This window comes from Streptomyces sp. NPDC042346, assembly GCF_055581845.1.
In genome coordinates this window covers 56,297-112,202 of the sequence record NZ_JBVJEH010000015.1, presented here as the reverse complement: position 1 = coordinate 112,202, position 55,906 = coordinate 56,297, and the positions used below count along the sequence as shown (strand labels likewise).

Below are 55,906 nucleotides of genomic sequence, written 5' to 3'. Positions count from 1 at the left end.
CGACCACACCGGCGGCGTCGCCATCACCCCCGACCCCACCCACTTCACGTTCGACTGCTCCTGCGGCCAGGCACCCTGCCGGCACACCGCCGCCCTCGCCCACGCCGTCACCGACCGCCTCAACGCCGACCCCGCCCTCCTCCTTCTCCTGCGGGGACTTCGCGGGCACCGCTTCACCCAGCTCCTCCACGACCACGCCCCCGGCGCCCGCTCCAAACGCCAACGCCATTACGTCGCGTTCGTCCCCGCTCACCAGGCGTTCCAGGCCCGGCCGGCCACCCTGTCCAGCACCCCCGAAGCATCCAGCCCCCTCTCCGAGCCGGGCACCGTCACGTTCACCAACGCGTCCCTGCCCGCACCGCCCGAACGTGCCCCCGCGCTCGCCCAGCTACGCCATCTCACCGGCCTCGCGGCCAACGACGCCACCCGCCTCCTCGCGGGCCGCGGCACGCTGGACAGCGACCCGGTCAGCGACGCCGTCCGCATCGCCGCCGCCCTGCCCGGAGCCGGGAAGGTACCCGACCTCGCCCACCGCCTCGGCCTGGAACCCGACGAACTGCGCCTGCTGCTCGCCGCCCACGAAGTGGCCGGCGCGGCAGGAGTGCGGGCCGCCCGCACGGAGTTCCCCGCCGACCCGGCCCTGCTAGAGCGAGCCCAGCAGGCCATCGGCCCGCTCCGGCCCGCCAGCCGGGCGCCCCTGTCGGCCGAGGGCAACCGGATCACCGACATGCTCGTCGGCGTCCAGGTTCGCGTCGACGCTGAGGGGAACTGGTACCCGTTCACGGCGGCCGACGGCGACTGGAGGCTCGCCGGGCCGGCGGCCCAAGACGCCGCAGGCGCGTACCGCAGAGCCCTGGCCACCCGGCGAAACCGCATGCAAATCCCCGTCCAGCCGGTCGGAGACCGCCGTGCCTGAGCTGACAACTCCCCGGGTACCGGATCACCGCCTTGAGCGGGATCCCCTGAACGCACACAAGTGGTCGAGATCCGCCTCGGCGGTATGTCCTTTGGCCTCCCGGCAGCGGATCCCCGCGCCGGAGATCCGTTCCGCCACTCATGGACGAGGAGGCTCGATGCCGCAGATGGTCACTGCCGCTGACCAGCCCGACGGGATCCGGCCGTTCGGGGCATCGCTACGGCGCGGCCGAGATGCTCGGCCGGATGCGCTGCCAAAGCGCCGGGTCCATCGAAGTGGCGGCGTGCGCCAGGCGGCGAGCGGAATCAGTCTTCAGCGCGGCTGTGCACCTCTCGATCTTGCCGGCCGTGGGGTAGCCGACGGCCGCGTACTCCAGGGCGCGGTACACACAGTCGAGCTTGTCGGCGTCGTGGGCGCACCTGGCCTCGGGTGTCGCGTCGACTTCGAACTCCTCGACGGCTGTCGCCACGGCGCGCCGGACGGCCGGGTGGGCGTCGGCTACCTGGTCGGCCGTCACCGTACGGGGGTCGGCAACGGTGACGTAGCGACGGGTGACGGGCGTCTGGTCGCCGGTACGGGCCTCGGGGAGGTCGTGAAGCACGCACAGCATGGCGGTGCGGGCGGGGTCGGCGCCTTCCAGAGCGGCCAGCGCGATACCAATGATGGCGGCGCGGTGGCTGTGCTCGGCGACGCTCTCACCATCGGGGATGCCGTCGTAGCGCCAGCCAGTGCGCGGCAGGTCCCGCAGGGTTCCGGCCTCGAAGATCAGGGCGGCCGTGGCGGCGATCTCGGCGTCGGTGGGCTGGTGTTCGGTCACGGTTGCGCTCCTGCCGGTGTGTCAGTTCGTCTGCTGGAGAAGGTAGTGGACCGATTCCAGGTCGTGCCGCGATACCGGGGACACGAGGCGGGCGTCGAGAAGTTCGGCGGCCCGCTCGTGCAGGTACCGGGCGGTGGCGGGCACGGCAAGGGGCAGCCAGGGGTGCAGTCCGAGCAGGGCTGTGACGGAGTGGACGTACAGGTCCACGGTGCCGGGAGCGTCGTGGAGCGAGCCGACCAACTGCTGGAACAGGTGGAGCGGATTCCACGCGGTCGGTTCCGGGCGGTGGAGGAATCCGTCGTCTGCCTGGTGGGCCGGCATGGAGCCCAGCCAGTACGCCCAGTACGAGAGGTTTGCGAGTTCGCCGTGCTCGTCGTCGGCCAGAGCGGTGGCGACGAAGTCGCGCAGCGGGCCGGGGTCGCCCTGGCGAGCGGCGACCGTCGCGGCGGTGCGGGCCTCGATCCACCGCGGGGTGTAGCCGCGCAGGGCCAGCGCCGGCCGCATGGTGCGCAGCGCCTGCTCCGACCAGTCCTCGGCGTCCGGGGCCGTGTCGTAGGAGGCGAGATAGAGGCTCTGGCGGCGCAGGAGCAGGCCTTGTTCCCCCGCCCGGTCGGCCATCTCGGCGGTGCGCCGAAGGCTCGTGAAGAAATCCACCCGGTCGGCGGCTGCGAGTTGGGGGCTGATCGGGGCGGGGCCACGCCGTGGCCGCGCGGCGAGAGCCTGGAGGGCGGGCGGGGCGATGCCTCGCACCGCCCAGGCGACCAGGTGCGCGGTCTCCCGGGACTGCACCCATCCTGCCAGCGGGTGCTCCGCTGGCTCGACCGGCGGGCGCAGGACAGCGGTCAGGATGCGGTCCGCGTCCATCGCGGCGTCGAGCCAGCCGACCAGGGCACTGTCGGCACCGAGGAGCACCAGGGTGCGGCGGAGCCGGAGCACTTCCGCGGAGCGGACGTTACCCAGGGGGCGGCGGCCGCTCTCCCAGCCCTGGAGGGTGCCGAGGTCGACGCCCAGGCGGTTGGCAAGGCCGGTCTGGGGTTGGGGGATGCTCTCGCGCAGCAGGCGCAGGAGGAACCCGGAGACCACCCCGATCTCCGCCCGGTTGCGGGCCTCTGTCGCCATCGCGATTCCTCCCGGTCGTCCCCGGCATCGACCGGGGCCCGGCTGCGCGGGCCAACCCGTACCGCGGGTGAGTGTTCATCAGGAAAGCCAGTTCCTAGGCTGGTTCAGCAAGGATCGCCGAGGACGGTCCGCCGATCAACGGCGCATTCGTTCCTGGTGCGATCGCGGACCTCGGCGCCCGGCAGTGGACCGCACGCGACCTGGAGATGCTCGGCCAGAGCGCAGCGGCTGCCGGACGGGCGCAGGACGCGGTCGCCCTGTTCGCCCGGGCCCTGGAGCAGTACGGCGGCCTCAGCGCCGTGGACGCGGAACGCGTCCGCCGGCAGCTGGAGACCGCACGGTGAAAACCGATCCCGTCATCCGGGTCGCGTACCGACGTGGGCTCTTCCGTCGCAAGGACAACCGTTCGTCGACGCCAGCCGCCGTGTCCGCCATCTCGGCGACCAACCTTGTCGAAAGGCCCAAAGTATGAACGACATCCGGCACATGAGCACCGACGGCGTCCATCGCGCTGCTGTGGTCCCCTCCCGGCTGAACGGCGCGGACTACCGGATCGACCTCATCAGCGGCTGGGGGGCCGACCTGTGCGAGGAACTCGCCGGTCTCGCCCAGCAGTGCATCGTCGGGTACAGCGATAACCGGCCGGTCAGTGCCTCCCTGGTGCGATCGCGGCTGACGAACGCACTGACCGGGGCGCCGCCTGTCCTCGCCGTCGCCCGGGACGGGCGGGAGGTCGCCGGCTGGTGCGCCGTCCGTCGCCCGGAGCCGGGCGAGCAGAGGGCGCGGCTGTGGGGCCCCGTCGTCGATCCGGCGGCGCGCCGGGCAGGTCTGGGCCGCAGGCTGCTGCAGACGGTGGTGGAGGCGGTGGAGTGGCCGCTGGTGACCACCGACGTGCCCCTCGACCGGGACGGCGCGATCGACTTCTTCACCCGGTCCGGGTGGGAGGTGCTGGACACCATCACGGTGCTGCACGGCGCCCCCGCCGACGGTGTGCTCGGTGCCGTCACCGCCGCCGACATCGCGGAGGCGGAAACGTACGTTGCCACGGCCGCCAGCCGGTTCGGCGGGCTGGAGGTGTCGTTCGCCGAGTCGACGTGGCCTCGGTGGCGGGACGACGCGCGATTCCACCCGGAGACGTTGCTCCTCGACCCGCCGACCGGATCGCTGCTGCTGTCCCTGGTCCAGAAGAACGCCACGAGCAGCGAGCTGCTGCTGGCTGAGGTGTGGGCCGCCGACACCGAGGCCCGCAGGCGACTGATCGCCCAGGCGCACATCCTGGCCAACGCCCGGCAGGTGGCGACCGTGCGCGCGGTGACCCGGCAGGACCCGGCCGACTTCGTCGCCTGCGGCATGCGCGTCACCGGCAGCTGCCAGACCTTCACCCTTCCCGGCAGGCGCTGACCCGCCGCACTTCCGTTGATCCATCACCCCCTTTTCGACAGGAGGGCATTGATGCCCGCATCCGTGAAACCGCCGCTCGTCCACGCGGTCGACGTCATCGCCACACCGGACGAGGCCCGCCACCTGGCCGGTGAACTCGCCGCCCGCCTCGCCGTCAGCCCGGACGTGCAGAGCATGGACTGGGACGAGGCGACGGCGTCGTGGCGGTGCGCGCTCGTCGACGGCGGCCGCGGCCGGCTGACGCTGGCCGCCCCTGCGGACCCGGCCGCGGCCGCCGCGAACACCCACCGGCTCGTCGCGACGTTCGAGCAGGGCAGCCCGGCCGAGGCCGAGGCGTTCTTCGCCGCCGCGCGGCATCTGCCGTTCACCCAAACCGAGATCGCCGCGGCCGTGGCCGAGCTGCCCCTGACGAGCCGGCTGGCCGACCGGTGGCCGGACAAGCCGCTGGCCGGCACCGGGGTGCTGCTGACGATCCACCACATGCGGGACTTCCTCGTCCTGGTCGACAGCCTCCTCGCCCTCGGCGTGGACCCGGCGCACATGACCGTGATCGACAAGGAGTACCCCTACGCGCACACCCACCGCGTGGACGCGCACCTGGTGCAGCGGCACGGCATCGCGGTGTGGCGCTACCGGGACTTGCGCGAGGGAATCGAGGACCACATCGGACGGGTCGCCGCCGCGGGCAAGCGGAGCGTGGTCATGGACGACGGCGGCTACGTGATGCCCACCGTTCTTCGCGAACTGCCGGAGCAGGTCGCTCACTTCACCGGGCTGGTGGAGCAGACCACCTCCGGCATCCGCAAGGTGGAAGGGCTCGACCTGCCGCTGCCGCTGTTCAGCGTCGCCGAGAGCGACATGAAGGGCATGATCGAGTCGTACGGCATCGCGGACGCGGCCGTCCGCAACACGCTGCGGCTGCTGCCGGACGAGAAGCTTGAGGGCCAGGCCGCGCTCGTGCTCGGCTTCGGTCGTATCGGGCACGAGGTCGCCCGCGTCCTGGACAACCGGCGCATGCGGGTCGCGGTGTTCGACTCCGACATCACCCGTCTGGTCGCCGCGCACGAGGAGGGCTTCCTCACCGGCCGGTCACTGGACCAACTGGTGCGCATGCACCGGCCGCGGCTGGTCGTCGGCTGCGTCGGGAGCCGCAGCTTCGGCGCCCGCGAGGCCCGGCTCCTGCCTGACCGGTCGTTCCTGGTCAGCACCACCAGCAGGAACTTCGAATTCGACCTCGACGAACTGCGCACGGGCAGCACCCAGGTCACCGACCGCGGCGTGCTCGGCACCGGCTACCAGCTCGCCAGTAACGGCCCGGAGATCGTCGTCCTCGGGCACGGCATGCCGATCAACTTCCACTACGCCGAGTCCCTGTCCAACCGCTACGTCGACCTGGTCCTGGCCGGGCTCGCAGTCGGCGCGGAGGCCCTGGCCCGCGGCGACGAGCGGCTGCGGCCCGGCCACAACGTGGCCGCGACCAACCTGATCCTCGCCGAGGCCGGCATCGTCGACGACTACTACCGCCTCTACGGCCCGGCCGCCGGCGGCGGACGTGGCTGAGCGGATCTTCACCCTCGGCGACCTCACCGGAACCCGCTCGGTGTGCGGCTGCCTGGCGTGCAACCTCAGCGCCGTGTTCGCCGACCACCTGACCGCCCTGCGCAGCAACTACCCCGGCACCGTCACCACACTCGGCCACCGCGGCGCCTCGCCGGGGACGACCGCGGTGCCGCACTTCCTCGCCGTGCGCCTGGGCGTCGGGCTCGCGGACGTCGTGGTGTGGGAGGAGATGCGCCCGCAGCAGCTGGCGGCCTGGCTGCCGGCCGCTGACGCCCGGGCCCGGGTGCCGGAGCTGGCTGCCCGGATCCCGCGCCTGGTCCGTGTCCGCCAGGCGCTGCGCGCGGGCACCTTCACCCCCTCCGGAGCGGCCGGTGAAGCCTTGGCGACCGGAGGCCGTTACCCCTCGTTCCGCTTTCTCGTCGAACACTGGCCCACCCTCAAGAAGGAGTTCACCCCATGACCACAGCCTCCTCCTCCGACTTCGCGACCGTCGGTAGCGGCTACGCCGCGTACTCCAGCGGCGGCCGCGGCCGGCTGCGCCACGACATCACCGCGCGCCGGGTCCTCGCCGAGCTCGGCGAACGCTCCGCCCGCGTGCTGGACGTCGGCTGCGGCGACGGGGAGATGGTGCTGCGCCTCGCGGCCGCCGGCCACCATGTGACCGGCGTGGAGAAGTCTTCCGGCATGCTCACCTCCGCGGCCGACCGGGTCGCCGCCGACCCGGCGATCGCCGGGCGGGTGACGCTGGCCGAGGGCGACATCTACAACCTGCCGTTCGAGGACGGCGCGTTCGACGCGGTGGTCTGCCACGGCGTGGTGATGTACCTGGCCGACTCCGTCGCCCCGCTCGCTCACCTCGCCCGTCTCGTCGCCGTCGGCGGCGTCCTCAGCGTGCTGACGAAGAACCAGCTGGCCGTGGGCGTGCGCGAGGCCCTGTCCGGCGACTACGCGTCGGCCCGGGCGCAGATCGAGAGCGGGCAGGCCGCCAGCGTGGGCAACCTCGGCATCACCACCCGGGGCGACACCCCCGAGCACCTGGACGACCTCGCCCGCGTCAACGGGCTCACGCCGCTGCCGTGGCAGGGCGTGCGGATCTTCCACGACCACCGCAACGACTGGAAGCCCACCGAGGACGAGTACCGGGAGGCGCTCGAGACGGAGTGGGCGGCCTCCAGCCGCAGCCCGTACCGCGAGCTGGGCCGTCTGGTGCACGCCGTGGCCCGCCGCGAGGCCAGCGCATGAGCACGCCATCGGCCATCCCGCCGCTGACGATCGGCCACCTCGCCCGGGACCTCGCGTCCCGGGCGGGGCAGCCCATGCCGGCCCTGCGCTGCTACGAGTCGCTGGCCGCCCTGTGGATCCGCTCCTGCGACACCGGTCTGCCGGGGGCGGGGACCCTGCGGGACATGACCCTGCGCGCGGGCCGACTACTCGCGGCCGGCGAGGACACCCTCATCGCGCCCGAGACCGACCGCGTTCCCAGCCGGCTGGCGCGGGACGAGTCGTTCGTGCGTCTTCCGGCGTCGCTGGCCGTCCAGGGAGTGGAGTGGCAGGACGCGGTCCGGCTGGCCCGGACGTGGCTGGAGAACCGGGACTGGTCCGGCCCGGTCCTCGTGGCGGGTGTGCGCACCGGCGGGGCGTATCTGGCGCCGCTGGTCGCCGCCGGCCTGGAGGCCGAGGGCGTGGATGTGCGGGTGGCAAGCGTGCGGGCCGGTGAGAAGCCCGAGGTCGGCGACCGGCGGGTGCTGCTGGTGGACGATCCACCACTGACCGGGCAGACGCTGCTGGCTCTCGCCCGCGAGGTCCCGGGAGCGGCCGGGGCCGAGGTGCTGGTGCCGGTGTTCGCGGCTGCCGATGTCGAGGGACTGCGCCTGGCGGGGCTCACGGTCACCGTGCTGCCGCGCGAGGACTGGCAGTCCACCCGCCGCCTGAAGCCCGAGGCGCTCGCCGCCTACTTGACGGCCGAGGCCGACTGGCTGGGGGCGGAGGGGGCGCCGGTTGTGGACGGCCTCGTGCCCGGGCGGGAGAACTCAGCCCTGGTCCCGTGGCCGGGGGTGCGGCGCCGCTCGCCGGCCCGGGCTGCCATCCGGCTGCGCACCGCCTGCGGTGTCCGGCACGCGGTCGCCGGGTGGGTGCCACCGGGAATCTTCGGCGACGCGGCCCGCTCCGCGGCCCGTGCACTGCGCAGTCCCCTTCCTCCGGCCACGCTCGCCGTGGCCCCCTCGCTCGTGGTCAGCGAGGACCTCGTCCCCATGGCGGCACTGGGCCCGGAGCCGGCACCGCACCTGCTGGAAGAGGCGGTGGACTACGTTCTCGCCCGCGCCCAGCAGCTCACCGTGGAGCCCGCCCGGCCCGACCGGCCGCTGCCCACGGTCCTCCGTGCGGTGGCCCAGGCCCTGACCGGAGCGGACGAGGAAGCGTCCGCCGCGCTGCTGCACCGTCTGCTGTCTGGACTCGGCCCCGCGCTGCCCGACAACCGGTGCGAGGCGGAGAAGTGGTTCCTCGACCACGGCGGACGCCTGCGCAAGACCGGTCACCTCGCCCACTCCTACCGCCGCGACAACGAGCTGCTCACACCGCTGCTCGACCTGGCAGCCCTCGCCGTCGCGTTCGGCGGTTTGGAAGCCGTCACCGAGAGCGTCGCCCGGCGCCTGCCCGGTGGTCACCAAATTTGGTACTCGGCGCTCGCGGTCGCGCTGCTGTGCTACGGCACGGCCCGCGGGGGCCAGCTCCCGCGCACCTACAACGCCCACCGCGCCGGCGAGATGGCTGTGGAGGCGTACCGGCTTCAGCGCGGCATGTCCCAGGCGGCCGCCATCGTCCAGGACCTGCTGGCCGCCACGTCGGCCGACCGTGAGGCGGCCGCACCGGGTGTCGTCCACCGGTGGGCGCAGCAGCCCGGCGCGCTGGTGGAGCCGCGGCTGCCTTTCGGCGGCACCCCCGCCGCCGAACTCCGACCCGGCCCGACGAGCGAGGAGATGGAGATGACGCTGAAAGCCGTCACGCAGTGGACCGACGGCGGCTTCTTCCAGTCGGTCCGGGAGGGGGACGTGCTGCTGCTCGCCCCGCTGGGCGCACCGTCGTCCTGGCCCCAGGCCGGCGAGGCGCTGGTGGAGCTCTCCCGGCTGCTGCCCCGCCCCGGGCTCCTCGGCTGGTGCGGGGTGCCCGTGGTCTCCCTGAGCGAGGTGGGCTGATGCTCACCTTCGACTTCGACGGAGTCCTGCACGACTCCCGCGCCCGGGCCTGGCGCTGCTACCAGGACGCCCGCCAGGAGATGGAGCTGGACAAGCTGCCCGACCTGGCCGGCCCGGAGAACCTGCCCGTCGTGTACCAGGGCGTGCTGAGCGCCTCCCTGACCCGCTGGATCGACTTCGAGACCGCCGAGCGGTTCTGGAAGCGGCACGCCGAGCTGACCGCCCGGGCCGCCGCCGACGAGCCGCACGGCGTCATCGCGGAGATGATCGGCCCGCTGGCCGAACTGGCCGCCGGGCCCGGGTACGCGGTGGTCACCGGAAGCCACCGCAGCACCGTGCACGGCCTGCTCGCACGCGACCTTCCCGCCGAGGCGATGCCCCGCGTACTGCTATCCCGGGACGAGCCCGGCAGCAAGACCGACAAGCTCCGTCTCCTGCTCACCCGGCACGGAGCCACCGCGTACGTCGGCGATACCGGCAGCGATGTCCTCCACGCCCACGCCGCCGGTCTGACGGCGATCGCCGTCGCCTACGGCTACGCGAGCCACGAGGACCTCGCCGCCGCCGCACCGGAACGAATCCTGTCCACCCCGGGCGACCTGGCCGCCTACTGCCAGACCCGCACCACCTGACCCCGATACCCCATAGCGCCCGCCCACCCCCGGGGATCTCCTGACGCCCCGGGGCTGGTGGGCCCTGCCCTGAAGGACCTTGCGCATGGCCGTCACAACCACCGCTGTGCTCAACCGCCCGGCCCGCCCCGTCACCACAACGCCACCCGGCAGGCACCCGCTGACCAACGCGGGCACCACCCTCGCGCCCGGCGACTTCGCCGCGGGCTGCCACCCGGCACGGCGCCGCAACGAGAACGAGGCACCGGAAACCCCGACCCTCCGGTCCGCCGCGACAAGCAACCCCCGACCTGGAGCTGCACGCACCGTCCCACGATCCGCACTCTCCGAAGGGCACTGCTAATGAACGACTCCCCGGTCCGGGAACAGGCCGTACGGCTGGCCACCGTCCTGGAGCACGCGTTCCCCGCGGCGCCGCCTATCGACCCCGACGACGCCCAGGAGATCGGTGCTTTGGAGCTCCTGCTCCTGACCCCCAACGACCTTCGCACCTTCATCGAGGACCGCTACGCCGAGCACGCCCTGCGGGTCCGCGTCACCGGCACGCTCGACCGGCGGCTGGTGCTGCTGGAGACCGGCGGCGGCTGGTGGACGATGGCCGACCTGTCCGGCCGGCCGCACTCCGACAGGGCCTGGCCCGAGTGGACCCGTCGCCGGCTCGCGATCGACCAGCCGGACTCCTGGCTCTCGGCCGCCGTCCTCGACGAGAGCGCGGTGGAACGCCTGAGCAAGCCCGACGTGCTGCTCGCGGCGCTCTACCACCCCGAGAACTTCCCCCTGCCCCGCTTCCCGCTCGGCATCAGCGACGTCGCCCGAGCCGCGCGCGCCACCATGACCGGCACCGTCGCCCTGGTCGACATGCAGCTGGGCACCACCCCGGAGGACCTCCTCAAGCAGGTCACCACCGCGCCCCCGGACATCCTCGGTATCAGCGCCACCTTCGGCCAGCACGACCTTCTCGAAGAAGTCCTCGACGCGGCCTACGCCTTACCCGAGCCGCCGCTGGTCATCGCCGGGGGCAGTCTGGTGGCCCGCAACGAGGGCCTGCTCCTGGCGAAGTACCCGAAGCTCCTGATCGCCCGTTCGGCCGGCGAACCCACCATGCAGAGCCTCCTGGCCTACTGGCACGGTGAGATCCCCCTCACCGACATACCCGGGCTCGGCTACAACGGCGCCCCGCGCGGCGGCGGACTCGGCATCGCGGCCCGCCGCACGGCCAAGCTGCGCGCCGCCGTCGCCGCCGCCGACATCCTTCCCGAGCTCGACCTCCTGCACCGCACCCTCCAGCTGCACGGGGTGGCCCAGCTGGAGATGAGCCGGGGCTGCACCAACACCTGCAGCTTCTGCCCGCGAGGGCACAAGGGCATCTGGAACGGTCCGGACCCGCTGGCCGGCTGCTGGATCCTGGCCTGGATCCGCCGCGTCTTCGACGAGTTCCCCCAGGTCTCGCGGACCGCGTACCTGGTCGACGAGGAGATCATCGGCCGCGGCGAACAGGTCGTGCCCCGCATCCTGGCCCTGGCCGCCGCGTTCCACCGGGCGGGCTTCCGCTGGGAGTCGAGCTGCCGCATCGACCAGGTCACGCACCCCGACATGGACGAGACCTGGCACATCGAGCGGGTCGCCATGTGGCGCACCCTGATGGACCTGGGACTGCGCCGGATGCTCTTCGGCGTCGAGTCGGGCGTGGACTCCATCCTGGACCGGTTCAACAAGGAGAACACCGCCGAGCAGAACGCGGTCGCCATCCGCACCCTGTCGGCGCTGGGCGTGCCCACCCGCTACACCTACATCACCTTCGACCCGCTGATGACCCTGGAGGAGCTGAAGGAGACTCACGCCTTCCAGGGCCGGACCGATCTGCTGCTGCGGCCACAGCCCGGACTGCCGGCGGCCGACATCGTCCGCGGGGTCCGCGACGACGCCTGGGTCGCGGAGCACACCACCGGCCGGGCGCTGCACACCGGCATCAGTTACATGCTCGTCAGCATGGAGTCCCTCATCGGCGCCGCCTACACCCGGATGGCCGCCGCCGAGGGCCTCACCGGGGCGGAAGAGCCGCTGATGGGCCGGGTCGCCTGCCGGTACCTGGACTGGCGCATCGGCGTGGCCAGCAGCTGGGCACAGCGGTGGGTGGACCGCCACTTCGCGCTGGACTACACCTTCAAGAGCCTGGAGAAGGTCCTCGACGATGCACCGCGGCATGCCGTCCGCCAGGCCCGCGTCGTGCTGAAGGACGCCGCCTACCAGGTGCTGGGCGACCTGATCGCCGCGATCGAGCAGCACGACCTGGACCAGCCGGAGCAGGAACCGGTGCTCGCCTCTCGGATCGAGGCGACGCTCGAGGCGCGGGCCGGGAGTCTGCGCGAGCAGATGGCCCCTACAGTGCGCGAGGTCACGACGCACCTCACCGGCGAGCACGCGGCCACGCTGGCCGGGGTGTACAGCCGGTGGGAGGCGACGGCCGGCTGGGAGCTGATCAACGCAGGGGACTCGTGCGCCGACTGAGCCGCCGCCGAGCCTGGGTGCCCCGCCGCACTGCCACGAGCGGGGCACCCAGGCCGTCGCGCTCAGGCGCCGCCGATCTTCTCCGGAATCGGCACCCAGTTGAACTCCGGGCAGAAGCGGGCGTACGTGGTCAGCTTCCAGGTCGCGTACTCCTCAGTCCGGCCGGAGCTGCGCAGCAGGTGCTTGACCCAGGTGTGCGCGATGCGCTCGTCGGGGGTCATGGTCACGTCGATCTGATCGAGCATCCGGCAGGCGACAGCGAAGTCCTCGACCGTGAGCGCGCTCAGGTCGATCTCGATGCCGTCCAGATGGAAGGAGAAGACGAGCCGGGAGGTGGAGTAGCGGGTCTTGCGCTCGCCCAGGAACGTCGTGTGCGGCGCGAGGGCCGCCCGCAGCCGGTCGCGGTCCTCGACCGGGTAGCCGATGCCCAGGTCCAGGTCCGAGGTCTCCAGGTTCAGGCGGGTGCCGAAGCTGCCGACGTCGCGCGGCTTGTGCCCGGTCCACTCGCTGATCATGGCGGCCGCGTCCGCGCGCACCTGCTCCAGGCGGTCGTCGTGGACCCGCATCTCCTCGTAGAAGGCGCGGGCGCGGGCGAACTCAGCGTCCGTGAAGTCGCCACGGTCGACCCAGCGCCGTCCGGCGATCGCGTTCAAGTCAAGTTCGGTGAAGGGAGGTTGTGTCGTCACGCGAGGCACCATACTCACTCCCCGAAGCGATTCATCATTGTTTGCAACTAATTGAGAGTTAAGAGGTACTTCCTGTGAGTGCTCCGACTTCCATCGCGCGCCGTACGCTCGCTCGCGGCTTGTCCGTTCATCCGATCGGGGTCGGCGCCTGGGCCGTGGGCGGCGCCGACAACAACCTCGGGCTGCCCATGGGCTGGTCCACGGCCGACGACGACGCATCCCGCCGCGGCCTGGAGAGGGCCCACGAACTCGGCGCCAACCTCATCGACACCGCCGACGTGTACGGGCACGGGCACTCCGAGCGGATCATCGGTGACTTCGTCGCCACCGTCCCCCGCGACAGCGTGGTGCTGTCCTCCAAGGTCGGCTACCACCGGGGCACCGCCCGGCACGCCTACCTCCCCTCGGCCATGCGCCGCCAGCTCGAGACGACCCTGGAGAACCTGCGCACCGACCGTCTCGACATCTACTTCCTCCACAACGCCGACTTCGGACCCGACGACCGCTACCTGGGGGAGGCCGTCGCCCAGATGCGCGACTTCCAGCGTCAGGGCCTGATCACCGCAATCGGGATGCGCGGCCCGCACCGCCACGCCACCGAGCGGGTCACCGTCGCCAAGGACCAGCGAGGCGACAAGTACGCCCGGTTCGCCTACCTCGCCGAGCAGATCCGCCCGGACTACCTCGCGGCCCGGTTCAACGCCCTGACCCCACCGCCCGCCGCGGGCCGTCCGGACGTCTTCGCCCTTGCTGCCTCCCTCGGCGCGAGCGTCCTGATCAACAAGCCGCTCGCCCAAGGCCTGCTCACCGGCAAGCACGACCCCGAGAACCCGCCCGTCTTCGCGCCTGGCGATCACCGGCAACGTAAGGCGTGGTTCACCCCTGGGGCGCTGCGGATCATCCAGAACGGTCTCGGCCCGCTGCGGGAACGCTTCGGCGACAGCCCGGCCGCTTTGACCCGTGTCGCCCTCCAGACGTGCCTCCAGCGAGCCGAGAACGCCGCAGTCCTCGTCGGCTTCACCCGCCCCGAGCAGGTCACCGAGAACCTGACCGCCGTCGGCACCCCGCTGACCGACGACGACCTCGCCTTCGTCCGGGACACCCTCGGCCGCCTCCAGCAGAACCTGGACGCGCACAGCGAGGTCTTCCTCGACGAGAAGGAAGCCGGCCGATGAACCTCACCGCGGAGCAGCTGTCCCTGCTCGCCCCCGGCGAACCCGCCCACCAGCCAGCCACCGACGCCGTGCGGCTGCTCCTGTTCAACGCCCAGCACGCTTCTCCCGAGCGCTCGCGGCGGCAGGCGGAATGGATCGCCAGCCAGGAACACGCCGATATCGCCGTCCTCACCGAGGTGTCCTCCACCCAGGGCGGCGACGCCCTCGTCGCCGCGCTCACCGAGCGCGGGTACGCCACCGTGATCGCCCCTCAGCCGTCCACGCCCGACTACCGCACGGTCATCGCCTGCCGCACCAGCGACGTCCGGCCGGTCCCCAGCCCGGTCACCGTCAGTCCCCATCGGGCCCCGGCAGCCCGCGTCACCGTCGGCGGCCACAGCATCGGAATGCTGGGCCTGTACGTGCCCTCCCGCGGCTCGAAGGACCAGCGCAACGTCGCCAAGCGTGCCTTTCAGGAGGCGGTCACCGAGGGCCTGCCGCGGCTGCTCGCGACCTTCCCGGAGATGCCCGTCATCGTGGCTGGCGACCTCAACGTCGTCGAGCGCGGGCACCAGCCCCCGCACAAGGTGTTTGGTGAGTGGGAGTACGCCTTCTACGACTCTTTCCAGACCGCCGGCCTCACCGACGCCTACCGGCATCTCCACCCCGACGAGGTTGCCCACTCCTGGTTCGGGCTCACCGGCAACGGCTTCCGTTTCGACCACCTCTTCGTCTCCACACCCCACGCCATCCGCGTCCTCGGCTGCAGCTACCACCAGGAAGCCCGCGAAGCGGGGCTGACCGACCACGCGGTCATGACGCTGCGCCTGGGGCTGCTGTCCACCTCAGACGGACAGGGCGAAGCCTCGGCTACGAGCTCTGGCTAACCGCTGCCCGAGCCCTTCCTGGTTCACTCGGCCCGAGGAGGGGTTCCGCCGAGATGGGCCGCTCGAAGGCGGTCACCAAGCACGTGCACAGTCAGCTCCAGAGTCCCTCGCCGCCGTTCTGCTGCTAGCCTCCCGGCGCCTCGGCGTCCGCTGGTGCCACGGAATCGCGTCCGACCCGATCCGGCTCCACGCCTGGGTGCAGACTATGAACGGCGACGACGTCGCCGAGCCGTCCTCGACCCGCGCCTACACCCCCGTGCTCACCATCGGAGACCGCCATCACCAGCCCCGCTGACCCGATCATCTGGCTGCGCACCGAGACCTGCGGACTCGGCCCGTATCGCGCCGACCTCGTCGAGACCTACTGGCGCTGGGAGCAGGACCCCGCCCTCCTGGTCGGCTACAGACGCCAGGCCCCCGAGTCTCTGGAGGCCCGCACGGAAGGCATGGCCCACCAACTGCGCGGCGAGAACATCCGCTTCACCATCTACGACCTCACCGACAGTGAACCCACTCCTGCTGGTGTTGCGACTCTGCTGCCCGACCACGGTGTCCGCACCGCCGAGTTCGTGATCATGCTCGGTCCGGAGGTGCGCGGCCGGGGGCTGGGCACCGCCGCCACTCGGCTGACACTCGACTACGCCTTCCACATCACGAATCTGCGGATGGTCTGGCTGAAGGTCCTCGCCCCGAACACCGGGGCGATCCGCGCGTACGAGAAGGCCGGCTTCCGGCACGTCGGCCCGATCCGCCAAGCCGGGTACTGGCTCGGCCAGGTATGCGATGAGATCGTGATGGACGCCCTGGCTTCGGAGTTCACCACCCCGTCGGCCATCACCCCCGGAGCATCCACCTCTGCCTGAGCGCCTTCGTCCGCGGTGTGACCTCGTGGAGTCGGTGGACCCAGGGCAGGCCGCAGCGTAGCGTCAGGGGTGAGGTCCCGCCGCATCCCCCGTCGGCGGGACCTCCTCGGTTCCAGCCGGCGGCGGCGAAGGTCCCGCTGCCCTGTTCGTCAGCCGCAAGGCTCGGGGCCGGCCTCCGTCACCAGGGTGATGCGCTCGGCACAGACGGACGCGTCTCCCGCACGGTGCCCCGGCTCGAACACCGCGACGGTGTAGCTGGCGATCCCGGCGGGCAGTTGCAGGAACATCTCGTTGAGGCGCGCCTTGGTGTCTTCCAGGGCTTCGGACGCTTGAGGCTTGTCGACGGTCAGCATGCGCGGGCCGATCCCGGGGATATCCACCTCGACGTTCCACTTCATGCGGCCATCCTGACAGGGCCGGGCTACGTAAGCAGGCTGGTGTGCGGAAGGCGCACCGCTGGCTGAAGGACGACCTTCTTCAATGCCCGGTTGATGTCGGGGTTGCGCCCGGGGACGTACGAGCGGACCGGCGCGTAGCCGCATGCGGTGTACAGGGCGAGGGCGGCGGTGTTGTGGACGCCGGTCTCCAGCAGGACCTCGGTGTGCCCGCGGCCGAGCGCGTCCTGTTCCAGGGCGGCGAGGATGCGGCGGCCGAGCCCTTGTCCGCGGGCGGCGGGGGCCACGTACATCCGCTTGATCTCGGCTGTCGAGGGGCTGAGGGCGCGCCAGCCCCCGCAGGCCAGGGCCGGTCCGTCTCCGAGGCGGGCGAGGAGGAACTGGCCGTTGGGGGCGTCGAATTCCGCGCTGTCGGTGGCCTCGGGGTCGTCGGCGCTGCCGTAGGTGGCCAGCTGCTCCTGGTGGAGGGCCCGAGTGAGGGTGCGGGCGTCGGCGGTGCCGTACGAGACGGCGGTGAGCGTCCACTGGGGGGCGGCCTGGAGCAGCGTCATGGTGTCGATAGTGCCGTGCGGAGGGCGTCCAGCGCATCCCCGTGCCCGGCTGCGCGCAGTTGGCGGCGGGCGGCTGTGCGGACGGTGGTGAGGAGGGTGCGGCAGCGGATGGACTGCACCTGCGGGAGGGTCGGGGCGAGGGCGGTGATCCAGTGGGCTGTCGCCTCGGCGTCCCGGGCCCCGATGCTGGCGCGGACGAGGTGGATTCCGTGGAGGAGGCCGGAGCGGCGGTATCCGGTTGCCGTTCCCTGGGCGGCGATGGGGCCGAGGAGTTGGGCGGCTTCGGTGAGCAGGAGGGAGCGGCGTCCGCGGGTGTGGGCGGCGAGGTCGACGAGCGCTTGGCCCGCTTCGGCGTCGACCTGGTGGGAGGTGAAGTAGTACAGGGAGGGTGGGTCGTCGCTGTGGCGCTGGCCGATCAGCTGCCGACATCGGTCGGTGGCCCGGCGGAAGGCGTCGAGGTCGCCGGCGGCAGCTTGGGCGGTGGCCAGCCGCCCCCATGCCCGTGCCTGGACCAGGGGAACGGCCTTCGCCGAGTGCTCGACCGCAGCGTGCGCGAAGCGCAGGGCCAGCCGCGGGTTTCCGCCGGCGGCGTGCTGGTAGGCGAGCATTCCGAGGGCGTTGGAGACGGTGTTGGTGTCACCGGCGGCGCGCGCGATCCGGATGGCCAGGAGCTGGTAGCGGTGGCCGGCCGGGTCGAGGCCCGCGTCGAAGCTCATCCAGCCGGCGAGCTGGGAGGCACTGGCGGCGTGCCGAAGGAGGCGGTTGCCGGTGGCGGCGTCGTAGCGGCCGGTGTGGATGAGGACCAGCGACTCGTGCAGGGCGATGCGGGCCTGGCGCTGGCTCAGGGGGCTGCCGCCGGTGCGGTCGTCGAGGCGGCGCAGCGCGGCGAGCTGCTCGAAGAGCATGTCGACGAACTCCGGTGCGACGTAGTCGCCTTCGCCGTGGCCGGGGGTGGGTGGGGCCGGGGGTTGGCGGGTGGCGTCCCAGACGGCCGCGGTGAGGTACTCGGCGGCATCCGAGTGGACCAGCGCCGGTTCGACGGACCCGCTGGTCCACGCGGAGGCGGTGCGCAGGACATCCCCCAAGGGGAGGGGGCCGAGGAGCTCCTCGGTCTCGGCGGTCTCGACGGCAGGCTGGTCGAGGCCCCACAGCTGCGCCGAGGTGTAGCGCCGGCCGGTTGCCTCGGTCAGGACCACCGCCGCTACGTCGCGTACGGCGGGAGAGCGGGGCAGGTGCCCGCGCAGCCATTTGTAGCCCGCGGTGAGGTCCACCGGGGGGTGGCCCATGGCGTTCAGCCGCGGGTTGATGGCCTTCACCAGCTCGCGGGCCGACCACTTGGCGTGGTCCAGGGCGTCGGCGAGTACGAGGTGCGCCTGCTCGGGGGCGAGATCAGTCACCACGGCATGACGTTAGGTCACAATCGGTCGGGGCGGGGAGTTTCACGGGATTTCACGCTTGCCGTGCCCACTTCACATCCTTCACGGCGCGGGGCGCTGCCGGACACCGGGTGGTGGTGATGGGCTGGGCGAGTGCCGGTCTTCCTGCTCCTTCACGTTCTACGGTGGCTTTCATGATCCCTGCCTACGTTGCCGCGCTGCGCGCCCTGGTCGGCCCTGACCACGGGCTCTGGCTGCCGGGGGTGAACGCGGTCGTCCTGGATGCGGGGCGGGTGCTGCTGCACCGCCGCTCCGACACCGGGGAGTGGTCGATCCTCAGTGGCATCCTCGACCCGGGAGAGGAGCCTGCCGCCGGTGTGGTGCGCGAGGTGAGGGAGGAGACGGGGATCACCGTGGTGGTGGAACGCCTCGCCGGGGTGACGGTGTCCCCCGAGGTGGTGCACACCAACGGGCACCGGGCGCAGTACTTGCAGCTGGTCTTCACGTGCCGGCCCGACGGGCCGGGCCAGGTGGCCCGGGTCGCCGACGACGAGTCGCTCGAGGTCGCCTGGTTCCCCGTGGACGCGCTGCCGCCGATGCGGGAGCGCACGCGCGAGCTGCTCATGATCGGTTTGGAGGAGCGGGAGCGGGCCTGGTTCCGGCCGGCGTGACGGTGTGGCGGATCACCTCGAACGCCTCGGCGGCGTCGTGGCCGATCTGGGCGCCGCGCAGCCTGGCCGCGGCCAGGACCGCTTCGGTGGAGCGGGTGTGCGGCCAGGGCCGCATCTCCGAGGCGTAGACCGCCAGGGCGCGTTCCTTGACGGTCAGCGCGGCGGGGGTGAGGGGCTGGAACCAGGTGGGGTGGAAGGGCCGCTGGCCCCATTCGGTGGCGGAGCGGACCTCCCAGGCCAGGACGGTCGTCACCGGGTGGCCGGGCTGGGGCCGGGTGGCGGCGGCGACGGTCTCGGCGGTGATGCGGTGGTCCAGCGACAGGTCGGCGCTGCTGTGGGTGTAGACGATCGAGGGCTGCCAGCGCCGGATCGCTGCCTCGACGGTCTGGGTGACGGTCAGCCGGGGCGTGGTGTCGAAGGCGTTGTCGGGCAGGTCGGCGATCTCGACGTCGGCACCGTAGAGGGCGGCGGCCCGGTGGGCGCAGGTGCTGCGGTGGTCGAGGTCGTCGTAGCCGGGGCGGCTGGTGGAGCTGGCGCTCAGGATCAGGACGTGCACCTGGTCGCCGGCGGCGGCGTGCTCGGCCAGAGTGCCGCCGGCGCCCAGGGTCTCGTCGTCGGCGTGGGCGGCGACGGCCAGTACGGATCGGGGCGTGTTCACGGCGCTCCTCGTTGAGGGATCGGTCCGGGCCGCGGAGCCCGGTGACGGAAAGGGGGGATGGAGCCAGTGCGGACTGCGGGGTTTCCCGGTGTCGACCTTCGGGTCGGGAGGGCGCGGATCGGTCGGGGGGTACAGGTCGGGGAGGGCACGGTGATCGTGGCCGACGACCTGGTGCTGGCGGACGGGGCGGTGGTGGGGCCGGGCTGCGATCTGCGCTCGGCCCACCTGGAGCTCGGGGCGGGCGCGCAGGTCGGCGTCGGCGGCCGGTGGTTGGTCGCGGACTCGGCCCGGCTGGGTGGGGGCTCGGTGGTGGACGCGGGCTCGGATGTGGTGTGCCGGGAGCTGGCGGTCGGCCAGGGCACCTACCTGGGGCAGCGGCTGCGGATCGGTGCGGGCGCGACGATGGAGGAGCGCTCGATCGTAAGGATCGGCGACGGCTGCCAGATCGCGCCGGACGTGACGCTGAACGCGACCGAGCCGGTGCTGATCGGCAACCAGGTGGGGATCAGCGCCGAGGTCGCCGTCTTCACCCACGGGTACCACGCCGGGCACCCGGTCCGGGACGGCCATGGCGCATCGTTCGCGGGTGTCGAGCTCGCCGACGCGGTGTGGCTGGGCTTCCGGTCGGTGGTGCTGCCCGGGGTGCGGGTGGGCGAGGGCACCGTGGTGGCCGCGAGTGCCACGGTGACCCGGACGCTGCCAGCCGGGGTGCTGGCGGCCGGGGTCCCCGCGGTGGTCAAGCGCGAACTGCGGCCGCAGGCCCTGGACGAGCGCGGGCGCCGCGAGGCGGTCGCCGCTCTGGTGACCGCCTGGCTGGAGCGGCTCGCCTTCAAGGGCCTGAACGTGCACGAGCTGCCCGGTACCGGAGTTCGGACCAGCTGGGAGGTCTCGGGCCGGGGCGGTGGCTGGCAGGTGCGCCTGGACACCGCGGCGGTGTCGGTGGAGCTGCGACCACGGGGCGGCGAGGCGGCGGTGTTCTCCTTCGCCGAGCCGCTGGCGGTGGCGGGGGTCCTGGACGAGGTCGGCCACGATCTGCGGGATTTCTGCCGCCGGGCGACGTGGCTCTTCCCGTACGAGGTCAACAGCCGGGGCCTGGTGCCGGAGCGGTTCGCCCGGCTGCTGGACGGCGGGGCCGGGGCCGGTCATGGGCGGGATTCGAGGTAGGCGGCGAGTGCGGGGGTGATGCGGCCGGCCTGGGCGGCGCCGGCCATGCTCTCGGCGAGCTGGTGGCGGGTGCGGGCTCCGATGACGGGGATCACCGGGGCCGGGCGGTGGGCGCGCAGGTAGGCCAGGGCCAGGCCGTGCGGGGTCATCTGCAGCGCGGCGGCCGTCTGGTGGAGTTGGTCGCGGCGCTCGCGCCCGGCGGCGGTGTCGTAGGTGCGGGCGTGGTGGTCGGTGTGCCGGCCGCTGTGGCGGGTGGCCAGGTAGCCGGCGGCGAGGGTGCGGTAGGGGACGACGGTCATGCCGTGCCGGGCGGCCATGGCCAGGTGGCCGGGGTCGGCTTCGACGAGCCAGGGTTCCTCGGGCGGGTCGGCGCGGGGGATGAAGCTCCACAGCGGGGCGGTGACCGTCGGCGCGGTCAGGCGGGCCGCGGTGGCGTGGCCGGCCCAGGCGGTCAGGCGGGCGGTGGTCCAGTTGGAGGCGCCGACCTGCTCGGCGACCCCTTCGCGCACCGCCCGGTCGGCGGCGTCCGCGATTTCGGCGACGGGCACCGCGGGGTCGTCGCGGTGCAGCAGCAGGACGACGGCCCGGCCCAGGCGCTCGGCGCTGCGCCGGGCGGAGGCGAGGATCCGCTCGGGCCGCAGGTCGCCCAGGTGGGGGCGGGCGGGGTCGAGCCCGGCCTTGGTGATCACCCGCATGCCGGTGGCGCCGGCGGCGCGCAGCCAGGCGCCGATCAGGGGCTCGGCCCGGAAGGCGCCGCCTGCCGGGCCGTAGGTGGGGGCGGTGTCGATGAGCCGGCCGCCGAGCTCCTGGAAGTCGTCGAGGAGGAGGCGGGCGCGGTCGTCGGGGATCGCCGGGGTGCCGAACTCGAAGGTACCCAGTGCCGCCACGCCCGCGAGCGGGGTGGCGGCACTGGTGGAGGGGAGGGTCACCGGCCGGCTCCGGCCGGGGTCCAGGACAGGGCGCGGACGCGGGCGGTCTCGGCCAGGAGCTCCTGGAGCGGGCGCTGTCGGGGCAGGGGCTCGTAGGTGGCGGTGAACAGGCTGGTGTCGGCGGTGAAGGAGCGGATCTCGTTGGGCCGGGGCTGGACGTGGGTGATGGTGCCGCGGCCGGTGGCGCGGATGACGGCCCGGGCCAGGTCGAGGACGGTGGTGGCCTGCCCGGAGCCGATGTTGACGACGGGCAGCAGCCGGTCGGCGTCCAGGATGCGGCCGAGCATGGCGGTGGTGGTGTCGATGTGGGTGAGGTCCCGGGCCTGGGTGCCGGTGCCCTCGATCATCAGCGGCCGGTCGGCGAGGGCCGCGTCGATGAAGGCGGGGACCACCGCGTCGGGGTCCTCCCACGGCCCGTACGTGTTGAAGAACCTGGCCACCCCGATCTGCCGACCAGTGCCGAGCCGCAGCCGGTAGATGTCGGCGAGATCCTCAGTGGCGGACTTCCCGGCCGCGTACGGGGAGCGGGGCCGGCGCGGGGCGTGCTCGGCGAGCGGGCCGCTCTGGTCGCCGTAGACCTCGCAGCTCGATGCGAGGAGCAGACGGCCAGCACCGGAAGCGGCGAAGGTGTGGATCATGTGCCGGTCGACGCTGGTGTTGTGCTCGAAGCCGCCGACCTCGAACGAGCGGGGCACCGACTTGTGGGCGGCGAGGTGGATGACGGTGTGGAAGCCGTCCAGGTCGGCGGGGGTGAGGGTGCGGACGTCGCGCTCGACGAGGTGGTCGGGGCGGGGGCGGGGCGAGTGGACGGACAGGTCGTCCAGGGCGGTGACGGTGTGCCCGGCGGTGCGCAGTGCGGTGGTGAGGGCGGAGCCGATGAAGCCGGCCGCGCCGGTGATCAGCAGGTTCACGAGCGGTCCTTGGCGGTGTCGAGGGTGTCGAGGGTGTCGAGGAAGGCGGCCAGGGCGGCGGGGCCCTGGTAGGTGTGGGCGCGGATCCCGAGGGTGGTGGCAGCGTCGGTGACGATGGTGATGTCGTCGACGAGAACGAGGTCCTTCCGGTGGGCTCCGTGGGCGGCGGCCACGTGGTCGAAGAAGGCGGTGCCGGGTTTGGTGGCGCCGATCTCGTGCGAGCAGTGCACCGCGTCCAGCACCGGCAGGTCCTCGCGGTACAGGTCGCGCCAGAAGGGGGCGTGCAGCGCGTTGGTGTTGGAGACGCCGACGACGGCGTCGAAGCGGCCGCGCACCGCCGGGGCGGCCAGCAGGGCGAGCAGGGTGGGGTCGGTGGTGCCGTAGATCGCGTTCCAGCCCGCCGCCAGCTGCTCGTCGTCGAGGTCGACGGCGAGCAGGTGGCGCAGGTGCTCCAGGTAGGCGGCGGGTGGGATCTCGCCGCGCTCGAAGGCGTCGAAGGGGGCGTCGATGAGCCAGCGGTCGCGCAGCTGCTGCGGGTCCTGGCCGGCGGCGGCGGCCCACGCGTCGATGGCCTTGAGGAAGGAGTAGTCGAAGAAGACGCCGCCCATGTCGATGAGCAGGACGCGGCGGGGGCGGTCAGGCGAGGGCACGGGTGGTCTCCGGTTCGGGGAGCAGGTGGCTGTAGTGGACGGTGATCAGGTCGCGGCGGGGTTTGCCGGTGGAGGTGACCAGGAGGAGTTCGGGCCACCGGTCGGGCAGGACGTGGACGGCGGCCAGGTCGCAGTACGGCAGCTCGCCGCTGCGCCGGGCGGTCTCGACGCCGCGGTGGAGGTCGCTTTCCAGGGCGGTGACCTCGGCGGGGAGCCAGTTGGCGGTGGAGGGGGCCGAGACCAGGGCGACGGCGCGGGGCAGGCCGGGGCCGAGCAGGCACGCGGCGTCGACCCGGGGGTGGGTGAGCAGGTGGGCTTCGATGGGCTCGGGGTGGATCATCTCGCCCGATCCGGTCTTGAACGCCGACCCGATCCGGCCGCTCAGCCGTAGCCCTCCCGCCGCGCTGTCCTCGCGGTTCACCCGGTCGCCGGTGCGCAGCCAGCCGTCGGGGCCGGTGACCGGGACCAGGTGCGGCCACTGCGCGACGTATCCGGCGGCCACATGCGGTCCGCGCAGGAGGAGTTGTCCATGGTCGTCGATCCGGTGCTCCACGCCGACGGGCCGGCCGAGCCCGGGGGTGGCGGCGTCGTCGTGATGGAAGGCGGGCACGGTGGTCTCGGTCGAGCCGTAGGCGCCGCTGATCCGCAGGCCCGTGTGCCGGTGCAGGGCGCCGGCGACCGCGGGGTCGAGGGCGGCGGCGCCGTTGACGGCGGTCCGTACCCCGGCCAGGGCCTGCCGCAGCCGGCGGCCTTCGTCGCCGGGCTGCTCGCAGGTGGCGGCCAGGCGGGCCCAGATGTGAGGGACGCCGAGCAGGGTGTCCGCCCGGTGCTGCAGCAGGTCCTCTTCGAGGCGCTGGGGCGTGGAGGTGATCTGGGTGGTCCCGTACAGGCACATCAGGGTGTGGCCCATGATCCGCTGGGCGACGTGCGAGACGGGCAGGTAGGACAGGGTGCGCGCCGGGCGGCCCCTCCACAGGCCGGTCCAGGTGTCGGTGCCGCGCACCAGCGCCGCTTCGGTCAGGGCCACGGCGCGCGGCAGGCCGGTGGTGCCGGAGGTGAAGACGATCGCCGCGGTCTGCTCCAGTCGGCGCCCGGCCATGCGGCGGGCCACCGTGCGCCACTGCGCGGGGGTACCGCCAGGCCGGGTGCTGTGCTCGTTTACGGTGTGCACCGGCGTCCGGGCGTGGCCGGCGATGTCGGCGAGCGCCCAGTCGCCGACGGTGTCGAGGACCGCGGCGGGTTCCACCACCGGCCACAGCGCGGCGAGCTGCTGCGGGGTCAGGTCCGGCAGGACTGCGGGCACGCCGCCGGCCAGGAGCACGGCCAGGTCGGCGACGCTGAACAGTGCGCCCGGGCCGGTGCGCAGCAGCACGACGCGCCCCGTCACCTCGGTGGTGGCCCGCAGCTGCCGGGCCAGGGCCAGCGCCCGGCCCAGCACCTCGTCGAAGGTCAAGACGGCGCCGTCCAGGGCGACGGCGGCCGGCCTCCTGCCGGGGTGGGCGAGGAAGCGCGGCAGGATGCGGTCGTCCATCACAGTTCCCCGGCGGTGGTCGCGGTCAGGTGGTGGGCGCCGGCGAGCTGGCGGCCGCGGGCGGCGACCAGGGCGTGCCGGGAGATCGTCATCGCGTCGCGCCAGCAGCCCTCCAGGCCTGCGGCGCGGTGGATCGCGGCGGCCCCGGCGGCGTCGAACAGGGTGCGGCACGCGGCCTCGGCGGCCTCGGCCATCTGGCAGCAGGCGGTGCGCAGCAGAGCCCGCTGTCCGGGGCTGACCTGGCCGCGCAGTGCGCTGCTCCACGCGGAAGCGGTCGCGGCGTCCAGCAGGCCGGCCGCGGCGCGGATGCGGCCGTCCGCCTGGTCGAAGGCCGCCTGGATGGCGGGCTGGTGGGCCATCGGTCCGCTGCCGTAGCGGCTGGCGGTGGTCGAGGCGAGGGTGGCGAACGCGGCCAGGGCCCGCTCGCCGCTCGCGCGGGCGACCTCGGCGATGCAGCCGGCCAGCAGCCCGTAGAGGGGGTAGCGGTACAACGCCCCCTCCACCAGCGGCGGTTCGGTCAGGCTGATGCTGTGCGCGCCTGGGACCAGGGTGTCGCAGGCCACGGTGTAGGAGGCGCTGCCCCGCAGTCCGAGCGCGTCCCAGTCCTCCTCGACGGTCAGCTGGCCGCGCGGGACGAGCCACCAGCGGCTGCCCGGCGCCCCGTTGTGGTCGGCGGGGGCGGCGAGGGCGGCCAGGGTCATCGCCGGGGCGCCGGTGACCAGCGGCCAGCGCCCCCGCAGCCGCACCCCCTCGCCCTCCCGCTCGGCCAGACCGACCGGCACCGAGGAGCCGGCGACCACCGGGGCATCGCCGGCCAGCTCGCGGGCCACCTGCACCGGCAGGCGCGACAGGAACGCCCCGGCCGGGCCGTGAATCGCCGCTACCCATCCGGCGGCGGGGTCCGCGAGGGCGACCTCGCGCACCGCCGCGAGGATCTGCGGCGCGTCCCACTGCAGGCCGCCGCAGTCCGCGGGCACCGCGGCCCGGGGCAGCGCCGACGCGGTCAGCGCCTTCCACACCGAAGGGTGCAGCGTCCCGTGCTGCTCCCCGAACTCCCGGTGCTCGCCGGCCGTGCGGCTCAGCTGCCCCACCGCCACGAGGGCGGGCTGGTCGTGGACAAGGGTCATCGCGATCTCTCCAAACAGGTCGGGTCGGGCGCAGGACGAAGGCGCCGCCGGCGGCGGCGGCGGAAGCAGCAGGGGTGCGGGTCAGTGCGGGCCGGGGCCGGCGATCAGGTCGCGCAGCACGGGGGCGATCGTGTCCAGGAGGTCGCCGGTCAGCCAGCCCGGCCCTACCGCGCGGGCCAGTGCCTCACCGGCGGCGCCGACCAGGTGGCAGGCCAGCGCCGCCGCGGCGGCGGGCGCCAACATCTGGGCGAGCAACGCGGCGGCGACACCGGCAAGGACGTCTCCCGTACCGTGCCGGGCCAGGCCCGGGTGCCCGGCGGGCACCAGATAGCTCCGGGTGCCGTCCGTGATCCGGTCCGGATCGCCCTTGGCCACCAGCACCGCGCCGGTCTCCCGGGCCGCGTCGGCCAGCGCCGCCCCATCGACCGCCTCTCCCCGGACCGGCGGGCCGGGGACAGTGAGGAGGGCGTGGGCCTCGGCGCGGTTGAGCAGCACCAGGTCGGCGCCCAGGCGCCGAAGGCGCTGCCGGGCGCGGGGGCCGCCACCCAGCGAGCCGTCGACCACCAACGCCGCGCCCCGATCGCGCTCCCGGACCTCTTCCAGGGCGTCGAGCACCTTCCCGGCCAGTCGACTGCCGCCCAGCCCGGGGCCGACCAGCCACACCACCCGGCCCCGTGCCCCCGTCTGCGCGAGGCCCTGAGCCATCCGCCGCGACGCCTCGACCGCGGCGTTCACGGCTGAGGGGTCCAGCTCGGGCCCCAGCCCCGCGATCAGGTGCGCTTCCAGAGCCACCTGCTGCGCCGCAGGAGCGGGCGGCGCAGCGACCCGCACCCCGTGCGTCCCGGCCCGGCGGGCCGCCAGCGCCGCCACGTACGGCGGCGCGGGGTACTCCCGCGAGCCGCCGATCACCAGCACCAGCCCGCCGTCGCCCTTCACTCCCCCGCCGGCCACCGCGGCGGCCCGAAGAGCCAACTCCCGGGCAGCGAAAGCGTCCACGCGTACGACATCCTTGTCCTCGCCGCCGCGAACTTGGCGGTATGACGATTCGTCAGTCGCTACGCTCGGAGATGACACCCGCGCCGGCACCCGGCGCCGGGCCGCTTCGAGGGGACCTTCGTGACCGCTTCCACCCGTACCTGGCCGCACCTGCTCGCCACCCTGCTGCGCGGCGAGGACCTGACGGCGGACGACACCAGGTGGGCAATGCGCGCGGTCATGGACGACGACCACGAGCCCGTCGCCCTCGCCGGGTTCCTCGTCGCCCTGCGCGCCAAGGGCGAGAGCCCCGCCGAGCTCAGCGGCCTGCTCGACGCCCTCATGGAACGCGTCGTACCCCTGCCCGTCGACGGCACCGGCATGCTCGACATCGTCGGCACCGGCGGCGACGGCGCGCACACCGTCAACATCTCCACCATGGCTGCGATCGTCACCGCCGCCGCCGGCGTGCCGGTGGTCAAGAACGGCGGCCGCTCCGTCTCCAGCAAGAGCGGCTCCGCCGACGTCCTGGAACAGCTCGGCGTACCCCTCACCCTCGGCCCCGAGCAGGTCGCCCGCTGCGTCACCGAGGTCGGCATCGGCTTCACCTTCGCCCCGGCCTTCCACCGGGGCCTGCGCCACGCCTCCCCCGTGCGCCGCATCCTGGGCGTGCCCACCGCCGTCAACTACATCGCGCCGCTGACGAACCCGGCCCGCCCCGGGGCCGCCCTGGTCGGCTGCTCCAACCTCCAGCTCGCCCCCGTTCTGGCCGCCGTGCTCGCAGGCCGCGGCACCCGGGCCCTGGTCGTCCGCGGCCACGACGGCCTGGACGAGATCACCACCGCCGACGTCACCGACGTGTGGAGCGCCGATGAGACCGGCGTGCGCAAGTCCACGTTCGACACCGCCCGCTTCGGCCTGGAGCGTCCCGGCCCGGACGCACTGCGCGGCGGGGACGCCGCCTACAACGCCGATGCCGTCCACACCGTGCTCTCCGGCGCCCCGGGGGCCGCTCGCGACGCCGTTCTCGCCAACTCCGCCGGAGCCCTCGCCGCCCACAACGCCACCGCCGCACTCGAGGACGCCTTCGCCGACGGCCTGGACCGGGCCCGCACCGCCATCGACAGCGGAGCCGCCGCCGACCTCCTCTCCCGCTGGACCAAGCTCGCCGCCGAGCTGGCCGAGCCGCACTGACCCCCTCACCGCGGTCACCGTCGTGCCCCGCCGGTCAGCAGCGGGACCAGCCGCGACCAGCGCGAGACCGCCTCCCACCGCGGCCCCATGCCCGCAGCGGCGATGTCGCGCAGCAGCTCCGCGAACGCCTCCCCCCGCCTGCTCGGCACCCGGCCCCCGGCGGCGCCCAGCGCGGCCCGGCCGGACGACGGCTCCGGGTAGGACGCCACCACCGCGGCCAGCGCAGCATTCACGGCCGGGCCCGACCCTTCCGGGCCGGCCACGTGGGCGGACGCCACCAGCGCGGCCCGCTCCCGCCAGGGCAGGAACACCGCCAACTCCCGTACGACATCCAGCGGATCGTCGCTGGTGTGCACCATCGTCAGAAGCCGGTTGGGGCTCCCCGCCACCTCGCGCAGCGAGTCGGCCTCGCGCCGTCCGGGCGCGTTGTCGCCCTTCAAGCGGGTCAGGCGCCGCGCGGCATCACCGTCCCGGTGCCGGTACAACACCAGCAGCCCCGGCCCCAGCCCCACCACCGCGTCCAGGAGCAGCAGCCGCTCCGCGGTCGCACGCCGCAGCTGCCACCACCACAGCGCCCGCACCCCGGCCCGCTCCAGCTGAACCACGCTCGCGCCGACCGGGGTGAACCCCGCCGCCTCCACCCTCGCGAGGACGTCCACTGCGGCACCGGCCGCCACAACGTCCGGCCGCAGCCACAGCAGTGCCGTCTCCCCAGCGAACCGGTGCGCCTCGCCGGTCCCGAGCACCCCGACGAGCGTCGCCCAGCCCTCCCGCACCAGCGGATCGACGGCGTACTGCCGGCGCTTCTCCGCATCCCGCGTCAGCCGCTCAAGGTCAGGGGTGGGCATGTCCGCCCACCCCTGGCCCGTGGCCGCCACCGGCCTCACGGATGTCCCCACCGCGATCCCCTCCCACTTCCACCGGATGTGTTCCGCGACCAGCACACCTCGGGCGGCGGGCTGGCCCCAGTGGGCAAGGGCGTGAAGACCGTGAACGCCGGATCGTTTGCGTGAATCCGCGTGAAACCGGATCCGGCCCGCCGAGTGGCCAAGTCCGGAGCCGCCGCCTGCCGGGCTTCCGCACGCCTCCCGATGACGCAGAAGCCGACGCTGACGCTGTCGGGTGACGCTGCCGCGCTCGCCGGGCTGCCGCATTGACGTGGGGTTTTCTCCCGGCCGGGTGGACGGCGGACGCTGATGACGCTCGGGCGCGCCATGTCTCCGGCCCCTACTTCCCTTCTCTCCCCTTCAGTGAGATGGGGTACGAGAGCGTCATCAGCGTCATTGCCACACGGCACACCACGAGAACCTGCAGCTCACAGCCACTCCACGCCGGGCCGCCGGGTGCGTCACAGCCAGCGTCATCCCCGCGTCACCACCCCGTCGCGGCAACCGACCCCAGCTGACGGACGCGGCCTGACGGTGGGCTCCCGCCTCCAGTGCGGGCTCCGCGGCCCCGGCCGATGGAGGAAGGGATCCGCCGGCCGGCCGGGGCCGACGTTTCGGCAGCTGTTCGGGCATGCGGGCGGCCCGCGCGTCCCGGAGCGACGGCGGGTGGCAGGTGACCGGTGTGCGGGGTCTGGTTGGTTCAGGCGTACGGGCGTCGGGTCAGGTGCGCGGGTCCGGGGCGGGTTGGAGGGTGATGAGGAAGCCGCGCCCGGAGCCGGTGCGGGGCAGTTTGCGGATGTCGATGCCGCGGCTGCGCAACGCGGGGGCGAGGGAGGTCAGCCGGGCGGAGAGCAGCGCGGTCGTCTTGGGCCAGGTGTCGGGGAGGGGGCCGGGCGGCCGGAGGACGGTGTCGATCTGGCCGGTGGCGGCCTGCCACTCGGTGGTTGCGGCGGTGCTGGCCCAGCGGGTGAGGGCGGTGGCGACCGGGTCGGCGTCGAGGACGTCGTCGGTGACTTCTTCCTGGGTGCCGGTGTAGGTGGCCAGGGTGTCCCAGCCGGTGACCGCGTCCAGGGCCCACAGCAGTTCGGCCCAGTCGGCCATCCGCGGCCGCTGGTCGAGCTGGGCGGCCGCGTCGGGCAGGCGTGCCCAGACCTCGGCGGCCAGGTCGAGCAGGCCGCCGAGGATGCGGCCGTGCGCGGCCCGGTAGCTGCGCCACAGGTCGGCCTCGCTGCGCCGGGCCTTGGGGTCGATCATCTCCAGGGTGAAGGGCAGCAGCCGTTCGGCGAGGTCGGGTTGGAGGGCGCCGACGTCGATGCCGGTCAGCACGACCGGGCGCTGGTACGCCCAGGAGGCGACGTCATCATCCGTATACATTTCGCGTTTGGCGACGGAGGCCCCCGTGACGGTGCGGCACAGGAAGTCCGACAGCCACTGGGGGATGCCGGCGATGTTGTCCAGTCCCATGGTCCAGCCGGCCGAGGCGGCGACCGCGCCGTCGTCTTCGGAACGCGGCACGTTGCGAACCTCGGCGCGGATGCCGTCGAGGACCCGCAGCAGCTGCCTCGCGGAGGTGGTCTTCGCGGTGCCGCGTTCGCCGTTGAAGTACGCCACGGGGCGAGGCATATCGGGTCTGAGCCCGGCCAGCAGCCAGGCGACGGCCATCCGCCAGGACGGTTCGGCCAGCGCGGACAGCTCGCGCAGCAGGCCCAGGCCCACCCTCCAGCCGCCCGGATCGCGCTCGGGCATCGGGAGCTCGCCGGTCAACCTGGTGCGCCGCCACAACGGGCCCTCGCCGACGGGCGGAGTGATCACCGACCAGGCGCCCGGCTCGATGCACACGCTCTGCCCGTCCGAGCGGCCCAGGTCGAGCCAGGTCACCTGCTCGTCGACGGGGTCGGGGGCGATCCGCAGGTGGACCGGCTGCTCCGGGGCGTCCAGGGCGAGGGCGTCCATGGAAGCGATCGCATCCGTGAGGCAGCCCTGCGACGGGGCCCGGCCGGTGCGCAGGACGTAGGAGCGGTTGAGGAGTTGACGCAGGCTCCCGGTGCCGCCGAAGCCGCCGGCGGCGCGCAGCGGGCGGGCGATCGGCGGGCCCTCGGCGGGGACGGCGTAGGCGGTCTGGTCGCAGCGCACCAGGACGTACTCGTCGATGCCCAGGTGGAGCAGGACGTCGGCCTGGGAGAGTTTCGGCCCGCGGTCGGTGCTCTGCTGCTCGGCCGGCGCCGCGCCCACAGGCTCCCCCGTTTCGGCGGGCGGCGCCGACCGGGCGGGTCGGGGTTCGCCGGCCGGGACCGGGAGCGTCACGCGGGTGGTCAGGTCGGTCATGGCCGTGCTCCGGGGCTGGGGATGGTGCGCGGCGAGCGGACGCCCGCCTGGAGTGCGCGACGGAGGGTGGACTGGGCCTTGGCTTCGCCGGGGTCGACCCCGGCGAGCGCGGCGGCCTCGGTGAGCGCCTGGTGGACGTCGTCGAGCTCCAGCAGCCCGGCACCGACCAGCTGGCCGAGATGGAACCCCGACCGGTTGAGCTGGTCGTTGCGGCCGGAGCGGGCGGCCGCCACGGTCTCGGCCTCCCGGCGCAGCGCGGCGGCGGCGTACGCGGCCGCGTCGCCGGGCCGGTGCCGTACGGAGGGGCGGGGCAGCCGGATCCGGACCGGCGGCGGGTCGGCGGGGTCACGGCGGCGCATGCCGACGCGGGCCAGGTCGAGGGCGAGCCAGCGTGGCAGCCGGGCGGGTTCCGTGACCGGGCCGGTGACCTGGTAGCAGCCGGCCGGGGTGCGAGTGGTGGGCGCGACGGCCGTGGACCAGCCGGCCCGCACGTCGATCTGCCAGCCGAGCCGGCCCGAACCCTGGGTGAACCGGGCCGCGTCATCGGTCCGGTACCAGAGGTGGAACCCGCCGCCCGGGGTGCGCACCGTCAGGGTCGGCGGGGCGTGCAGCAGGCTCTCGGCACGCCGCATCCGGCACAGCAGCTCCAGCACGTCCACCCCGGTGCGCACCCGGTCGGCCTCCGAGACGGCGTCCAGGTCGATGCCGGGCAGCACCAACTCCCTTCCGGGGAGCGGATGGTGGTGGTCGTCCAGGTCGAGGACCAGGAGACCGGACGGCCCGGTGGCCACGCCGACGGCGAAGTCGCGGCCGCGCCACCAGCGGCGGATCAGGTCCGGGTCGGTCGTCGCCGCCCGCACCCCGTGGCAGTACCGTCCCTCCGCCAGGCAGCCGCAGCCGTCGGTGCCAAGGTCGGGAAACCCGCAGGGCGGCGGGCCACCGGGCGTGGACGGCCGACATCGGCGGCAGTTGCCGGCCGGAGTCTTCGATCCGGGGCGCAGCGGATGGACCCACCACCCTCTGCCCGCGCACCGCAAGGCAAGCTCGAGCTCGAGTCCGCTGCTCACGCCGCGCTCACCGCCTCCGGGGCCAAGGGCTGCCGGACCAGACCCGGCAGCGGCTCGTCCTCCAGCGGCCGGGCCGCGTACTGCGCCATCCGCTCCCGCCAACCGCTTGCCCGAGGCCCGGCAGGGGCCTCGACCGCGGTGCCGACCTGGTGGAGCAGCTGGACCAGCAGAGCCTGCGCGCACCGGCGCGCCGCCTCGCCGGCCGCGGCCAGGACCTCCGGTTCACCGCGGCGCCGGGCCCGCTCGATCCCGGCCACCCGCTCGGCCTCCGCCCGCGCCTGCGGTCCGTCGAGCAGGACCTCCAGCGCCACCGCGCGTTCCCTGGCCACCAGCTGCTCGGCGAACTCGCGCAGCTGCCAGACCACCGCCGCCTCCGGCAGGCCCTCGGCACGCCACCGCTCCCCCGCCTGCCCGATCTCGGCCTCCAGCCTCGCCCGGCACGCGCCGATCCACCCGGCCACGGTGCCCGGGACATCCGCACGGCCAGCGGCCACGGCCGCGAACTGCGCCGCCGAATCCAGGGCCTGACGCGCTGTCCGGGTCTCCGAGCAGATCAGGCACAGCCCGTCCGCCTCCGCCACCCCGCACTCGGCACAGGGCCGGGCCGCCGCCTGGGCCCGCGCAGCCGCATGGTCCTGGCGCTGGTGGGCCCACGCCTTCTCGCGCCGGGCCCGCTCCACCGTCGCGTGCTCCCGCCGGACAGCCTCCTCGGCCGCCAGCCTGGCCACCTCCCGGCTCAGCCTCCGCTCGACCTCCGCCCGGAACTCCTCCGGCTGCAGCGCCGGCAACTCCCCGGTGACGGCCCGTGCGACCTGGTGCCGCAGGGCCCGTCGGTCCTCGATCAGCAGCTCACAGGACGGGCAGACCATGCCGGTGTCCATCCGCACCCGGTCGTCGCACCCGGGCGCGTAGCACTCGGCCCGCTGCGGGAGCCCGCGGGCCAGCAGCCAGCCGATCGGGTCCCTCACCGGCTGCCCGAACTGCGCGGCCAGCCGCCGCTCCAGCCGCTCCGCCAGCACCACCGGAGCCTGCTCCGCACCGACGATTCCGGCCAGGCGCACCAACTCCGCCCGAGCTGCAGCACGGACCCGACGTCGGCCGCCGGCATGCCCGATCCGGGCCCACTCCCACCGCACCGGCGCCAAGACCTGCTCCAGCCCGCGCGGCAGCGACCACCGCAGCAGCACCGGCCCTCCACCGACATCCGTCTTCCCGAACTGCTGCTCCACGAGGTCCTGGTGTTGTTCCCCGCGAAGCGGGCCACGGCAACCACCCTCCTCGCGAACCTCGCCGAGGCCTGGCTCGGGCCGGTCCTCGCGCCCGCACGCGGGTTCCGGCAACGGCGGGCACCCCGAGGCGGCTTCGCCGGAAAAGCGAAACTCAGGATCACCAGAACTACCTAGAGCAACCACCTGAGGCGCGTGGTGGGCGTGGAGCAGTGCACCAGCCTCCACTTCGCCGCCTGTCACCCCAGAGCCTTGTTCTCCCAGGTCAGAGGCACTTTCGTCCGCTTCCGGCACTACGGCGGAGGGAACCTGATCCCTGAGTGCACCATCCATGCCGACGAGATCACCGTCCACGACGTCGAAGAGGTCGCCCTGGAGCCAGCCCTCCTCCCCCGACTCCGTCAGGTCCTCGTCCTCCAGCAGACCCGCGCACTGCGTACACACCCCGGCCCCGTCCGCCGGAACGCTCCCGACATCGAGGTCCTCCTCGACACCCTGCGGGACCAGCTCGGGGACGACCTCCAGATCAGCCTGCGACCGCCCGTGCGCCGCCGCGACCGCCGGCACCAGCATCCTTAGCCTCGCGCCTGGCAACCCGCGGCCAGGCACCTTCAGTTCTCCTTGCTGGATCAGCCCGTCAACCACGCGGGCCGCATCCGCCAACGAGCAACCGACCAGCCGTGCGACCGTCGTATCCGCCCGATCGAACCCGGCCGCCACCGCCCCAGCCACCAGCCGCACCCGGCCATCCGGCCGCGCAGCCAGCACCAGACGCAGAAGCGCGAGTCGCTCGGCAGCCGCTCCCCGACCTCGGCGCTCACCGAGCAGCCCAGGTGGCGTCTCCGGCTTACCCACTGGAGCCCAGCCAGGGCCGAACAACCGCTCGCACAACGCCAGGAGAACCGCCAACTCGCGCTTCTCCAGAATCAACGGATCAGAGCACCGCGCCAGGGCGGCCGAGAGCGGCAACAACTCCCACCGCAAGCCGGTCACCCGACGCACGCCCTCGACCGACGCCGTCATCACCACGGTCGAGACCGCGCCTGAGCGCCGGAGGGCTGGCAGCACCCGATGGTCGACGTAGGACTCCGATACCCCCGCCCATCGCGCCAACTCCCCCGCTGTGAGCTCCAGCCGCGACTCCCCCGCAGGCGACTTCGCGAGGAGCACAACGGTTGCTAGGACCTCAGCCAGCGGTCGGCCCTGAAGTGACCGATCCGCGAGTAGAGCGTCAACGGCGGCGGCCAGCCGCTCGCGAACACTCCGGTTCAGCGCGAGCGGCTGGTCAAGCCCTGCTCCTGGTCCCGTCGGCGGGTGGGAGAGTCCCACGGTTGACGTGCGAGAGCTCTTCACTCGATCGAGTGACTTTGTCTTGCTTGTGGTGATGTGGGCATAGTCCGAGGGCGACGCGAGTGACCCGGTTTTTGGCAAAGACGGACTAGCCCCATGGCTGGCGGCTATGATCTGCTCCAGAACAACATAGGGATGAGGGCAAAACTCAACTGGCCGCTTGACCCGTCGGCGGATATTGCCTGGTCAGCGGAGGTGTGAGTGTGGTTTGGGTTAGGTCAGCTGAGAGTTGAGCCCCCTCCCAAGCCGTGACCGTGGTTGGCCCCATGGGTCGCGGCAGACCGTGCCGACAGAGTCGGCTGGCTAAGCAGAGACATGAAATTGCTCGGGGTGGCTCCCCGGGCAAGGAACGGGCGGCATGGCTGTGCCGCCCGACAGGCGACCAAGATGGTCGCCTTTTTGTCTTCCTGGCCTCGAGCGCGCACAGTGACCGTCCCTGTGCGGACGGCCTTGGCGCCGGGAAGAGTTGGCTGACTCCCCCAGCTCGGCAAGGACAGACGTGAGGTTGCTGCTCTCTCGGGCGATGACACGCCAAAAGGCGCCACGACCCAGAGGGTCGCGACGTCTGCGAGCATCACACCAAACCTCACGCGATGAAGACTATCCTTAAACGCATCCTCTTGTGGTTGAAGCATTGGAGCGTGTCTGGTGGCAAGGTTTTCCGAGCAGCGGTGGCAGTCGCAGCCTGATGCCGACGCGTCGTGGGCGGCTGGACTGCCTGGAACCTTCCGCGCTTATGTGCCTGATGCGCTATGCGGGCGGACTGTCCGGCTCTCGGCGGAGGTGGCAGCTGAGGTCGCGACGGTGGATGCCTTGGTTCGGTCGTTGGGTGACTCGAGCCCGACTAGTCCGCACCTTGAATCTCTGGCCCGGTTCCTGCTCCGCTCCGAGGCCGTGGCGTCCTCGCGCATCGAAGGAGTCGTGGCGTCAGCCCGCGCGGTGGCCGAGCTCGAGCTGATGCTCGGCATGCGGGCCGGCGAGGAGCCGCGAGCCGCGCGCGGCGTCGACGCCAGTGCACGGGAGGTGGTCAATAACGTCCTGGCCCTCCGGCAGGCGGTCACTGTTCTGCACGATTCCCCCGCCGTCACCCCAGAAGATATCGACTCGCTTCAGAGGGCTCTGATGGTCGGCACGGACCAGGCTGAGGGAGCCGGCTCTGTTCGGCGGGTGCAGAACTGGGTTGGGGGCAGTGGGCTAAGTCCTCACGGTGCGGAATTCGTTCCCCCTCCCCCGAGCGAGGTGCCCGCCCTCATGGACGACTTGGCGAGGTTCATCTCTGAGCCGCACCCTCTGCCTCTTGTCCAGGCCGCACTGACGCATGCCCAATTCGAAACCATTCATCCATACACAGATGGAAATGGGCGAACAGGGCGAGCCCTTATTCACACTGTCCTTGCTCGGCAAGGACTAGCGGTGGGGCATGTGCTCCCGATTTCTATGTCTCTACTTGCCCATGCCCGCGAATATATTGTTGGGCTCAATGCATACCGATACGAGGGCGATGCGAGCGATCCTGCGGCTCTCGTAGGTGTCGACGGATGGATCCGTGTCTTCTTGGCTGCAACTCGAGATGCAGTTGCGGAGTCACGCCGCTTCACAGTGGAACTCGCTGCCATGCGTACCACCTGGGACGCGCGCCTGGCCAGCTTCCGGGAGAGGCAAAAGCGCCGCGGGCTGCCGAGGAAGGACTCGGCTGTCGTGCGACTCATGGAGCAGTTGCCTGGCGTTCCAGTGGTGACGGCACGTGCGGCTCAATCGCTTCTCAGTGTTTCCTTCGTGGCGGCGAAGTCTGCGCTTGACGAGTTGGCCGGAGCTGGGATCGTGCAGGTAAAGGAAGTTGAGCGGGGAACGCGGGCATTCATGGCCACAGATGTGCTCGACCTCATCAACAGCTCGGAGCGTCGGCTTACTTATCAGCGTTGGGATTTTTCGACTCTCGACCCGTCCGTGTAAGTTTCAACGCGCTTAACTTTGCGGGGCTGTGGCCGGCAGGGATCGTTCCACAGGGCACGAGGACCTCCGCATCAAGTTCTTCACCTCGAAGCTAGTGGGTCCGGCAAGAACTTGATGCGGAGGTCCCCGTGGCTGGGCCTGCCTCAGGCGGAGGCCCAGCACCGGTAGAGCGACGTAGCGAGCGCTGCTGTCCCTCCGGATGGCAGGACGGCTACGTCCGCGCGACGGTAGCCCACCGTTTCCTTTAACGCCGAAGCTGCGCCGTTAAAGGTTAATGTCACTCTCGGTGGCGGCTTGGATGTCGGCTGTTGTGGGTGGCCAAGGCTGACTCCGTGGACAATCACCAGTGAGGCGAGGGGGCGTGACGGCAGGTGTCAGCCCTCCTGTTGGGCGAGGGCCAACCTGGAGGATGCGCCCACGAGGAAGCGCGCAGCCATCTAGAGGTGGGCGGATCGCGAGTAGCCGGTGGCCGATGAAGGAGCCTGTTCAGTAGCTAGATCTGGTGCGATGGCGCCACAGCGCCCTCGGGCGCCCTGGCGACGAACTGCTACGTGTCGGGTGCGCCGGCCCGCACCGCGAAGAAGGCAAACCTGACAGGGATGTCGTGGCTGTGGATGCACCAGGCCCTGGTCATGTGCGGCGTGAATCTCGAGGATGGGCCCCCCGCCGGTGAGGTGACGGCGGTCAGGTTTCCCAAGGGGCCGAGGAGGCCGATCCTGGCTTGCTGCGAGCGTTGGAAGCACAGAATGGCTGCGTCGCAGGATGTGCCCCGGACGGTCGGAGCGAGAGGAGCCTGTGCGCGTAGAGGGCTGGTTGGCCCCGTCGGGCGGCCACTCGGTGTCGCCGAGATCGCGTGTGGGCCTCTAAGTCGCTGAGAGCCGGAGGTTGCCTCCCGCCGCAGGGGGAGGTGCTAGACCGCCTGCGGCGGGAGTTGTCAGAGATCCTGGCCAGGCGAGTCTTCCTCTTCAAGGACAGGCGGGTACCCGTGCGCTCGAAGCCATGCGTCGAGCGCTGCGGCGACTACGTTGCCAGCACCCGGATTGCCATGCTCGGCGTTGTAGGTATTGACACGCGTCTTCAGATCAAGGTCGGAGGGGACGGAGTAGTTGAGCTGCTCTCGACTCACTCCCCTCCGCTCGATGAGGTGGCGCGTAGCTGGATGTGGAGACAGCCATGCGTCGATGTCCTGGGCGTACTCGTCCATGGCTTCCACGGCGCGCGCCAACTCGCGGAGGCGGTCCGCCACCTTCACCTTCGGTGCCATGCTTCTCCCTTTCAGCGTTGATACGGATAGTGTAACACCTAGGCCAATAGTCGTAGCAACGTACGTTGAACTATTGCCATGCCAAAAGCAGGGGCCCAGCATCCTTTGATGCTGGGCCCCTGCTGGGTGAACCTGTGAGCTCAGAACCCCATCAGCCGAAGCCATCGGTCCATGGCCACGGCCACGATGTCTGCAACGGGGACCTTCCGCAGAGCCCTGTTGCTGACTTTGTACATGGCCAGGCGGTGAGGAAGCTGCAGCTCCAGGGGTACGGAAGCCTTAAGCTGCTCTCTCGTGATGAAGCGCCGCTGAAGTACGACCTCGGCGCGCGGGATCTCGGGGGAGGTGCCCGACCCGCGGTACTGATCCCACGGTGCCTCGATGTCGCTGAGATCGTTCACCGCTCCGCGAAGGAACCAGTCGAGCCCAAGGGCGACGAGGTCGGCCGGCGGAATACTCCTTATGCGCGACACCACCCTGAGCTTCTCAAGGCGGAGCCCGATCTCGAGCACCTCGGGGACGGAAGCATTCAGGGGCTCCCGGTCGAAGTACCGCTGAGACAGAACCTCTTCTGCGCGCACGAGATCCCCTGAGTCAGCCGGAATGGTGTAGGAGTCCCACTCCGACGCCAGCTGGGCGGCCCCGCGGTGAACCACGCCGTTCCCGCTTTGAACCCGTCGCTCCAGGCCGCGAGCCGGTGAGGCGTCGGGTCGAGAGGTTCCAGCGCCCTCACCGCTGGCCTCGGCTACTGCGTGAGGCTCGGCAACAGCCTTCGGCCGCTGAACCGCAGGCTCAGGGGTCGTGTCGGCTGCTTCGGGGAGTTCTGCGGGAGCGACTGCGGGAGCGGAGCCCGGCGAATCCGCCACAGCATCAGCAGACTCGGCCGACGTGCTCGACCCCACAGCCTCGACGAGAGGGAGGGTTGTGTCGTCCTCGTCGCCACTGCCCGCTGGCTTGTCGGCTGCTTCGGGGAGTTCTGCGGGAGCGACTGCGGGAGCGGAGCCCGGCGAATCCGCCACAGCATCAGCAGCCGAGGCGGCCGCGTCTGCGCTGGGCAGTTGTGCTGCGCCTTCGTCAGAAGCCTCAGACTGACCGGCTTGCGCCTCGGCAGGCGTAGTGCTCTTGGGGTTACGCGGCGGGGGCGGCCCTGTGCGCTTGCGAGTGGCCTTCACTCCCCGGAGCTGCGCCACTCCATTCGACGTCTCATCGGGCATAGTTCAACGCCGCCTTCGCTACCTCGCGGATCTGCTCCACGAAGGGTTCCTCCTTCTTGAAGATGGGCTCGGAGCAGATGGCGACGCGCTTACGGCGCAACCCGATCCACTTGTAGTAACTCACCATCGGTCCTACAGCGACCTCGTACTTCTTGGCCAGGCTCTCAAGCTCGTTGATCAGCTGCTCCGACGGCGCGCCATCGACCATGTAGGGGATCAAGAGCAACGGGTAGTCGCTTGCTTCCTCAAGCAGCTGCTCGAGGGAACGCATCTCGCGGACCTTGAGCACCACCGGTGTAAGGACGACGTTGGCAGCTGCCAACGCTCCGTAGGTGGAAGGGCAAGCATCGGGATGCGTGTCCACAACCAGCCGGCGCTTCAGCTCCTTCGACCAGCGCAGGAGGTCGTCAGCCACCTTCTCCGCTGACGGCTCGTTCTCTCCGAAGGTCGTGTGCCCGGGAATCAAGTCGGGCTTGCGGTCACCACCGCGGAGGGGGGTGGGCACCTTGCCGGACTCGAAGGCTTCGATGAGCGGGGCACCTTGGCGCTCCTCTTCGCGGTATCCCCACCCTGCGGTGAGGCCGCCCTTCGACCAGTCCAAGTCAACTGCGACGGCGTCGAGTTCCTGGGCCACCTCCTCACCAAGCGTGGTCTTGCCGATGCCGCCCTTGTACCCGAGGGACGCGATGATGAAAGGGTCTTGCTCGGGGAACGGCTTCAACTGACGGCCGATCACTTCGGAGGCCGACTGAACCAGTACTTCGCTGCTCACGTGCGAGCCTCCGAACGATCGGTATTCTGGGACTTCACGGCTTCTCTGCATTCCTCGGTCTTGTAGGGGGTCGTTTGTTTGCCGGGATCCGCCGGGGCCTCCCCCCGGCGGATCACTGGATCTCGGGGCTGAGCTAGAGCGTGGCCGCCCTGTTGCTGCTGGCTCTGGCGGCGTGGGGGCGGGAGTTCAGGTCGCGGTCCACGCCTTGATAGCGGAGTGGACATCGTCGACGCTCGCGTCGCCTTCTGCCACCCGTACTGCCAATTCAGCCCAGTCCGAAGGCCGGGCCCTGCAATCAACGCCGTGGTACTGCAACAGATCCAGCGAGGCAGCGATGGCAAAGAGAGCGTTGGAGAACTCCAGCATCGGCAGCCGCAGGAGCGTATGGAACAGTGAGGCGGCCTGCCCCACCGGTCCCACGTAGACGGGGGATTCGGCGATGTTTGCCTCGCAACGAGCGATCGAAGCCGCCGCTACTCCCCAGTCGGCAATGGCAGGGTTTCCGGGGATCTGCTGCGCTACTGCGGAGAGATGTCCGACGGTCAACCGTTCGCTCACGCGGCCGCTTCTCGCTCGGACTTCGGGGGGCGGTCGATCTTCGCGCTCAACGGGCCGAGGATCTCGGACGCCTTGGGGTCGGCCTCTAGCCACTCCAGCACCGCCCTGGTTGGTGCTGCGAAGCGATCAGCATCATGATTCACCTCCGCCATCACTGTCCGGTGAAGGTACGCGTTCACTGACAGTCCAAGGTCTGCTGCACGCCTGGAGATGCGCGCCGCATCCTCTTCGGGGACGCGCAAGGTCATGCTCTTCATGACTGCAATGCTATCAATGCAGTCACTCTTGATCTCACACTGGCCTGCCTCGTCGGCGTGTCACGACATGCCAGCGAGGCCGGCATCTGGACGTGGCACGTATGGGGCGGGAGAAATCAGCGTGCGATGCGGCCTGTGGGGAAGCGGCAGTGCTGAGTGCTGACCGGACTTGAGTCTGGATGGGGCAGGCGGAAGCCAGATCTACATGCCCACTGAGAAGATGACGACGGCACCGGCCACCATGTACGGGCCAAAGGCCAAACGGCTCTTCGTGGAGGCGCGCCCGGTCAGGATCAGTGCGAGCCCGGCGACCGCGGCCAAAGCGAACCCGGCGAAGGTGCCCCACAGCACGGCGGTCCAGCTAGACCATCCGAGGAGTGCGCCCACGGCAGGGGCGAGTTTGACGTCACCCATGCCCATGCCGGCGACGACGAGGACGAGGTAAACGGCGGTGACCACCGCCGCCGCGGTGAGAGCGCGCCAGAAGTTGCCAGGCTCTCCTGCCAGTGCGGCTCCGCCGAGCAGCAGGAGGGTGCCAGCGGATGCGGGCAGGGTGAGGATGTCCGGGAGGCGGTGGACCTTGAGGTCGATGACCGTCAGGGCGGCTCCGCACGCGAGGAGCCAGTACTGCGCGGCACCGGCCCAGCCGCTTGCTCCGGCGGCGGCGACGGCCGCGAAGGATGCCCCGGTGAGCAGTTCGGGCAGGCCGGCGGCCGGGCCGATCTTCGAGCCGCAGGAGGAGCAGCGTCCTGTGGCTGCCTGAAGTCGGCCGCGGAGTCCGGGGGAGGGGTAGCTGGTGGCGCAGGAGGGGCACGCCGTCCGGTTCGGCTCGCCCCGGGGTACAGCGCGGGCGAAGATCAGCGGCCGGGCGGCTGCGCCTGCTGCGAGGCCGGCGAGGAGCGCGACGACGACGGTGACCATGGGCGGCATCGAGGCTCTCCAGGCGATCGGGGTGGTGAATCCAGCCAGCTGGTAGGCAGGTCTACTGAAGCGTAACGAAGGCGTCGAGGCAGCCCGCAGGCGGGCAAGATCGTGATCTTCAGTACAAATCGGCAGGTGAAACGGGGTAACGTGAGAAAAAGGGGGTGGTTCGTAGACCTCATCCCTCGTACCGTTCAAAGCCACCGGGGTGGCCTGAATGCGAGGGAGGTCGATCCGTGTCACACCCGAGGCGTTGATCGCACCTCTATGTGCGATGCGCGCCTGCGCACGGACTCGACGAGAGGGAAGTACGACCGATGACCGCTGGGTCGAGCAGCACCGTCCTTGAGCCGTCCATACCCCTGGCCCCCACCCCGGGGCGCGCCCGGGTGAAGTGGACGCGGGGCCGCAAGGCGCTGTTCGGGCTGATCGGTGTCGGGTTGACTGCGGTTGCGGGTGGAGGCTTCGTCGGTTCCTACACCGCAGTGCGCACCCTTGCGGAGGAGAAGGGCTTCGGCTCGTTCTCCCAGGCCTTCCCCCTTGTGATCGACGTCGGGATCGTGGTCCTGCTCGCCCTGGACCTGGCCCTCACCTCGGTCGACCTCAAGTTCCCCCTGCTGCGGCACTTCGCTTGGGTACTGACCGCGGCGACCATCGCGTTCAACGCCGCGGCCTCGTGGCCGGACGCCCTCGGCTCGGCCATGCACGCCGTGATTCCGCTGGTCTTCATCGCCGTGATCGAGGCCCTGCGCCACGCGATCGCGAAGGCGATGTCGATCGAGCTCGACCAGCACATGGACTCCATACGGCCGTCCCGTTGGTTCCTCCAGCCGGTGGCGACCTTCTCCATCTGGCGGGACATGAAGCTCTGGGAGATCCGGTCCTACGCCCTGGCTCTGGAGCGCTACCAGGAGAAGATGCTGCTGCGGCAGGACCTGCGGGCGAAGTATGGGCGGGGCTGGCGGCGGAAGGCGAACGCCCGCGAGCTTCGGCCGCTGCGCCAGGCCCGGCTCGGCGTCGCGATCGACCGGAGCACGGTCGACATCACGGCACCAGCTGAGCGGCAACTCGACGAGGTGCCCGCCCCGGCGGCAGTTGAAGCCGCACCACCGGCCCCGGCCGCGCCCGCTCTGGCTGCGCCTGCCGCCGTCCCGGTGAATGTGCCCGCTGCTGCCCCGCTGGCCCCCGCCCCCGCGTCAGCGACACCGCCGGTCGCTGCTCCTCCCGCAGCTCCCCCCGCGGCCCCGGCCCCGGCCCCGGCCGCGGCCGCGGCCGCGGCCCCGGCCCCGGCCCCGGCCCCGGCCCCGGCCCCGGCCCCGGCCGCGGCCGCGGCTCCGGCTCCGGCTCCGGCGCCCGCCCCCGCCCCCGCGTCAGCGACACCGTCGGTCGCTGCTCCTCCCGCGGCCCCGGCTCCGGCCGTGACCCCGGTCGAGGCCCCGGCCGGCCCGCAGGGGCTTGAGGCGCAGGCCGCCGCAGGAGGGCCCGAGGAGCCCGGTGCCAGCCGGGAGCAGGCACCGGATCCCGAGCCGGAAGGTGAAGTGGAGGCGCCGCCCGCGGCCGAGGCGGAGGGCACCCCGGCCGCGGAGCCGGGTGAGGCGAACGATGAGGGTGACGAGGAGGACGACGAGGCGGCCGGTGCCGGTGCGGAGGAGCCGAAGGTAAATCTGGGCGTTGCCCCGCCCGGTGAGACGAAGGTCCAGCGGGCTGAGCGGATCTACCTGGCACATCAGCTGGCGGGAGTGGAGCTCACCAAGCCGAACCTTGCCCGGTGGGCGGGCTACCAGCAGGAGGGCTCGGGCCGCACGCAGTACAACAAGCTGGAGAAGAAGCACGGGCCCATCGTGGTCCGCGAGGGAGCGGACCAGCTGGACCTGGACTGGCGGGACCCGGCAGCACCCGGCGAGGGCCTGCGACCGGCCGAGCAGGTGAGCTGAGCCCGGGGGAGGGCCTGCGCCGCCGGCGCGTCCTCTCCGGGCCGGAGACTTGTGTCACCGGCGCGGACCGCGGCTAGAGCATCCTCGTCGGCGAGCGGAGCGGCGGGGGCCGGCGGCGCGCGAGCCCGCCCGGCCCGCCCAGTATCGGCGGGGCCGGGACGGCAGCCCGGGTGCCGCGGTTCACTGGAGGCATGCCGGGTTACAGCGCTAGCCCCGTAAAACGAGCCCGCCGCACGAAATCCGAGGTCGAGGCCCTGCGGCTGGCGATCTGCGCGATCGCGGAAGAGGCGCGGCCGTGCAGCGTCCGGCACGTCTACTACCTCGGTGTCGGGCTCTTGTGGAACAAGGACACCGGCCACTCCCGCAAGAACTACGCGCTGGTCGTCCGCGAGCTGGGCCACCTTCGCGAGACAGGCCGACTGCCCTGGGAGTGGATCACCGACGGGACCCGCATGGTCCGGCGGGAGACGCAGTACGACACGCTCGACGACGCCCTCCAGAGGCACACGGAGAGCTACCGGCGCAACCTCTGGGCCTCCCAGAACCGCCGCGTCGAGGTGTGGGTGGAGAGCGACTCGGTCGGCGGCGTGGTCGAGCCGGTCACCTCGGCGTGGGGCGTGGGCCTGTTCTCCTGCCGGGGCCAGTCGAGCAAGACCTTCGTCTGGGAGGCCGCGCAGCAGTACGCGCGGCAGGCCAAGCCGGTGACGGTGATCTTCTGCGGGGACTGGGACCCGACGGGCCGCTGTGTACCTCGCTCGGTGGCCGAGCGGATGCAGCGCTACGGCAACGGCGAGCTCGACCTGGCCTTCCGGCAGATCGCCATCACCGCGGACGACGTCCGCTCCGGCAGCCTCGCCACCCACGACGTCAACACCCGCGATGTCAACTACGCCCGCTACCGCGAGGAGTGCCTGCGCGAGGGCCTGGACCCGAACAGCTCGGTCGAGGTCGAGGCCCTGCGCCCCGGGGTGCTGCGGGATCGGCTGTCACAGGAGATCGAGGGCCTGGTGGACGACATCCGGCAGTGGAACATCGAGTTCAGGGCCGAAGCCGCGGACCGGGAACTGCTGCGGGCCCTGCAAGGGGTGGCGAGGAGGATCGTTCGGGGGGAGCCGGTCGTCGAAGACGATCGGGACGAGTAGCCCTGGCGGGTGCGGCAGACGTTCGGCGGCCTCAGTGGCGGACGGGTCAGTCCATCAGGGCGGTGGCGTCGTCCAGGCGCCTTTGCAGTGCCGCCGCCGTGTTCGTCAGCTTGTCCTGCTCGGCCCGGAGCCTGGCGAGGTTCTGCTGCTCGGCGTGGTGGCGGTCGGTGGCCCGGGCGTGCGCGGCGGCGAGCCGGAGAAGATCAATGTCGGGGCGCTGGGTGTAGCGGGCGGCCAGGGCGCGGACTACGGCCCACCAGCGGTGGTAGGTGGCCGCCGGGACGGGCTGGGTGGCGGCGGTGTCAGCCCGGGAGGGGCGGGGGAGCGTCGGCGGGGAGGACGGGGTGATGGGCGCCGTGCTGGAGTGGTCCCAGCCCCCGCGCAGCCGGATGCCGTTGACGACCGGCTCGTCGCTGCGGCCGTGTGCGCCGCTGATGCCGTACTGCACGCTGACGCCGGTGGGGATGGGGTCGGAGCTGTGCACGTACGGGCCGATGACGACGCCGGCGGACAGCCGGGGCCCGTCGACCCGGTAGGTGACGGTGCCGGGCGGCTCGTTGACCGCACTCTCGCGCACCAGCGCCGTGCCAAGCGCCTGGCCGTGCTCGTCGGTGTAGGCGAGCCGCGTGACGCCTGCCAGCGCGTTGGGCGGCGGTGGGGGCGCGGCGGCCAGCTCCTCCAGGCGCAGCAGGCGGTCCTGGTGCAGGCGCAGGCGTTCTCGGACGGTGTGGAGGTCGGCTTCGGCCGTGGCCAGGGCGGTGCGGGCGGCGCGGACTGCGGTGGGGGCCGCGAGGCGTGCGGCGGCCTGCACCAGGTCGTTCCGGTCGTCACGGGCCTGCCAGTGCTGGAGGACGGCCAGGACGACGTCCTCCAGGAGGGCCGCCGCGTGCTCGGGAACCCGTCGCGTGGTGTGGTGCTCGCCGAGGACGACGGTTTCCACGAGGACGGCGCGCGGGTCCGGAAGACGGTCGGGGGCCGGGCAGGTCGCGGTTCCGTGTACGCGCACGCGGTGGACGACCGGTTCGTCCGGGCGCGGCCGGTAGGGGTGTACTGGTGGTTCGCCGTCGCCGAAGCTGACCCGTACGCCGGCGGGGAGGAGTTCGTCGGCGACGGCGAACGGGCGGACCAGGAGGACTCCGCGGAGGTGGCGGGTGTGGACGGCGTAGCGCACGGTGCCGGCCTGCGGGGAGGTGGTGGCCGACACGGACAGGACGCCGCCTCGTGGGAGGGGGAGCGTGATCTGTTCGGGCTCGGTCGGGGGAGGGGGAGGGGGAGGCACAGGTGTACTCCGGGAGGTGGTGGTCTGGGGCCGTGACCGGCGACGGCATGGGCCCCGGAATGGGGGTGAGGCTCAGGGGCCGGGGCGGGGTTCGTCGGCGGCGAGGTCCTGTGCGGCTTCGCGGAGCCACTCGCGTTTTTCGCGGGCGCGTTCGGTCCCGTGGTGCAGTTCCTTGGGGTTGTGCCCGGGACAGCAGTAGTCCCGGCGCTTGCCCCGACGGGTCATCATGACGGCCATGGTTGCGCCTCATTGGGATGGGTACGGGCTGGCTGGCCCGATCGGAAGGGACTCAAACCATACATGGAGTCATGGAGTTAAGAAATCCATTTGGGATGGGGGCGGCACGCCGTCGGAAAAGCAGTGCAGCGCGCCGGACGCGATGGCGTAGGGTGAGTGAACACCGACGCGGGGTGGAGCAGCTCGGTAGCTCGCTGGGCTCATAACCCAGAGGTCGCAGGTTCAAATCCTGTCCCCGCTACTTCGCAGTGGCCCCGGCGCATCCCCCCCCCGCGCCGGGGCCACTGCCGTTCCCGGGCGCGGCGGCCGGACCGCCCTCCAGCGGCAGCGGCCGGGGTATCACGGGCCGGAGCCCGCGGGCCTTCACAATGGTGGGTGTGAACGACGGCGCGGGCGAGTACCAGAGCGGGGCCGCGGCCCTGGTCCCAGGCGCCGAGGCGCTGCTCGTCCGCCCCGTCCCGGTCCCCGGTCCGCAGCATCGACGACAGCCTCCGGCCCCCGCTGCACCCTCTCCAGCCGCTGCACCCGCTTCTGCCGGCCCCGGCGGCTCGACTCGGCCGTCCGGCCGCCGCCGCGCCGCTCAGCAGCGGCCTTCGGTGCGCGACCGCCTGCCGCACGGCTGTGGCGTAGCGAGCCGCCTCGACCGAGCCGCCGCACGGCACCGAGCCGACGTCCTGGTCTCCGGCCGTCACACGGGGACGCGGTTCGACACCTCTATCGGATAGCACCCAGCCATCCGATGTGGAGGACCCGTTGTCCCTCAGTGAAATCGCAGAGCTCGCCTGCCGTGACATCAACGCCCTGTACGAGCCCGACCCGGACCGTCCGGTTCCCGGCCCGGGCGCGCTGCGCTCCTGGGCGACCGGGGAGAGCGAGCACGAGGCGGGCCTCGAACTCGAGACGGTCACCGGGTTCGGGCTGATCCCCGTTCCCGCCCGGGCCCAGATGGAAGGCGAGGCCCAGGTCTTCGCCGCTCTCCTCGGCGCCTACGGCCGTCACCGCCCGGCCGTCACCGGCGGCCCGTTCGGCATCCTCGGCGTCATTCCCCGCCCCGCAGAGCTTGTGATCCGCGTCGACGCCGGGCAGCTTCACCACTGGGCCCGCGCCCTTGCCCACGCCCCCGTACCAGGCGCAGGCGGCGTTCCCCTCCTGCGGTGGGCCACCAGCGGCGAAGACACCCTGATCACCCTGCCCGGCATGCGCATCGTCCTCGCCCACACCGGCCAGGACGCCTGGCACAAGGCCCTGAGCGCGCCTACCGCCCCGGGCGAAGACCACCGGCTGCCCGAAGCCGGGACGCCGGCCCTCCCCGACGAGCACGAGCACCGCGACCACACCCTTGCCCGCCTTGACGCCCTCGTGCCGCAGCTGTCGGCCACCCTGCGCCGCGTCGGCCTGCTGCGCACCGTGGCGGCACGCTGCGGAACCCTCGAACTCCTGGTCACCGAGCACGACGGCCACCGCTACCTCGTCGACGCCTCGGGCGACTCGGCCAGCGTGATCCCGCTGTGGCAGTCCCTGTCGGCGCCGCTGGAGCTGTGGCCGGGCGCGGCCGAAGACAGCCCGACACGGCGCGTCGACCCGCGCGCAGCCGTGATCCGCTTCGCGCAGATCGGCGGTGGCTGGGACCCGTTCACCGAGCAGCCCTGGGACACGGACGCCGCACAGGCCCTGTGCCGGCTGGCCGGCCTTCAACCACACGCACTGACCTTGCAGGCCGCCGAGGCGGCCCTGACCGCCGCGGAGAAGGTCCTGCCGGATCCCCGCTTCGCGTCGCTCTTCGACGGCGCGGGCTGGAGCGGCAACTGCCGGCGCCACGGGGAAGGCGGCACCGCGCACGAGTCCTCCCGTCCGGCCCTGCCGCCCGGCGCCGAGGACTTCCTCGACTGCCTGGACGAAGACCTGCGCTTGCTCGGCGAGCTCGTCCGCGCCGACGACCTGGACTACTACCGCGGCTCCGACGGCGAGCTGGAGGTCGACCCCATGGTCTGGGGCGTGGAGACGCACGTCGAGCTGCTGGACTGGGCGCTCGCCGCCTCCACCGCCGTCGGCCCGCCGCTGGACGATATGGACCGGCAGTCCTCGCTGCGCACACCCGCCGGAGTGCTCGACCTCGAACTCCACGACAGCGGCGGAGCCCACAGCTACACGGTCCAGGTGATTTCCGGGGAGTTCGCCGAGGAGGAGTACACGGTGGAGTGGGCGGGCCAGGCCGCGCCCTCCGCCGGGGCCGCCGCGCTCATGGCCCAGCACGCGGCCATCGAAGCCGGCCCCGCCATGCGGCACCGGCGCGACGGCCGCAAGTACCGGCTCCTCCTGCCCCAGGAGGTCGCCGACACTGCCGAGCCGACCATCGCCGAGCTGCTCATCGCGTCCGCCCCGCACCGGGGCCTGACCTTCTTCGGCATGGTGGAGGGCCTGATCCGCGTCTCGGGACGCCTCTTCACGTCGTCGAGCCCCAGCGCGGGCCACTGGAAGCGCTCCGGCACAGACCCTGAGGACACCCAGGACTACCTGCACTCCATGAGCGCGTACGTCAACGAGTGGTGCGGCATGCCCAGTACGCACGAGGGAGAGGCCGCCAACACCGCCTCGGTGGACAGCGCCACCTACCGCCGACACCTGGCCGCCCACCGAGCGGCCTTCGACCCGTTCGTCACCTGCTACCTCGCCGCCGCTGAGGAGGCCGAGGGCGAGCTCGACCTGAACGACCGGCACCGAGCGGGCGTCCAGGCGCTGCGCCAGGCCGACCCGGCTCTTCTCGCGGCACAGTACCCCTGGCCCGTCTCCCCGCACTTGCTGGAGCTGGTCGCCTCCATCCCGCTCGATCTCCACGAGGTCCGCGACTGGTACGACGCCTTCTGCGAGCTCGAGTAGGAGTTCCTTCGGCCGGCCGATCCCGCAGGGGCCGAAGGCCCGTGTCCACGGTGAGGCTGTGGTGCGGCACCGGCATCGGGTGTCGCACCACAGCCTCCGACCTTGAGCGGGTCAGGCCAGCACCGTCAGGTCGAGGTCGACGCTGACGGCGCAGTGATCGGACGTCTCATCGTCGACCGGCTGCCGGTGGACCTGGTAGCCGGTCACCGCCGGGGCCAGTGCCGGGCTGGTGAGGATGAGGTCCTGGCGGCGGGGCACGTCGCCAGGACCGAACGCGGCCGTGGGGACCTCGGCCATCTCGCAGGCGAGGGCCGCGTCGACGAAGCCGCTGCGGGCCAGCAGCTCCACCGCGTCGCGATCGCCGACCTCGGCCTCACCGGGGAGCCGGAGATGGCCGTTGAGCAGATGTGGCGCCATCACCCGCCAGTCGGGTTCGGGGAAGCGCTGGCCGATCGTGTTCGCGTCCCCGCCGACCAGGGCCAGCCGCCCGGGCGCGGCGAGGACTTCCAGCGGGGCGACCTCGCGGGCGCGGTTGCGGGGGTCGAACGGGTCCAAGTGGAGGTTGCGGACGTCCAGGGCGTGCCCCGCCGGACCGGGGAGCCGGAGGCTCATCCAGCCCAGGACGTGGTGGTAGCGGGCGCGGTCGCAGTCCTCGGCCAGCACGGTGACGCGGGAGCTGGTCAGGATGGCGCTGTGGAACTGGTGGCCGCCGGTGGTGGGGTTGGCCTCGGCGAGGAACCCGGCGGCCAGCCCGAGCTCGGCCACCGCCTGGTTCAGGCGGCGCCGGCCGAGCAACTGCCAGAAGTTGCATTCCTGGAGCAGCAGGACGTCCGCCTCCAGGCTCTTCAGGAAGGGCACCTGGCGGCGCCAGCGTCGGTCGGCTCCGAGGCCGTCGTCGTCGCGGCCGCCGAAGAGCAAGTTGAAGGTGACGACCCGCAGCTTCACGAAGCCCTCCCCGCCGTGGCGAGCCGGGTCAGGACGACGCTGAGGGAGACGACCTTGTCAGCCCCCCAGCGGAAGCCCCAATCGTGCTGCATGTCGTCGGGGATGCCGGTCGGGGAGCAGTCCACACGAAGCGCGCTCCAGCAGGCCGCCACCGGATCATCCGGCACGTCCAGACGGTGGCCGGCCCGATCGAGGAGGGCGTCGAGGCGGGCGACCGCCGGCCATGCGCTGCCGGTGTCCGGGAGTTCGGCGAGTACCCGGACCTCGTCGGCCGAGACGGCCTCGACGGACAGGTCAGCGACGGCGGCCAGGAGGTAGTAGGCCAGGGCGAGACCTGCCGCGCCCTCGATCCACCTCTCCGCGTACGGGTCGTACGGGCCCTCCTGACTGGCGGCCCGGACCGGTCCGAGCTCGGCGATCGCCCGGTCCCATGCCCGCTCCCAGCGGTCGGGGCCACCGGTTCCGCGCCACCGGTCGACCGGCCCGAGCGGCCACCCGCCCTCCGGGGCGGTGACCGGCGGGAGCGGCCGGGCGGCGTCGTTCGCCCTCATGGCGGTGGTGAACTTCCCACCGGCAGCGCGGATCTCCCGCGAGCGCTTGCGCGAGGGCCTACGGTCTGACATCGAGCACACTCCGTACGGCGGCGCACCCCACGCGTACGCGCCCGGAAGCGGACACGACGAAGGTCAGCTGCACGATGCGTCGACGGACGGCTTGGCCTGCATGACGGGTCCGGCGTGGGCGGGCCCCTTCGGCGAGCGGCAGACGTGCCCGCCGCCCGGCAAATCTACTGCGCTACGCGCCCCGGCGTCCCCGGAACGGGCAGCTCACAGGCGCTGCGGGCGCGGGCGCTGCGACGGCAGCAGAGCCCCGACGGCCAGGCTGCTCACCACCCAGGCACCAGCTCCGGCCGCGAGAGCGGCCGCGACCGGCCCGTGAACGGCGGAGGCGGTCAGCGTGCAGCCCACGGCCCCGCTGAGCAGCCCGGCGGTTGAGGCGAGTTCGGCCTCCGGCCCGCCACGGCGCAGCAGTTGCTCGACCAGGGCCCGCACGCCGGCGGCGCCTGCCACGAGCACCGGCCCGGTCAACGTTGCGACCAGTACCGCCACCCACCACGCCAGCGTGCTCCACCCCAGCAGCGCCACCATCGTGACCGTGGCGATGAGCATCGCGGCGAACACCGCGACGACGCTGCCCTGCCCGCCCTGCCCGCCCTGCCAGCCGTGGACGGCCTCGTGCCGCTCCTCCAGGCGCGAGCCGGCTGCGACGCAGCCGCCGGCCACGAGCCCCAGCACAGTGCTCACCGCGCCGGGGAGGGCGGTGAACATGGCCAGCTGGCCGCCGACCAGGACGCTGGTCAGCGCTCCGGCACGCCACGGCGCCGACCTCCTGGGTACGGCGGCCGCGCGGCCGGAGTCCGTGGAGGCCGCCCCGGCGACGGGCCGCCGGACTTCGACCGCGCGCACCGTGGGCAGCTGGTCCACGGGCACCACGATGGTCTCGACCGGCACGGCAGCCGGCATGGCGGAGGCACGCGCGACGGTCGCCTGGAGGCGCCGGGCGACCGCTGCCGCGTCCGCGGGCCGCCGCTGCGGATCCTTGTGCAGCAGCTCCGCCACCAGCTGCTCGAGCTCGGCGGGCACCTCGGGTCGGTGGGAGCGGACGGGGGCCGGGGCTTGGTGCAGATGCTGGGCCAGCACCGGCCACCCGCCGCCGGGGAACGGCGGCGCGCCGGTCAGCAGCTCGTACAGCAGGCACCCCAGCGAGTACAGGTCGCTGCGGGCGTCGATCACCGCATCGGCGCGGGCCTGCTCCGGCGACATGTACGACGGGGTGCCGATCACCGCACCGGTCCCGGTCAGGGGATGGCCGACCGCGTCGGCCCGGCGCGCGATCCCGAAATCGCAGACCTTCACCCGCCCGTCGGCGGTGACCAGGATGTTCGCGGGCTTGATGTCGCGGTGCACCAGGCCCGCGGCATGGGCGGCCTGCAGGCCGCGGCAGATCTGCTCCCCCCAGGCCACGACGTCGCCGACCGCCGGCAGGCCGTCGGCCAGGAGCCGGCTGAGCGGCTGCCCGTCGACCAGTTCCGTCACCAGGTAGACGACCCGGCGCCCGGCCACCAGGGCCTCGCCGACGTCGTGGACGGCAACGACGTGCGGATCGCACAGGGCGGCCGCGGCCCGGGCCTCACCCTCCAGCCGGCGGACCAGTTCCTCGTCCTCCGGGCGCAGCAGGACCTTGATGGCCACCTGGCGGCCGAGCCGCTCGTCCACGGCCCGCCAGACCTCGCCCATCCCGCCGGCACCGAGGAGGTCGACCATCCGGTACCGGCCCGCCACCGTGGTGCCGCGCATGACGCCCTCCTCCCGGCCGGCCCCGCAGGGCGGTCCGCACTGCGCCGGCTCCGTGCCGGCGTCCGGGCGAGCCTACGAAAACAGTTCTGCGGCCCCGCCCGGACCGGGAGAAGGCGCCCGGTGGGGAGGCCGTGACGAGGGTGCCGGCCGCTCCCCAGCGGGCGGCGCCGGGCAGCGGCCGGCACCCTCGTCACGGGCGCTTGGCCAGCAGCGCCGACACCTCGCTGTGGTGCTGGATGAAGGCGGCCAGCTCGGGGCCCAGCAGCCCGGCGACCCAGGCCAGGTCGCCCATCCGGCGGGTGAGCGGTGCGGTCAGCAGCGGCTCCCAGTGCGCGGCCCGGTTGCGCAGCCCGTGGAGGTCGCCGATCTTCCGGTCGACCTGGCCGCGGTTGGTCCCCGGAGGGAAGGCCCGGTGCAGGTGCGGTACCCACAGGGTCTTCTCGTGCGCGGAGGACGACAGGTACCGCCACAGCCCCAGCGACAGGTCGGCGATGATCTTCCCCGGCGGGGCCTGCATCCCGTACCGGCTGCGCGCCGCGTCGATCGCCTTGCGGGGCTTGTCGTTGATGTCGACCTGACGCGGGCCGCGCGGGCCGCCCCGCTTGGTGCGCATCAGCGGGGCCCGCAGCGGACTGGCCGGATCGTCGAGCCAGTGGCCCGCCCCCGACCAGGTCGCGTCCAGCGCCGCGGCGTAGGCGTTGCGCAGCGCGACCTCCAGGTGGCCGAGGTCGTGCAGGACCGCGCACGACAGCTCGCTGTTCCACCGGTAGAGCTCCAGCGCCCGGGTGCGGTCGCCGCCGGCCTCGTTCAGGTACACCCCGAAGCGGGCCGGGCTCAGCCAGGTCTCCACCCACGGGCCGGCGCCGGGCGCCGGGGAAGCGTGCGTCACGTTGTTCCTCCTTCGGATTCGGGTATAGTCATGGGTGAGAAGCCCCGGTGGACCGCTGATCCTCGTGATCATGTCGCCGGGGCTAAGACGTTTTCCGGGCCCGGACCCCGCCTGTGCCGCACGAGAGCCGCAGCCAAAGGCCGCGGGGCCCGCGGGTACGGAAGCGGAGCTCGTACACACCATGAGACCCCGCCGGGACGCCCCTCCCGCTACACTGGCACCACGGATTGATCCTCATGTGTCGACACCTTGACTGGATAGATGGATGACGATGAGCACAACATGCGGATCAAAACGTGGCGATCAAAAGGTGAGAACTCGTCGGTGAACCGCTCCGCAGCTGCTACCGCCAAGGTCCAGGCCCGCCTCGACGCGCTCACCACGCTGCGCGCCAGCGGAGCCCTGGCCGCCGTCACCGCCTCGAGCGAAGAGCTGGCCGCCCGCGGCCGCACCCCGGCCTCCGTCCGGCTCCGCCGCACCTACCTCCGGCACGACGCCCCGCGCTTCGTCGACCGGGAGCGCAACGGACTGCCCCGCGCCGACCAGCCCCCCGCGGCCCGCCTGATCGCCCCGCGCGGCATCGCCGGCCGCTTCCACCTGGTCCTGCTGTTCGCCGCCCATTGCCAAGCCGCCCCCGGCCATCAGTGGGCCAACCGCATCCCCATCGAGCCCGACAGCACCCAGCCCTTCTCCTGGATGTCCCTGATCGGCGCGCACGCCCGCCACACCCCCGGCGGCCGGCGGATCGCCAGCCCGCGCGTCAACAAGGCCCGCCAGATCACCGAGGCCATCAAGAAGCTGCACGAGCACCAACTGCTCGAACTCCCCAACGCCGGGACCTCCCGGCCCTTCCGCGACTTCCAGCTGCTGTGCGACAGCGGCGCCAGCACCACCGCCGCCCCCATCCCGTACAAGGTGCCCCGCCCCGCGCTGCCCGGCGTCAACGTGCCGATCGAATTCTTCACCCGCGGCTGGGTCAACCTGCTGACCCCCAGCGAGACCGTCGCCTACCTCATGTGGCTCGACATCAATCAGAACCCCGTCCATGACGAGCCGTACGTCACCGGCGCCGAGCGCGCTGGCCACTTCGGCCTCGGTCGCGATGCCTACGAGACCCACCGCCAGCTCGAGGCCTTCGGACTCATCGACGTCGAGGCCGCCATCGGCCGGTACGACGACGGCAAGTACGCCGACTACGGCACCGACGCCGGCCGCCCGATCTGCCACCGGGCCACCCTTACCCCCGACGGCATCACTCGCGAGGCGGTCGCCGTGATCGAGCCCGTGCTGCGCGCCTTCGCCGCCCATGGAGCCTGGGCCCGCCCCCTGAACCTCCGCACAGCCGGCGGAACCTGACAGATCCCGGCGCCCCGCACCCGCAGCTGGCCCGGACCACGCCGGCACGCCGAAGACCAGCTTCTCGCCGAAGGCCATCACCGCGGTCAACGTGCCGCACCGGACGTAAGGACCCACCGTGCCCCAGCGACCCCAGCCCGAGGGTCCGCGAGACCCGATCGACGAGGTCTCGCGGCTCCTGGCGTCGGCCTCCGAGCCGACGAACTCCATGATCCTTTTGGACGGTGCGCCGCTGTCCGGCATCACACGGTCCATGTACGAGGGACTGCAGCGCACCCTCCCGCACGCCCGGCCCGCCCCGTTCACCGCCCTCGACCTTGCGCGCCGCGCCGCGCAGCCAGACTTCACCAGTTGGTTCAGCGGCGACGACCCGCACGTCCTGTGGCTCGACGGCCTCACCCCGGCCGACCTCGTGCTGCTGGGCAGCGGCGTGCTGGACAAGACCCTCCCGCATGCCTTGGTACTGGCCAGCATCGACACCAACTGGCGTGACCGCCTCCTCGCGGACACCTCGCCCGTCACCGCCCCCGCACGCACGGTGCTGCTGGAGTACGCGCACCGCATCCAGGTGCCCTTCACCCTGACCCCCCGCGAGCGCAGCTACCTCCGGGAGAAGGGCTACCCCGTCAGCAAGAGCCTCGCCGAATCCCTCGTCGGCGGCGAGAACCTGGTCAAGCACTACCACCGAGCCGCACGCAACGCCCCCGAAGGGCATCTCCTCGTGCAGGCGGCCATCGACGTACGACGCTGCGGCGTCAACCGCCCCCTCGGTGAGGACGAGCTGTACCGCCTCTGGTGCTCGCGAGGAGACCACGAGGATTCCTGGGCCCTGTTCGAGCGTGCACTCGACTGGGCCGGCGCGGTCCCCGGTGGCGCCTCGACCGGGCTGCTCTTCCGCGCCGCGTCGGGGGACTGGCGGGTACTGGCGTATGCGGCGGGCGCCGACGACGGGAATCACGGGCACAAGCCCCGTCCGCTCGGGGCCCAGGAGTGGAACGAGGTCTCGCTGCTACTGCCGGAACCAGGGGACCAGTACAGCCTCGGCATCGCCGCCCACCTTCACGGCCGAAGCACCATCGCGTACACCGCCCTCACCAAGGCTGCTCAGGCCGTAGGTTCGGGCCACCCGGCCGCAGACGCGGCGGCGACTGCTCTGCATCATCTGCGAGCCGAAGGCACCGGGTGAGCCCGCGAAGCGCGGGCGGTCGAGCAGACAGAGACGCCTTC

At 72.3% G+C, this 55,906-nt stretch carries 52 protein-coding genes, 1 tRNA gene and 1 pseudogene (1 of these 54 only partly in view); 25 read left to right on the top strand and 29 right to left on the bottom strand.

What is annotated here, in order from left to right; all coding sequences use genetic code 11:
- Positions 1-916, top strand: the 3' portion of a protein-coding gene (locus ACZ6K0_RS40815; protein WP_469235135.1) for a hypothetical protein. The gene continues 302 nt to the left of window position 1, outside the view; 916 of the gene's 1,218 nt are visible here — the last part of the coding sequence; the start codon falls outside the window, past its left edge; it ends in the stop codon at positions 914-916.
- Positions 917-1,133: 217 nt separating this feature from the next.
- On the opposite strand, the gene ACZ6K0_RS40810 is transcribed toward ACZ6K0_RS40815, so the two are convergent.
- A complete protein-coding gene (locus ACZ6K0_RS40810) occupies positions 1,134-1,733 on the bottom strand; it encodes an HD domain-containing protein (RefSeq protein ID WP_469235137.1) in 600 nt (199 codons plus the stop codon).
- 21 nt (positions 1,734-1,754) lie between these two features.
- Positions 1,755-2,852 (bottom strand): helix-turn-helix domain-containing protein, encoded by a 1,098-nt coding sequence (locus tag ACZ6K0_RS40805; RefSeq protein ID WP_469235139.1) that lies wholly within the window; start codon positions 2,850-2,852, stop codon positions 1,755-1,757.
- 206 nt (positions 2,853-3,058) lie between these two features.
- On the opposite strand from ACZ6K0_RS40805, the gene ACZ6K0_RS40800 reads away from it, so the two are divergent.
- The 8 genes from ACZ6K0_RS40800 to ACZ6K0_RS40765 all read left to right on the top strand — a co-directional run bounded on the left by ACZ6K0_RS40800 (position 3,059) and on the right by ACZ6K0_RS40765 (position 12,147).
- Complete coding sequence (locus ACZ6K0_RS40800; RefSeq protein ID WP_469235140.1) at positions 3,059-3,196, top strand: hypothetical protein; 138 nt, start codon at positions 3,059-3,061, stop codon at positions 3,194-3,196.
- Positions 3,197-3,338: 142 nt separating this feature from the next.
- The gene (locus ACZ6K0_RS40795) at positions 3,339-4,253 is read left to right on the top strand and encodes a GNAT family N-acetyltransferase (protein ID WP_469235142.1); all 915 of its coding nucleotides are present in this window, start codon (positions 3,339-3,341) and stop codon (positions 4,251-4,253) included.
- Positions 4,254-4,304: 51 nt separating this feature from the next.
- Entirely contained in the window at positions 4,305-5,813 is a 1,509-nt protein-coding gene (locus ACZ6K0_RS40790; protein WP_469235144.1) for a Rossmann-fold NAD(P)-binding domain-containing protein, read from the top strand.
- A complete protein-coding gene (locus tag ACZ6K0_RS40785) occupies positions 5,806-6,273 on the top strand; it encodes a hypothetical protein (protein ID WP_469235146.1) in 468 nt (155 codons plus the stop codon). Before ACZ6K0_RS40790 ends, ACZ6K0_RS40785 begins: the two co-directional genes overlap by 8 nt.
- Positions 6,270-7,055: a methyltransferase domain-containing protein gene (locus ACZ6K0_RS40780; RefSeq protein ID WP_469235148.1), complete on the top strand. Its 786-nt coding sequence runs from the start codon at positions 6,270-6,272 to the stop codon at positions 7,053-7,055. Before ACZ6K0_RS40785 ends, ACZ6K0_RS40780 begins: the two co-directional genes overlap by 4 nt.
- Positions 7,052-9,007: a phosphoribosyltransferase gene (locus ACZ6K0_RS40775; RefSeq protein ID WP_469235150.1), complete on the top strand. Its 1,956-nt coding sequence runs from the start codon at positions 7,052-7,054 to the stop codon at positions 9,005-9,007. The genes ACZ6K0_RS40780 and ACZ6K0_RS40775 overlap by 4 nt, the downstream gene beginning before the upstream one ends.
- Positions 9,007-9,639 (top strand): HAD family hydrolase, encoded by a 633-nt coding sequence (locus tag ACZ6K0_RS40770; RefSeq protein ID WP_469235151.1) that lies wholly within the window; start codon positions 9,007-9,009, stop codon positions 9,637-9,639. The genes ACZ6K0_RS40775 and ACZ6K0_RS40770 overlap by 1 nt, the downstream gene beginning before the upstream one ends.
- A gap of 342 nt (positions 9,640-9,981) precedes the next feature.
- A complete protein-coding gene (locus ACZ6K0_RS40765; RefSeq protein ID WP_469235153.1) occupies positions 9,982-12,147 on the top strand; it encodes a B12-binding domain-containing radical SAM protein in 2,166 nt (721 codons plus the stop codon).
- Positions 12,148-12,209: 62 nt separating this feature from the next.
- Here the strand turns inward: ACZ6K0_RS40765 and ACZ6K0_RS40760 are convergent, their stop codons facing one another.
- Positions 12,210-12,833 (bottom strand): hypothetical protein, encoded by a 624-nt coding sequence (locus tag ACZ6K0_RS40760; RefSeq protein WP_469235156.1) that lies wholly within the window; start codon positions 12,831-12,833, stop codon positions 12,210-12,212.
- 119 nt (positions 12,834-12,952) lie between these two features.
- Between ACZ6K0_RS40760 and ACZ6K0_RS40755 the strand changes: the two genes are divergently transcribed.
- From ACZ6K0_RS40755 to ACZ6K0_RS40740, 4 genes are read left to right on the top strand one after another with little or no spacing between them, the layout of a single operon-like run.
- Entirely contained in the window at positions 12,953-14,008 is a 1,056-nt protein-coding gene (locus ACZ6K0_RS40755) for an aldo/keto reductase (RefSeq protein ID WP_469235158.1), read from the top strand.
- Positions 14,005-14,874, top strand: a complete 870-nt coding sequence (locus tag ACZ6K0_RS40750) for an endonuclease/exonuclease/phosphatase family protein (protein ID WP_469235160.1) — start codon at positions 14,005-14,007, stop codon at positions 14,872-14,874. Before ACZ6K0_RS40755 ends, ACZ6K0_RS40750 begins: the two co-directional genes overlap by 4 nt.
- Complete coding sequence (locus ACZ6K0_RS40745; RefSeq protein ID WP_469235336.1) at positions 14,867-15,169, top strand: lasso peptide biosynthesis B2 protein; 303 nt, start codon at positions 14,867-14,869, stop codon at positions 15,167-15,169. Before ACZ6K0_RS40750 ends, ACZ6K0_RS40745 begins: the two co-directional genes overlap by 8 nt.
- Positions 15,153-15,737: a GNAT family N-acetyltransferase gene (locus tag ACZ6K0_RS40740; protein WP_469578666.1), complete on the top strand. Its 585-nt coding sequence runs from the start codon at positions 15,153-15,155 to the stop codon at positions 15,735-15,737. Before ACZ6K0_RS40745 ends, ACZ6K0_RS40740 begins: the two co-directional genes overlap by 17 nt.
- Before the next feature lie 149 nt (positions 15,738-15,886).
- On the opposite strand, the gene ACZ6K0_RS40735 is transcribed toward ACZ6K0_RS40740, so the two are convergent.
- From ACZ6K0_RS40735 to ACZ6K0_RS40725, 3 genes are read right to left on the bottom strand one after another with little or no spacing between them, the layout of a single operon-like run.
- Positions 15,887-16,135: a hypothetical protein gene (locus ACZ6K0_RS40735; RefSeq protein ID WP_469235162.1), complete on the bottom strand. Its 249-nt coding sequence runs from the start codon at positions 16,133-16,135 to the stop codon at positions 15,887-15,889.
- 23 nt (positions 16,136-16,158) lie between these two features.
- Positions 16,159-16,683, bottom strand: a complete 525-nt coding sequence (locus tag ACZ6K0_RS40730) for a GNAT family N-acetyltransferase (RefSeq protein WP_469235164.1) — start codon at positions 16,681-16,683, stop codon at positions 16,159-16,161.
- Positions 16,680-18,083 carry a hypothetical protein gene (locus tag ACZ6K0_RS40725; protein WP_469235166.1) on the bottom strand — a complete coding sequence of 468 codons (1,404 nt, stop codon included), beginning with the start codon at positions 18,081-18,083 and terminating at the stop codon, positions 16,680-16,682. The genes ACZ6K0_RS40730 and ACZ6K0_RS40725 overlap by 4 nt, the downstream gene beginning before the upstream one ends.
- A gap of 170 nt (positions 18,084-18,253) precedes the next feature.
- Here ACZ6K0_RS40725 and ACZ6K0_RS40720 point away from each other — a divergent pair, with 170 nt between their 5' ends.
- On the top strand, positions 18,254-18,730 hold the full coding sequence (locus tag ACZ6K0_RS40720; protein WP_400796023.1) for an NUDIX hydrolase: 477 nt from the start codon (positions 18,254-18,256) through the stop codon (positions 18,728-18,730).
- Here ACZ6K0_RS40720 and ACZ6K0_RS40715 read toward each other — a convergent pair.
- Positions 18,681-19,388, bottom strand: a complete 708-nt coding sequence (locus ACZ6K0_RS40715) for a PIG-L deacetylase family protein (protein WP_469235168.1) — start codon at positions 19,386-19,388, stop codon at positions 18,681-18,683. The genes ACZ6K0_RS40720 and ACZ6K0_RS40715 overlap by 50 nt on opposite strands.
- Before the next feature lie 150 nt (positions 19,389-19,538).
- On the opposite strand from ACZ6K0_RS40715, the gene ACZ6K0_RS40710 reads away from it, so the two are divergent.
- Positions 19,539-20,552, top strand: coding sequence for an acyltransferase (locus tag ACZ6K0_RS40710; protein WP_469235170.1), 1,014 nt, complete (start codon positions 19,539-19,541; stop codon positions 20,550-20,552).
- On the opposite strand, the gene ACZ6K0_RS40705 is transcribed toward ACZ6K0_RS40710, so the two are convergent.
- The 6 genes from ACZ6K0_RS40705 to ACZ6K0_RS40680 form a co-directional block, all read right to left on the bottom strand.
- A complete protein-coding gene (locus tag ACZ6K0_RS40705; protein WP_469235172.1) occupies positions 20,531-21,481 on the bottom strand; it encodes an aldo/keto reductase in 951 nt (316 codons plus the stop codon). The genes ACZ6K0_RS40710 and ACZ6K0_RS40705 overlap by 22 nt on opposite strands.
- Positions 21,478-22,392: an NAD-dependent epimerase/dehydratase family protein gene (locus ACZ6K0_RS40700; protein ID WP_469235174.1), complete on the bottom strand. Its 915-nt coding sequence runs from the start codon at positions 22,390-22,392 to the stop codon at positions 21,478-21,480. The genes ACZ6K0_RS40705 and ACZ6K0_RS40700 overlap by 4 nt, the downstream gene beginning before the upstream one ends.
- A complete protein-coding gene (locus tag ACZ6K0_RS40695) occupies positions 22,389-23,042 on the bottom strand; it encodes an HAD family hydrolase (RefSeq protein ID WP_469235176.1) in 654 nt (217 codons plus the stop codon). Before ACZ6K0_RS40695 ends, ACZ6K0_RS40700 begins: the two co-directional genes overlap by 4 nt.
- Positions 23,029-24,573 carry an AMP-binding protein gene (locus ACZ6K0_RS40690; RefSeq protein ID WP_469235178.1) on the bottom strand — a complete coding sequence of 515 codons (1,545 nt, stop codon included), beginning with the start codon at positions 24,571-24,573 and terminating at the stop codon, positions 23,029-23,031. The genes ACZ6K0_RS40695 and ACZ6K0_RS40690 overlap by 14 nt, the downstream gene beginning before the upstream one ends.
- Positions 24,573-25,700 (bottom strand): acyl-CoA dehydrogenase family protein, encoded by a 1,128-nt coding sequence (locus ACZ6K0_RS40685; RefSeq protein WP_469235180.1) that lies wholly within the window; start codon positions 25,698-25,700, stop codon positions 24,573-24,575. The genes ACZ6K0_RS40690 and ACZ6K0_RS40685 overlap by 1 nt, the downstream gene beginning before the upstream one ends.
- A gap of 81 nt (positions 25,701-25,781) precedes the next feature.
- A complete protein-coding gene (locus ACZ6K0_RS40680) occupies positions 25,782-26,696 on the bottom strand; it encodes an NAD(P)H-hydrate dehydratase (protein WP_469235182.1) in 915 nt (304 codons plus the stop codon).
- A 120-nt stretch (positions 26,697-26,816) separates the two neighbouring features.
- On the opposite strand from ACZ6K0_RS40680, the gene trpD reads away from it, so the two are divergent.
- On the top strand, positions 26,817-27,869 hold the full coding sequence (trpD, locus tag ACZ6K0_RS40675) for an anthranilate phosphoribosyltransferase (RefSeq protein ID WP_469235184.1): 1,053 nt from the start codon (positions 26,817-26,819) through the stop codon (positions 27,867-27,869).
- A gap of 14 nt (positions 27,870-27,883) precedes the next feature.
- Here the strand turns inward: trpD and ACZ6K0_RS40670 are convergent, their stop codons facing one another.
- The 4 genes from ACZ6K0_RS40670 to ACZ6K0_RS40655 all read right to left on the bottom strand — a co-directional run bounded on the left by ACZ6K0_RS40670 (position 27,884) and on the right by ACZ6K0_RS40655 (position 33,377).
- Complete coding sequence (locus tag ACZ6K0_RS40670) at positions 27,884-28,717, bottom strand: nucleoside-diphosphate kinase (protein ID WP_469235186.1); 834 nt, start codon at positions 28,715-28,717, stop codon at positions 27,884-27,886.
- Positions 28,718-29,476: 759 nt separating this feature from the next.
- Positions 29,477-31,081 carry a hypothetical protein gene (locus ACZ6K0_RS40665; RefSeq protein ID WP_469235187.1) on the bottom strand — a complete coding sequence of 535 codons (1,605 nt, stop codon included), beginning with the start codon at positions 31,079-31,081 and terminating at the stop codon, positions 29,477-29,479.
- Positions 31,078-32,148 carry a bifunctional DNA primase/polymerase gene (locus ACZ6K0_RS40660; protein ID WP_469235190.1) on the bottom strand — a complete coding sequence of 357 codons (1,071 nt, stop codon included), beginning with the start codon at positions 32,146-32,148 and terminating at the stop codon, positions 31,078-31,080. Before ACZ6K0_RS40660 ends, ACZ6K0_RS40665 begins: the two co-directional genes overlap by 4 nt.
- Positions 32,145-33,377 carry a hypothetical protein gene (locus ACZ6K0_RS40655; protein WP_469235192.1) on the bottom strand — a complete coding sequence of 411 codons (1,233 nt, stop codon included), beginning with the start codon at positions 33,375-33,377 and terminating at the stop codon, positions 32,145-32,147. Before ACZ6K0_RS40655 ends, ACZ6K0_RS40660 begins: the two co-directional genes overlap by 4 nt.
- 201 nt (positions 33,378-33,578) lie before the next feature.
- Here ACZ6K0_RS40655 and ACZ6K0_RS40650 point away from each other — a divergent pair, with 201 nt between their 5' ends.
- The 3 genes and pseudogenes from ACZ6K0_RS40650 to ACZ6K0_RS40640 all read left to right on the top strand — a co-directional run bounded on the left by ACZ6K0_RS40650 (position 33,579) and on the right by ACZ6K0_RS40640 (position 36,677).
- Positions 33,579-33,953 carry a hypothetical protein gene (locus ACZ6K0_RS40650; protein ID WP_469235194.1) on the top strand — a complete coding sequence of 125 codons (375 nt, stop codon included), beginning with the start codon at positions 33,579-33,581 and terminating at the stop codon, positions 33,951-33,953.
- Positions 33,954-35,372: 1,419 nt separating this feature from the next.
- Positions 35,373-36,107, top strand: a pseudogene (locus ACZ6K0_RS40645) (Fic family protein); the annotation flags it as partial.
- A 231-nt stretch (positions 36,108-36,338) separates the two neighbouring features.
- Positions 36,339-36,677, top strand: a complete 339-nt coding sequence (locus tag ACZ6K0_RS40640) for a hypothetical protein (RefSeq protein ID WP_469578669.1) — start codon at positions 36,339-36,341, stop codon at positions 36,675-36,677.
- A 934-nt stretch (positions 36,678-37,611) separates the two neighbouring features.
- Here ACZ6K0_RS40640 and ACZ6K0_RS40635 read toward each other — a convergent pair.
- From ACZ6K0_RS40635 to ACZ6K0_RS40610, 6 genes are all read right to left on the bottom strand, one after another.
- Positions 37,612-37,941, bottom strand: coding sequence for a hypothetical protein (locus tag ACZ6K0_RS40635; RefSeq protein ID WP_469235196.1), 330 nt, complete (start codon positions 37,939-37,941; stop codon positions 37,612-37,614).
- 140 nt (positions 37,942-38,081) lie between these two features.
- The gene (locus tag ACZ6K0_RS40630) at positions 38,082-38,522 is read right to left on the bottom strand and encodes a hypothetical protein (protein WP_469235198.1); all 441 of its coding nucleotides are present in this window, start codon (positions 38,520-38,522) and stop codon (positions 38,082-38,084) included.
- 622 nt (positions 38,523-39,144) lie between these two features.
- Positions 39,145-39,927, bottom strand: coding sequence for a ParA family protein (locus ACZ6K0_RS40625; protein ID WP_469235200.1), 783 nt, complete (start codon positions 39,925-39,927; stop codon positions 39,145-39,147).
- 186 nt (positions 39,928-40,113) lie between these two features.
- Entirely contained in the window at positions 40,114-40,485 is a 372-nt protein-coding gene (locus ACZ6K0_RS40620; protein ID WP_469235201.1) for a fic family toxin-antitoxin system, toxin component, read from the bottom strand.
- On the bottom strand, positions 40,482-40,742 hold the full coding sequence (locus tag ACZ6K0_RS40615; RefSeq protein ID WP_469235203.1) for a toxin-antitoxin system HicB family antitoxin: 261 nt from the start codon (positions 40,740-40,742) through the stop codon (positions 40,482-40,484). Before ACZ6K0_RS40615 ends, ACZ6K0_RS40620 begins: the two co-directional genes overlap by 4 nt.
- Positions 40,743-40,943: 201 nt before the next feature.
- A complete protein-coding gene (locus ACZ6K0_RS40610; protein WP_469235205.1) occupies positions 40,944-41,672 on the bottom strand; it encodes a prepilin peptidase in 729 nt (242 codons plus the stop codon).
- Between the two features lie 308 nt (positions 41,673-41,980).
- Between ACZ6K0_RS40610 and ACZ6K0_RS40605 the strand changes: the two genes are divergently transcribed.
- On the top strand, positions 41,981-43,597 hold the full coding sequence (locus ACZ6K0_RS40605; RefSeq protein WP_469235206.1) for a DUF2637 domain-containing protein: 1,617 nt from the start codon (positions 41,981-41,983) through the stop codon (positions 43,595-43,597).
- A gap of 191 nt (positions 43,598-43,788) precedes the next feature.
- Entirely contained in the window at positions 43,789-44,739 is a 951-nt protein-coding gene (locus ACZ6K0_RS40600) for a hypothetical protein (protein ID WP_469235208.1), read from the top strand.
- A 46-nt stretch (positions 44,740-44,785) separates the two neighbouring features.
- Here ACZ6K0_RS40600 and ACZ6K0_RS40595 read toward each other — a convergent pair whose 3' ends face one another.
- Entirely contained in the window at positions 44,786-45,943 is a 1,158-nt protein-coding gene (locus tag ACZ6K0_RS40595) for a hypothetical protein (RefSeq protein WP_469235210.1), read from the bottom strand.
- A gap of 147 nt (positions 45,944-46,090) precedes the next feature.
- Entirely contained in the window at positions 46,091-46,246 is a 156-nt protein-coding gene (locus ACZ6K0_RS40590; protein ID WP_469235213.1) for a hypothetical protein, read from the bottom strand.
- Positions 46,247-46,422: 176 nt separating this feature from the next.
- Here ACZ6K0_RS40590 and ACZ6K0_RS40585 point away from each other — a divergent pair.
- Positions 46,423-46,496: transfer RNA gene (locus tag ACZ6K0_RS40585), tRNA-Met, on the top strand.
- A gap of 512 nt (positions 46,497-47,008) precedes the next feature.
- Positions 47,009-49,132, top strand: coding sequence for a hypothetical protein (locus tag ACZ6K0_RS40580; protein ID WP_469235215.1), 2,124 nt, complete (start codon positions 47,009-47,011; stop codon positions 49,130-49,132).
- A gap of 111 nt (positions 49,133-49,243) precedes the next feature.
- On the opposite strand, the gene ACZ6K0_RS40575 is transcribed toward ACZ6K0_RS40580, so the two are convergent.
- From ACZ6K0_RS40575 to ACZ6K0_RS40560, 4 genes are all read right to left on the bottom strand, one after another.
- Positions 49,244-50,077 (bottom strand): endonuclease/exonuclease/phosphatase family protein, encoded by an 834-nt coding sequence (locus ACZ6K0_RS40575; RefSeq protein WP_469235217.1) that lies wholly within the window; start codon positions 50,075-50,077, stop codon positions 49,244-49,246.
- Positions 50,074-50,700, bottom strand: a complete 627-nt coding sequence (locus ACZ6K0_RS40570) for a hypothetical protein (RefSeq protein ID WP_469235218.1) — start codon at positions 50,698-50,700, stop codon at positions 50,074-50,076. The genes ACZ6K0_RS40575 and ACZ6K0_RS40570 overlap by 4 nt, the downstream gene beginning before the upstream one ends.
- 204 nt (positions 50,701-50,904) lie before the next feature.
- Positions 50,905-52,434, bottom strand: a complete 1,530-nt coding sequence (locus ACZ6K0_RS40565; RefSeq protein WP_469235220.1) for a serine/threonine-protein kinase — start codon at positions 52,432-52,434, stop codon at positions 50,905-50,907.
- A 190-nt stretch (positions 52,435-52,624) separates the two neighbouring features.
- The gene (locus ACZ6K0_RS40560) at positions 52,625-53,323 is read right to left on the bottom strand and encodes a hypothetical protein (RefSeq protein WP_469235222.1); all 699 of its coding nucleotides are present in this window, start codon (positions 53,321-53,323) and stop codon (positions 52,625-52,627) included.
- Positions 53,324-53,647: 324 nt separating this feature from the next.
- Here ACZ6K0_RS40560 and ACZ6K0_RS40555 point away from each other — a divergent pair, with 324 nt between their 5' ends.
- Both ACZ6K0_RS40555 and ACZ6K0_RS40550 read left to right on the top strand, forming a co-directional pair.
- Entirely contained in the window at positions 53,648-54,679 is a 1,032-nt protein-coding gene (locus ACZ6K0_RS40555) for a hypothetical protein (protein WP_469235224.1), read from the top strand.
- A gap of 118 nt (positions 54,680-54,797) precedes the next feature.
- Positions 54,798-55,865: a hypothetical protein gene (locus tag ACZ6K0_RS40550; RefSeq protein WP_469235226.1), complete on the top strand. Its 1,068-nt coding sequence runs from the start codon at positions 54,798-54,800 to the stop codon at positions 55,863-55,865.
- Positions 55,866-55,906 lie beyond the last annotated feature (41 nt).

What these genes read in the sequence shown, in the direction of transcription:
- ACZ6K0_RS40805 (WP_469235139.1), bottom strand. Translation starts at nt 2,852, where the DNA reads ATGGCGACAGAGGCCCGCAACCGGGCGGAGATCGGGGTGGTCTCCGGG.
- ACZ6K0_RS40800 (WP_469235140.1), top strand. Translation starts at nt 3,059, where the DNA reads ATGCTCGGCCAGAGCGCAGCGGCTGCCGGACGGGCGCAGGACGCGGTC.
- ACZ6K0_RS40795 (WP_469235142.1), top strand. Translation starts at nt 3,339, where the DNA reads ATGAGCACCGACGGCGTCCATCGCGCTGCTGTGGTCCCCTCCCGGCTG.
- ACZ6K0_RS40790 (WP_469235144.1), top strand. Translation starts at nt 4,305, where the DNA reads ATGCCCGCATCCGTGAAACCGCCGCTCGTCCACGCGGTCGACGTCATC.
- ACZ6K0_RS40780 (WP_469235148.1), top strand. Translation starts at nt 6,270, where the DNA reads ATGACCACAGCCTCCTCCTCCGACTTCGCGACCGTCGGTAGCGGCTAC.
- ACZ6K0_RS40775 (WP_469235150.1), top strand. Translation starts at nt 7,052, where the DNA reads ATGAGCACGCCATCGGCCATCCCGCCGCTGACGATCGGCCACCTCGCC.
- ACZ6K0_RS40770 (WP_469235151.1), top strand. Translation starts at nt 9,007, where the DNA reads ATGCTCACCTTCGACTTCGACGGAGTCCTGCACGACTCCCGCGCCCGG.
- ACZ6K0_RS40765 (WP_469235153.1), top strand. Translation starts at nt 9,982, where the DNA reads ATGAACGACTCCCCGGTCCGGGAACAGGCCGTACGGCTGGCCACCGTC.
- ACZ6K0_RS40750 (WP_469235160.1), top strand. Translation starts at nt 14,005, where the DNA reads ATGAACCTCACCGCGGAGCAGCTGTCCCTGCTCGCCCCCGGCGAACCC.
- ACZ6K0_RS40735 (WP_469235162.1), bottom strand. Translation starts at nt 16,135, where the DNA reads ATGAAGTGGAACGTCGAGGTGGATATCCCCGGGATCGGCCCGCGCATG.
- ACZ6K0_RS40730 (WP_469235164.1), bottom strand. Translation starts at nt 16,683, where the DNA reads ATGACGCTGCTCCAGGCCGCCCCCCAGTGGACGCTCACCGCCGTCTCG.
- ACZ6K0_RS40720 (WP_400796023.1), top strand. Translation starts at nt 18,254, where the DNA reads ATGATCCCTGCCTACGTTGCCGCGCTGCGCGCCCTGGTCGGCCCTGAC.
- ACZ6K0_RS40690 (WP_469235178.1), bottom strand. Translation starts at nt 24,573, where the DNA reads ATGGACGACCGCATCCTGCCGCGCTTCCTCGCCCACCCCGGCAGGAGG.
- ACZ6K0_RS40685 (WP_469235180.1), bottom strand. Translation starts at nt 25,700, where the DNA reads ATGACCCTTGTCCACGACCAGCCCGCCCTCGTGGCGGTGGGGCAGCTG.
- ACZ6K0_RS40670 (WP_469235186.1), bottom strand. Translation starts at nt 28,717, where the DNA reads ATGCCCACCCCTGACCTTGAGCGGCTGACGCGGGATGCGGAGAAGCGC.
- ACZ6K0_RS40665 (WP_469235187.1), bottom strand. Translation starts at nt 31,081, where the DNA reads ATGACCGACCTGACCACCCGCGTGACGCTCCCGGTCCCGGCCGGCGAA.
- ACZ6K0_RS40640 (WP_469578669.1), top strand. Translation starts at nt 36,339, where the DNA reads ATGCGTACCACCTGGGACGCGCGCCTGGCCAGCTTCCGGGAGAGGCAA.
- ACZ6K0_RS40635 (WP_469235196.1), bottom strand. Translation starts at nt 37,941, where the DNA reads ATGGCACCGAAGGTGAAGGTGGCGGACCGCCTCCGCGAGTTGGCGCGC.
- ACZ6K0_RS40615 (WP_469235203.1), bottom strand. Translation starts at nt 40,742, where the DNA reads ATGAAGAGCATGACCTTGCGCGTCCCCGAAGAGGATGCGGCGCGCATC.
- ACZ6K0_RS40610 (WP_469235205.1), bottom strand. Translation starts at nt 41,672, where the DNA reads ATGCCGCCCATGGTCACCGTCGTCGTCGCGCTCCTCGCCGGCCTCGCA.
- ACZ6K0_RS40605 (WP_469235206.1), top strand. Translation starts at nt 41,981, where the DNA reads ATGACCGCTGGGTCGAGCAGCACCGTCCTTGAGCCGTCCATACCCCTG.
- ACZ6K0_RS40600 (WP_469235208.1), top strand. Translation starts at nt 43,789, where the DNA reads ATGCCGGGTTACAGCGCTAGCCCCGTAAAACGAGCCCGCCGCACGAAA.
- ACZ6K0_RS40590 (WP_469235213.1), bottom strand. Translation starts at nt 46,246, where the DNA reads ATGATGACCCGTCGGGGCAAGCGCCGGGACTACTGCTGTCCCGGGCAC.
- ACZ6K0_RS40570 (WP_469235218.1), bottom strand. Translation starts at nt 50,700, where the DNA reads ATGTCAGACCGTAGGCCCTCGCGCAAGCGCTCGCGGGAGATCCGCGCT.
- ACZ6K0_RS40565 (WP_469235220.1), bottom strand. Translation starts at nt 52,434, where the DNA reads ATGCGCGGCACCACGGTGGCGGGCCGGTACCGGATGGTCGACCTCCTC.